54 protein-coding genes, 3 tRNA genes, 2 rRNA genes and 2 other RNA genes (1 of these 61 running past the window's edge) are annotated in these 57,671 nt (G+C 32.8%); all 61 read left to right on the top strand.

All coding sequences use genetic code 11. The features are described 5' to 3' along the window. On the top strand, positions 1-720 hold the 3' portion of the coding sequence (dnaK, locus tag HSACCH_RS10440) for a molecular chaperone DnaK (protein WP_005489739.1). It extends 1,161 nt beyond the left edge of the window; the window shows 720 of its 1,881 coding nt (coding positions 1,162-1,881); its start codon lies off the left edge, out of view; it ends in the stop codon at positions 718-720. Positions 721-826: 106 nt separating this feature from the next. After that, a complete protein-coding gene (dnaJ, locus tag HSACCH_RS10435) occupies positions 827-1,951 on the top strand; it encodes a molecular chaperone DnaJ (protein ID WP_005489738.1) in 1,125 nt (374 codons plus the stop codon). A gap of 59 nt (positions 1,952-2,010) precedes the next feature. Continuing rightward, positions 2,011-2,772 (top strand): 16S rRNA (uracil(1498)-N(3))-methyltransferase, encoded by a 762-nt coding sequence (locus HSACCH_RS10430; protein WP_005489737.1) that lies wholly within the window; start codon positions 2,011-2,013, stop codon positions 2,770-2,772. Beyond that, positions 2,765-4,075: a tRNA (N(6)-L-threonylcarbamoyladenosine(37)-C(2))-methylthiotransferase MtaB gene (gene mtaB / locus HSACCH_RS10425; RefSeq protein ID WP_040477453.1), complete on the top strand. Its 1,311-nt coding sequence runs from the start codon at positions 2,765-2,767 to the stop codon at positions 4,073-4,075. Before HSACCH_RS10430 ends, mtaB begins: the two co-directional genes overlap by 8 nt. A 111-nt stretch (positions 4,076-4,186) precedes the next feature. Further along, the gene (locus HSACCH_RS10420; protein WP_005489735.1) at positions 4,187-4,531 is read left to right on the top strand and encodes a histidine triad nucleotide-binding protein; all 345 of its coding nucleotides are present in this window, start codon (positions 4,187-4,189) and stop codon (positions 4,529-4,531) included. Positions 4,532-4,599: 68 nt separating this feature from the next. Then, positions 4,600-5,049: a GatB/YqeY domain-containing protein gene (locus tag HSACCH_RS10415; RefSeq protein WP_005489734.1), complete on the top strand. Its 450-nt coding sequence runs from the start codon at positions 4,600-4,602 to the stop codon at positions 5,047-5,049. A 62-nt stretch (positions 5,050-5,111) separates the two neighbouring features. Beyond that, complete coding sequence (locus HSACCH_RS10410; RefSeq protein ID WP_005489733.1) at positions 5,112-6,395, top strand: NfeD family protein; 1,284 nt, start codon at positions 5,112-5,114, stop codon at positions 6,393-6,395. A gap of 3 nt (positions 6,396-6,398) precedes the next feature. After that, the gene (gene floA / locus HSACCH_RS10405; protein ID WP_005489732.1) at positions 6,399-7,385 is read left to right on the top strand and encodes a flotillin-like protein FloA; all 987 of its coding nucleotides are present in this window, start codon (positions 6,399-6,401) and stop codon (positions 7,383-7,385) included. 126 nt (positions 7,386-7,511) lie between these two features. Then, positions 7,512-7,853, top strand: coding sequence for a hypothetical protein (locus tag HSACCH_RS10400; RefSeq protein ID WP_160162754.1), 342 nt, complete (start codon positions 7,512-7,514; stop codon positions 7,851-7,853). A gap of 116 nt (positions 7,854-7,969) precedes the next feature. Next, positions 7,970-8,929, top strand: a complete 960-nt coding sequence (locus HSACCH_RS10395) for a PhoH family protein (protein WP_005489728.1) — start codon at positions 7,970-7,972, stop codon at positions 8,927-8,929. Between the two features lie 2 nt (positions 8,930-8,931). Continuing rightward, positions 8,932-11,190, top strand: a complete 2,259-nt coding sequence (locus tag HSACCH_RS10390) for an HD family phosphohydrolase (RefSeq protein ID WP_005489725.1) — start codon at positions 8,932-8,934, stop codon at positions 11,188-11,190. Beyond that, positions 11,183-11,614: an rRNA maturation RNase YbeY gene (ybeY, locus tag HSACCH_RS10385; protein WP_005489724.1), complete on the top strand. Its 432-nt coding sequence runs from the start codon at positions 11,183-11,185 to the stop codon at positions 11,612-11,614. Before HSACCH_RS10390 ends, ybeY begins: the two co-directional genes overlap by 8 nt. 8 nt (positions 11,615-11,622) lie before the next feature. Further along, positions 11,623-12,324 carry a diacylglycerol kinase gene (locus HSACCH_RS10380; RefSeq protein WP_005489722.1) on the top strand — a complete coding sequence of 234 codons (702 nt, stop codon included), beginning with the start codon at positions 11,623-11,625 and terminating at the stop codon, positions 12,322-12,324. A gap of 30 nt (positions 12,325-12,354) precedes the next feature. Beyond that, entirely contained in the window at positions 12,355-13,611 is a 1,257-nt protein-coding gene (locus tag HSACCH_RS10375) for a hemolysin family protein (protein ID WP_005489720.1), read from the top strand. Positions 13,612-13,632: 21 nt separating this feature from the next. Then, a complete protein-coding gene (locus tag HSACCH_RS10370; RefSeq protein WP_040477528.1) occupies positions 13,633-14,721 on the top strand; it encodes a DUF3048 domain-containing protein in 1,089 nt (362 codons plus the stop codon). Positions 14,722-14,752: 31 nt separating this feature from the next. Further along, a complete protein-coding gene (locus HSACCH_RS10365) occupies positions 14,753-15,172 on the top strand; it encodes a cytidine deaminase (RefSeq protein WP_005489717.1) in 420 nt (139 codons plus the stop codon). Beyond that, the gene (gene era / locus HSACCH_RS10360; RefSeq protein WP_005489711.1) at positions 15,162-16,043 is read left to right on the top strand and encodes a GTPase Era; all 882 of its coding nucleotides are present in this window, start codon (positions 15,162-15,164) and stop codon (positions 16,041-16,043) included. The genes HSACCH_RS10365 and era overlap by 11 nt, the downstream gene beginning before the upstream one ends. 84 nt (positions 16,044-16,127) lie before the next feature. After that, positions 16,128-16,811: a deoxyribose-phosphate aldolase gene (gene deoC / locus HSACCH_RS10355; RefSeq protein ID WP_005489709.1), complete on the top strand. Its 684-nt coding sequence runs from the start codon at positions 16,128-16,130 to the stop codon at positions 16,809-16,811. Between the two features lie 16 nt (positions 16,812-16,827). Further along, the gene (gene recO / locus HSACCH_RS10350; RefSeq protein WP_005489708.1) at positions 16,828-17,592 is read left to right on the top strand and encodes a DNA repair protein RecO; all 765 of its coding nucleotides are present in this window, start codon (positions 16,828-16,830) and stop codon (positions 17,590-17,592) included. 79 nt (positions 17,593-17,671) lie between these two features. Beyond that, positions 17,672-18,520, top strand: a complete 849-nt coding sequence (locus HSACCH_RS10345) for a glycine--tRNA ligase subunit alpha (RefSeq protein WP_005489706.1) — start codon at positions 17,672-17,674, stop codon at positions 18,518-18,520. A gap of 5 nt (positions 18,521-18,525) precedes the next feature. Further along, positions 18,526-20,589: a glycine--tRNA ligase subunit beta gene (gene glyS / locus HSACCH_RS10340; RefSeq protein ID WP_005489704.1), complete on the top strand. Its 2,064-nt coding sequence runs from the start codon at positions 18,526-18,528 to the stop codon at positions 20,587-20,589. A gap of 24 nt (positions 20,590-20,613) precedes the next feature. Continuing rightward, positions 20,614-21,420 carry a pyruvate, water dikinase regulatory protein gene (locus HSACCH_RS10335; RefSeq protein ID WP_005489702.1) on the top strand — a complete coding sequence of 269 codons (807 nt, stop codon included), beginning with the start codon at positions 20,614-20,616 and terminating at the stop codon, positions 21,418-21,420. A gap of 11 nt (positions 21,421-21,431) precedes the next feature. Next, a complete protein-coding gene (locus HSACCH_RS10330; protein ID WP_005489701.1) occupies positions 21,432-22,442 on the top strand; it encodes a deoxyguanosinetriphosphate triphosphohydrolase in 1,011 nt (336 codons plus the stop codon). A gap of 138 nt (positions 22,443-22,580) precedes the next feature. After that, positions 22,581-24,389, top strand: coding sequence for a DNA primase (gene dnaG / locus HSACCH_RS10325; RefSeq protein WP_407635733.1), 1,809 nt, complete (start codon positions 22,581-22,583; stop codon positions 24,387-24,389). Position 24,390: 1 nt separating this feature from the next. Then, entirely contained in the window at positions 24,391-25,479 is a 1,089-nt protein-coding gene (rpoD, locus tag HSACCH_RS10320) for an RNA polymerase sigma factor RpoD (RefSeq protein WP_005489698.1), read from the top strand. 153 nt (positions 25,480-25,632) lie between these two features. Beyond that, positions 25,633-25,709, top strand: a tRNA-Ile gene (locus tag HSACCH_RS10315). A gap of 91 nt (positions 25,710-25,800) precedes the next feature. Next, positions 25,801-26,916 carry a Nif3-like dinuclear metal center hexameric protein gene (locus HSACCH_RS10310; RefSeq protein WP_005489696.1) on the top strand — a complete coding sequence of 372 codons (1,116 nt, stop codon included), beginning with the start codon at positions 25,801-25,803 and terminating at the stop codon, positions 26,914-26,916. 83 nt (positions 26,917-26,999) lie between these two features. Continuing rightward, positions 27,000-27,336, top strand: an RNA gene (gene rnpB / locus HSACCH_RS13660) — RNase P RNA component class A. Between the two features lie 53 nt (positions 27,337-27,389). After that, on the top strand, positions 27,390-27,599 hold the full coding sequence (locus HSACCH_RS10305) for a hypothetical protein (protein WP_152416026.1): 210 nt from the start codon (positions 27,390-27,392) through the stop codon (positions 27,597-27,599). Further along, on the top strand, positions 27,592-27,801 hold the full coding sequence (locus HSACCH_RS10300) for a hypothetical protein (protein WP_005489692.1): 210 nt from the start codon (positions 27,592-27,594) through the stop codon (positions 27,799-27,801). The genes HSACCH_RS10305 and HSACCH_RS10300 overlap by 8 nt, the downstream gene beginning before the upstream one ends. 204 nt (positions 27,802-28,005) lie before the next feature. Continuing rightward, complete coding sequence (locus HSACCH_RS10295) at positions 28,006-28,356, top strand: helix-turn-helix domain-containing protein (RefSeq protein ID WP_005489690.1); 351 nt, start codon at positions 28,006-28,008, stop codon at positions 28,354-28,356. 64 nt (positions 28,357-28,420) lie between these two features. Then, positions 28,421-29,185, top strand: a complete 765-nt coding sequence (locus HSACCH_RS10290; RefSeq protein ID WP_005489688.1) for a YebC/PmpR family DNA-binding transcriptional regulator — start codon at positions 28,421-28,423, stop codon at positions 29,183-29,185. A 153-nt stretch (positions 29,186-29,338) separates the two neighbouring features. After that, on the top strand, positions 29,339-29,836 hold the full coding sequence (gene ruvC, locus HSACCH_RS10285; RefSeq protein WP_005489687.1) for a crossover junction endodeoxyribonuclease RuvC: 498 nt from the start codon (positions 29,339-29,341) through the stop codon (positions 29,834-29,836). Next, positions 29,833-30,435 carry a Holliday junction branch migration protein RuvA gene (gene ruvA / locus HSACCH_RS10280; protein WP_005489686.1) on the top strand — a complete coding sequence of 201 codons (603 nt, stop codon included), beginning with the start codon at positions 29,833-29,835 and terminating at the stop codon, positions 30,433-30,435. Before ruvC ends, ruvA begins: the two co-directional genes overlap by 4 nt. A 2-nt stretch (positions 30,436-30,437) precedes the next feature. After that, on the top strand, positions 30,438-31,445 hold the full coding sequence (gene ruvB, locus HSACCH_RS10275) for a Holliday junction branch migration DNA helicase RuvB (protein ID WP_005489685.1): 1,008 nt from the start codon (positions 30,438-30,440) through the stop codon (positions 31,443-31,445). 42 nt (positions 31,446-31,487) lie between these two features. After that, positions 31,488-32,531 (top strand): tRNA preQ1(34) S-adenosylmethionine ribosyltransferase-isomerase QueA, encoded by a 1,044-nt coding sequence (gene queA / locus HSACCH_RS10270; RefSeq protein ID WP_005489684.1) that lies wholly within the window; start codon positions 31,488-31,490, stop codon positions 32,529-32,531. 2 nt (positions 32,532-32,533) lie between these two features. Then, positions 32,534-33,646, top strand: coding sequence for a tRNA guanosine(34) transglycosylase Tgt (tgt, locus tag HSACCH_RS10265; protein WP_005489683.1), 1,113 nt, complete (start codon positions 32,534-32,536; stop codon positions 33,644-33,646). A 106-nt stretch (positions 33,647-33,752) separates the two neighbouring features. After that, positions 33,753-34,064, top strand: coding sequence for a preprotein translocase subunit YajC (gene yajC, locus HSACCH_RS10260; RefSeq protein ID WP_005489682.1), 312 nt, complete (start codon positions 33,753-33,755; stop codon positions 34,062-34,064). 33 nt (positions 34,065-34,097) lie between these two features. Next, a complete protein-coding gene (lepB, locus tag HSACCH_RS10255; protein WP_005489681.1) occupies positions 34,098-34,643 on the top strand; it encodes a signal peptidase I in 546 nt (181 codons plus the stop codon). A 29-nt stretch (positions 34,644-34,672) separates the two neighbouring features. Next, the gene (secD, locus tag HSACCH_RS10250; protein WP_005489680.1) at positions 34,673-35,881 is read left to right on the top strand and encodes a protein translocase subunit SecD; all 1,209 of its coding nucleotides are present in this window, start codon (positions 34,673-34,675) and stop codon (positions 35,879-35,881) included. 4 nt (positions 35,882-35,885) lie between these two features. Further along, complete coding sequence (secF, locus tag HSACCH_RS10245; protein WP_005489679.1) at positions 35,886-36,746, top strand: protein translocase subunit SecF; 861 nt, start codon at positions 35,886-35,888, stop codon at positions 36,744-36,746. 79 nt (positions 36,747-36,825) lie between these two features. Continuing rightward, on the top strand, positions 36,826-38,490 hold the full coding sequence (locus HSACCH_RS10240; RefSeq protein WP_005489676.1) for an AarF/UbiB family protein: 1,665 nt from the start codon (positions 36,826-36,828) through the stop codon (positions 38,488-38,490). Between the two features lie 28 nt (positions 38,491-38,518). Continuing rightward, entirely contained in the window at positions 38,519-40,741 is a 2,223-nt protein-coding gene (gene recJ, locus HSACCH_RS10235) for a single-stranded-DNA-specific exonuclease RecJ (RefSeq protein WP_005489675.1), read from the top strand. Further along, positions 40,731-41,243, top strand: a complete 513-nt coding sequence (locus tag HSACCH_RS10230) for an adenine phosphoribosyltransferase (protein WP_005489674.1) — start codon at positions 40,731-40,733, stop codon at positions 41,241-41,243. The genes recJ and HSACCH_RS10230 overlap by 11 nt, the downstream gene beginning before the upstream one ends. A gap of 39 nt (positions 41,244-41,282) precedes the next feature. Beyond that, the gene (locus HSACCH_RS10225; RefSeq protein ID WP_005489673.1) at positions 41,283-43,430 is read left to right on the top strand and encodes a RelA/SpoT family protein; all 2,148 of its coding nucleotides are present in this window, start codon (positions 41,283-41,285) and stop codon (positions 43,428-43,430) included. A gap of 18 nt (positions 43,431-43,448) precedes the next feature. Then, entirely contained in the window at positions 43,449-43,898 is a 450-nt protein-coding gene (dtd, locus tag HSACCH_RS10220; protein ID WP_005489672.1) for a D-aminoacyl-tRNA deacylase, read from the top strand. Positions 43,899-43,919: 21 nt separating this feature from the next. Next, the gene (locus tag HSACCH_RS10215) at positions 43,920-44,546 is read left to right on the top strand and encodes an MBL fold metallo-hydrolase (protein ID WP_005489671.1); all 627 of its coding nucleotides are present in this window, start codon (positions 43,920-43,922) and stop codon (positions 44,544-44,546) included. A gap of 104 nt (positions 44,547-44,650) precedes the next feature. Next, the gene (locus HSACCH_RS10210) at positions 44,651-45,919 is read left to right on the top strand and encodes a SurA N-terminal domain-containing protein (protein WP_040477448.1); all 1,269 of its coding nucleotides are present in this window, start codon (positions 44,651-44,653) and stop codon (positions 45,917-45,919) included. 112 nt (positions 45,920-46,031) lie between these two features. Continuing rightward, a complete protein-coding gene (hisS, locus tag HSACCH_RS10205) occupies positions 46,032-47,306 on the top strand; it encodes a histidine--tRNA ligase (RefSeq protein WP_005489667.1) in 1,275 nt (424 codons plus the stop codon). A gap of 1 nt (position 47,307) precedes the next feature. Continuing rightward, positions 47,308-49,083: an aspartate--tRNA ligase gene (gene aspS, locus HSACCH_RS10200; RefSeq protein ID WP_005489666.1), complete on the top strand. Its 1,776-nt coding sequence runs from the start codon at positions 47,308-47,310 to the stop codon at positions 49,081-49,083. Positions 49,084-49,150: 67 nt separating this feature from the next. Continuing rightward, a non-coding RNA gene (gene ssrS / locus HSACCH_RS13795) (6S RNA) lies at positions 49,151-49,324 on the top strand. A 124-nt stretch (positions 49,325-49,448) separates the two neighbouring features. Further along, positions 49,449-50,024, top strand: a complete 576-nt coding sequence (locus HSACCH_RS10195) for a 5-formyltetrahydrofolate cyclo-ligase (RefSeq protein ID WP_005489664.1) — start codon at positions 49,449-49,451, stop codon at positions 50,022-50,024. Between the two features lie 13 nt (positions 50,025-50,037). Next, complete coding sequence (locus HSACCH_RS10190) at positions 50,038-51,378, top strand: replication-associated recombination protein A (RefSeq protein ID WP_005489656.1); 1,341 nt, start codon at positions 50,038-50,040, stop codon at positions 51,376-51,378. Continuing rightward, on the top strand, positions 51,378-52,013 hold the full coding sequence (locus tag HSACCH_RS10185; protein ID WP_005489655.1) for an IMPACT family protein: 636 nt from the start codon (positions 51,378-51,380) through the stop codon (positions 52,011-52,013). Before HSACCH_RS10190 ends, HSACCH_RS10185 begins: the two co-directional genes overlap by 1 nt. Positions 52,014-52,112: 99 nt before the next feature. Beyond that, the gene (locus tag HSACCH_RS10180) at positions 52,113-52,571 is read left to right on the top strand and encodes an RrF2 family transcriptional regulator (RefSeq protein ID WP_005489654.1); all 459 of its coding nucleotides are present in this window, start codon (positions 52,113-52,115) and stop codon (positions 52,569-52,571) included. Beyond that, positions 52,572-53,726, top strand: coding sequence for a cysteine desulfurase family protein (locus HSACCH_RS10175; protein WP_005489653.1), 1,155 nt, complete (start codon positions 52,572-52,574; stop codon positions 53,724-53,726). A gap of 27 nt (positions 53,727-53,753) precedes the next feature. Further along, positions 53,754-54,836 carry a tRNA 2-thiouridine(34) synthase MnmA gene (mnmA, locus tag HSACCH_RS10170; RefSeq protein ID WP_005489652.1) on the top strand — a complete coding sequence of 361 codons (1,083 nt, stop codon included), beginning with the start codon at positions 53,754-53,756 and terminating at the stop codon, positions 54,834-54,836. A gap of 436 nt (positions 54,837-55,272) precedes the next feature. Next, a 16S ribosomal RNA gene (locus tag HSACCH_RS10165) occupies positions 55,273-56,823 on the top strand. A 151-nt stretch (positions 56,824-56,974) separates the two neighbouring features. Continuing rightward, positions 56,975-57,051: transfer RNA gene (locus HSACCH_RS10160), tRNA-Ile, on the top strand. A 45-nt stretch (positions 57,052-57,096) separates the two neighbouring features. After that, positions 57,097-57,172, top strand: a tRNA-Ala gene (locus HSACCH_RS10155). Positions 57,173-57,238: 66 nt separating this feature from the next. Then, a 23S ribosomal RNA gene (locus HSACCH_RS10150) occupies positions 57,239-57,671 on the top strand; the annotation flags it as partial.

Below are 57,671 nucleotides of genomic sequence, written 5' to 3'. Positions count from 1 at the left end.
ACAATTCCTACTTCAAAAAGTAAGATTTTCTCCACTGCAACTGATAATCAGTCAAGTGTAGATATTCATGTTCTGCAGGGTGAGAGAAAAATGGCTAAAGATAATAAGACCTTAGGTCGTTTTCAGTTAACTGATATTCCACCTGCACCACGTGGAGTACCTCAGATTGAAGTAGAATTTGATATTGACAAAAATGGTATTGTTCACGTATCTGCTAAAGATAAGGGTACAGGCAATGAGCAAAAGATTACCATTAAATCTACAGGTAGTTTATCTGAAGAAGAAATAGAAGAAATGGTAAAAGATGCTGAAGAACATGCTGAAGAAGATAAAAAACGTGTAGAAAAAATTGAAACACGTAATGAAGCAGATGCTCTAGTTCATCAAACAGAAAAGACTTTAGATGAAGCAGGAGATAAAGTTGATGAATCAATTAAAGATAAGGTTGAAGCAGCTAAGGCTGAATTAAAAGATGTATTAGAAAAAGAAGATGCTGAGACTGAAGAGATTAAAGATAAAATGGAAGCTTTAACTGATGAATTAACAGAGTTAAGTTCTGAATTATATTCTCAAGCTGAAGGAGCTCAACCTGGTGCTGGTGCAGCAGGTGCACAGCCAGGAGCAGGCCAAGCAGGACCACAGCCTGGAGCAGAAGCTTCTCAAGCAGATGACAATACAGTTGATGTAGATTTTGAAGAAGTAGATGACGAAGAGAAATAATTAAAACTATAATTAATAAATTAGAAAAGAATAGATCAGTTTAGGGAGAGTGAGCCTCTCCCTATAACTGTTTTCTCTTTCTTTTTTTTAGAGAGGTGATTCAAAGATGGCAAAGAAAGATTATTACGAACTGCTCGGTGTTGACCGGGATGCCGATCAAAAAGAAATTAAGCGGGCTTATCGTAAGCTTGCCAAAAAACATCATCCTGATATGAATCAGGAAAAAGATACCTCAGAAAAGTTCAAAGAAATCTCTGAGGCCTATGAGATTTTAAGTGATCCGGATAAAAGAGCACGTTATGATCAATATGGACATTCAGGTATCAACGATCAAGATTTCAACTTTGATGATTTTGCTCAAGGTGGTTTTGGTGGCCTTGATGATTTATTCAATATGTTTGGCTTTGGCGGCGGTATGGGCGGCCGTAGAAGGAATGGTCCTCGTCGTGGAGCTGATTTACAGTACAGAATGGAAATTTCTTTTGAAGAAGCTGCTTTTGGCGGTAAAAAGGAAATTAGAATTCCCAGAGAAGAAGAATGCGATCGCTGTGATGGCAGTGGTGCTGAACCAGGCACAGATGTAAAAACATGTCCTGAGTGTAATGGTCAGGGCCAGGTGCGCAGCAGTCAACAGACTCCATTTGGACAATTCACTCAAAGCAGAGTTTGTCCTAAATGTGGTGGAGATGGTCAAATTGTTGAAGAAGCTTGCCATAAATGTAATGGATCTGGTAAAGTTCGCAAACAGAGGAAATTAACTGTTAATATACCTGCAGGAGTAGATACTGGAACTAGACTTAGAATGTCTGGCGAAGGCCAAGCAGGAGAAAAAGGTGGACCAGCAGGAGATTTATACATTATAATGGATGTTCAGGATCATGAAATATTTAATCGTAAAGGCGATGATCTCTACTGTGAGGTTCCAATTAGCTTTGTCCAGGCAACACTTGGTGATAAGATTAAGGTTCCTACTTTAGAAGGTAAAGTTCAATTTGACATTCCTGAAGGAACTCAACCAGGTACAACCTTTAGATTGAAAAACAAAGGTATAACCCATCTTAATGGTTATGGACGTGGAGATCAGTATATAAAAGTTAAAGTGATGATTCCTAAGGAATTAGATGACAAACAGAAAGAGCTGCTGGCTGAGTTTGCTGAGATCAGTGGTGAAGAAATAAACCCAGAGCATAAAAGTTTTTTAAAAAAAATAAAAGACGCAATTAATATCTGAAATTAGCAAGTTTGATTTCAATATTATTAATTATAACTCTTAATTTTGGAGTGAAAAAAATGCATAGATTTTTTATAGATCAGAGTACTGAAGTTGATGCAAGTGTAATTATTTCTGGAAATGACTATAACCATCTTAAAAATTCCCTGCGCCTGAATATAGGTGACAGGGTTATTCTTTCTGATGGTGATGGTTTTGATATGGAAGCTGAAATTATTGATTTTAATGAGAATGAAGCTGAATTAAAAGTATTAACTAAAGAGAAATCAAAAGTTGAAGCAGAGCTTAGAGTTTGGCTGGCCCAGGGGTTACCTAAAAAAAGCAAAATGGACTTAATAGTAGAAAAAGCAACTGAAATTGGTTTTGCCGGCTTAATTCCTTTAGCAAGTAAAAGAACTATTGTTAAGTATAATCATAAAAAGAAAGCTAAAAAGCTCAGCCGCTGGCATAGAGTTGCAGAAGCTGCTGCCAAACAGTCAGGCAGATCTGTGATTCCAGAAATTAAAGAATTTTACAGCACTGATAATTTAAAGAATTTAAAAGAGGAATTTGATTATGTTTTGCTTTTATGGGAAGACGAAAAAAAATATTCAATAAAGCAATTTTTTAAAGAAAATAATGTTGATGCTGAAGCCAAGGTTTTATTAATTATTGGTCCTGAAGGTGGATTTTCTGAGGCAGAGGTAAATCAGTTAAAAGCAGAAATGGATGCTATAATTATTACTCTGGGACCAAGAATTTTAAGAACTGAAACTGCTGGAATTACTGCTTTAACAGCTATATTATATGAGAAAGGTGAACTTGGTGATCAAGATGATTAAAAGAGCAGCTTTTTACACCTTGGGTTGTAAAGTGAATCAGTATGAAACTGAAGCTGTAATAGACATTTTTATAGACAGCGGTTATCAAATTGTTGATTTTTCAGAAAAAGCAGATGTTTATATTGTTAATAGCTGTACTGTAACAAATGAAGCAGCTCGAAAAACAAGACAGATTGCCCGCAGAGCAAAAAGGAAATTTCCAGACAGTATAGTAGCTATCGTTGGTTGTTATACCCAGGCTTTTCCAGATGAAGTAAGAGATATAGAAGAAATTGATTTTGTTATGGGCAGTAATAATAAGGCAAAAATTTTGAATAAAGCTGAAGAGATGCTGGCAGGAAAAGCAATTACAAATGATGTAAAAGAATATCAAGAATTAAAAGAATATGAAGAATTAGAATTGAAAAGATTGTCAAATACAACTAGGGCCAACGTTAAAATTGAAGATGGATGTAATCAATTTTGCAGTTATTGTATTATTCCCTATGCTAGAGGACCGGTAAGAAGCCGCAAAAAAGAAGATATAGTAAAAGAGATTAAAAGACTGAGCCAACAAGGTGTCAAGGAGATTATTTTAACTGGAACTCATCTTGGGGCTTATGGGAGTGATAGAGGTAATAGTCGAGCTTTAACCCAGTTAATGAAGGATTTAACTGAACTTGAAGAGTTAAAGAGAGTGCGCTTGAGTTCTATTGAAGGCACTGAAATTGATCAAGGAATAATGGAGCTAATTGCTGAAGAAGAGATGTTCTGCCCTCATTTACATCTACCATTACAAAGCGGCAGCAATAAAATTTTAAAAGCAATGAACAGGCCTTATACTTTAGAAGATTTTAAAGAAACCACAGCTGAATTGAGAAAAAAAATACCCAATTTAGCTATTACAACTGATGTCATTGTTGGTTTTCCAGGTGAAACAGAAGCAACTTTTGCTGAAACATTAGCAGCAGTTAAAGAAATTGGATTTTCTAAAGTTCATGTTTTTCCCTATTCGGCAAGAGAAGGAACACCAGCTGCAGAAATGAAGCAGCTTAATGGAAATCTAGTAAAAGAATACAGCAAAAAACTTCGTTTAGTTAATGAAGCATTAATGCTTGATTATCAAAAGGAATTTATAGGTCAAGAAAAAGAGGTTTTAATTGAAGAAGTTCGAGATCATTCTACAGATCTTTTAACTGGATATACAGATAATTATCTAAAAGTTTTAGTTGATGGTCCAGATAATTTAAAAAATGAATTAGTGAAAGTTAAGTTAGAGAAATCAATTGATTCTTACCATATAAAAGGTAAAATAACAAAATAAAAGGAATTTTGTTCTTTTAAGAGAATATAAATTATAAGAGAATATAATTTATAACTCAAGTTTAAAAATGTGAATTTTTGTTTCATATTTAAAATAAAAGGAGGGATTTTCTTGAAAGATTGTTTGTTTTGTAAAATTGCTGCAGGTGAGATGGAGACAGACTTTGTTTATCAAGACGAAAAAGTTGTAGCTTTTAAAGATCTCAATCCTCAGGCACCTGTTCATTTATTAATAGTACCCAAAAAACATATTTCAGATTTAAATAATCTTAAGTCTGAAGACAGTGAATTAGTTGGTCATATATATCAGGTTGCTAAAAAAATGGCAGCTAAATTTGAAATAGCTGATTCTGGATACAGATTAGTTAGTAACTGTGGTGACGATGGAGGTCAAACAGTATATCATATTCATTTTCATCTTTTAGGTGGAAGGAAATTGCAGTGGCCTCCGGGATAAATAAATTTTAGTTTTAAATTTAAAAACAAGATAAAAGAGATTATTAAACACAGATTGGGGTTGTAAAAATGAGCAAATTAAAAGAGCGGTTAATGGAAGATATGAAAAAAGCAATGAAAGCAAAAGATAAGGAAAGACTTTCTGTAATTAGAATGACTAGGTCAGAAATCAAAAACAAAGAAATAGAAACTGGAGAAGAATTAAATGACCAGGAAGTAACAGCTGTAATAGCTAAGCAGGTTAAACAGATTAAAGATTCTTTGTCTGATTTTGAAAAATCAGGAAAAAAAGATGTAATGGAAAAACTTCATAATGAGATTAAAATTTTACAGGAGTATTTACCTGAACAGATGTCAGAAGCTGAGGTAGATAAACTTGTAGATCAGGTCATTGAAGAAACAGGAGCAGAAAACATGTCTGATATGGGCCAAGTTATGGGAGCAATCATGCCTAAAATCAAAGGGAAAGCTGATGGGTCAATGGTTAGTTCAAAAGTAAAAGAGAAGCTTAGTAATTAAATAAAATTTAAAAAAGAAAGGGGTTTTCCCTTTCTTTATTCCTCTTTATTGGAGGTGACAGCATGAAAAAAATAATTTTAATTTTTTTAATATTATTTATAAGTTTTAGTTTATATAGTTCTGCATCTGTAAAAGCAGAGGTTATCCATATAAACTTAGATAGTGAAATTAATAATGCAGAATTCAGTTTTATCGATAAAAATTTAACTGAGGCTGAAAATATCAAGGCTGATTTTGTGATTATAGAAATTAACTCACTTGGTGGTTTTGTAGATTCAGCGCTTAAAATAAGAGACAGAATTTTAGAATCAGAGGTAAAGATTATAAGTTTTGTAAATGGTAGAGCCTGGTCAGCTGCAGCTTTAATTGCTTTAGCAGGAGAAAAATTATATATTTCACCATCCTCAAGTATTGGTGCTGCGGAAACAAGGCCAAATGAAGAAAAATATATTTCGGCTTTAAGAAAAGAATTTGCTGCTACTGCAGAAAGAAGAAATAAGAACCCTCAAATTGCGGAGGCAATGGTAGATGCTTCAATGGAAATTGAAGGTATAATTGAAAAAGATAAGCTTTTAACTTTAACAGCAGCAGAAGCTCTTGAAGTTGGAATTGCAGATTATACTGCTTCATCTTTAGCAGATTTGGCAGCAGCAGAAGATATTAATTTAAATGAAATAACTACAGTTGAAAAAACTAATTTAGAGAAAATAATGGGGATTATCAGTAACCCTTATGCAAGTTCATTGCTTTTAATTATAGCCTTTTCTGCTCTGATATTTGAGGCTTTAACACCTGGTTTTGCACTTGGAGGAACTGTTGGGATAATCACTTTATTAATCTTTTTTGCCGGTCATATTTTTACTGGCTCAATTGGTGTTGGAATAGTTGTTTTATTTATAGTTGGTATTATATTGATTTTGGCAGAAATTTTTCTTATTCCTGGTTTTGGAGTTGCAGGTATAAGTGGTATAGCAGCTGTTTTATCAAGTTTGTTTTTTATTTTTCCAAATAGCTCAATTGCTATCAATGTTCTATTAGCTGTAGTAGTCTTTACTTTAGTTATTGGAATTTTAATGTTTAAAAAATTTGGAAGCAGTCGTTTTTGGAAAAGAATTTCTTTAGAAAGTAATTCTGAGAACTATTTTTCTTCAGCATCAAAAAAAGATTACCTTAATCAAGAAGGGGAAACCTTATCCAAATTGAGGCCGGCTGGAACCATAAAATTAAATGGCGAAAGAGTTGATGCAGTTAGTGAAGGAAGTTTTATAAATAAAGGTCAAAAAGTTAAAGTTATTTCAGTTTCTGGATCTCGGGTTGTTGTTCGAAAAATATCAGAGGAGGAATAGATAATGGAAATTTTATCGATATTAATTTTAGTAGCTATAATTTTATTTTTTGTTTTATTTTTTTATTTTATACCATTGGGATTATGGATTTCAGCAACTGCTGCAGGAGTAAAAGTTGGGTTTTTTAATTTAATCGGAATGCGTTTAAGAAGGGTAGTTCCATCTTCAATTGTTGGCCCTATGATTAAATCTCATAAAGCGGGAAAAGGTTTAAGTAGTGATCAACTAGAGGCTCATTATCTAGCAGGAGGAAATGTTGATCGAGTTGTTGATGCTTTAATTGCTGCTCAAAGAGCAGAAATTGATTTAACTTTTGAAAGAGCAGCTGCAATTGACTTAGCTGGTAGAGATGTGCTGGAAGCAGTTAAAATGAGCGTTAATCCAAAGGTCATCCAGACTCCAGTTGTTACAGCTGTAGCAATGGATGGTATACAGGTGATGGCAACAGCTAGAGTAACAGTAAGAGCTAATATAGAACGTCTTGTTGGTGGAGCAGGAGAAGAAACTGTACTGGCAAGAGTTGGAGAAGGAATAGTCACAACAGTTGGATCTGCAGAATCACATAAAAAGGTCTTAGAAAATCCTGATTCTATTTCTAAAACAGTTTTAGACAAAGGCCTAGACTCTGGAACTGCATTTGAAATTTTATCTATTGATATAGCAGATGTTGATGTTGGTAAAAATATAGGAGCTCAACTTCAGACTGATCAGGCTGAAGCAGATAAAGAAATTGCACAGGCTAAGGCTGAAGAAAGAAGAGCAATGGCTGTTGCTGAAGAACAGGAAATGAAAGCAAGAGTTCAGGAAATGAGAGCTAAGGTAGTTGAAGCTGAGGCTGAAGTACCACTAGCGATGGCTGAAGCTCTTAAAAAAGGTAATATGGGAGTAATGGATTATTTAAATCTTAAAAATGTAGAGTCAGATACAAAAATGAGAACAAGTATTTCCGAAGCTTCAGAAAACGATAATGAATCACAAAATGGAAATTAATTTTAAAACTGGCTTTGAAAGTCGAGGTGGATTATGGAAGGATTAATATTTTCACTTCCAATATTAATCATATTCTTCTTCATTTTATTTCAGATCTTTTCAATTGTTAAAAGGGTTATTAATACTTTGCTGAAAAAATTTCAATTGACAATTGATCAGGCAGGAGAAGAAGGCAAAAGAAGTGATAGCTTAGATGATCTTGACTATAATCAATATGATGAAGAAGAAGTTGAAAAAAGAATTAATGAAGCAGAAAAAAAATCATTAGCCAAAAGAAAAGAAGAAATTTTAAATAGAGGTAATAACTCAAATAAAAATAAAAAAGCTGATGAGAGGCAGATAAATGAATTGAAAAAACCTAATAAAAGCAATTCATTTGCAAAAACTTTTTCTCAATATAGTGAGGTAGAAAAAGTTGTGATTTATAATGAAATATTATCGAAACCTAAAGCTTTAAGAAAAAATTAATATTATAATATAAAAAAACTGTGGCCAACCTCCGGCTGCAGTTTTTCGCTAAATTTGTTTAAAGAAATAAATATGATATAATAAATAAGTAAAAGTAATTAAGGAGGAGTTATAATTTGAGTCAAACAGATAAAATTATTGAAATCAATGATTATAAGCTTGCCCAAAATTTCTTTGGTCACAATGACCGCAATTTAAAGTTGTTAGAAGATATATTATCTATAAAATTAAATGGTAGAGGTAACCAAATAAAAATCAATAATGATAATAAAAATAATGAAACTGAGAAAATAATTAAAAAGTTAATTTCTTTGACAGATACAAAAGAAGAACTTTCACCTAGGAAATTAAAATATGCAGCTGAACTTTTAAAAAGGAATCCAGCTGTTAATTTAGATAAAATTTATGATGAAGTTGTGCTGGAAAACTATAAAGGTAGAAAGATCAAAGCTAAAACCATGGGGCAAAAGCTTTATTTAGAGTCAATTAAAAACAGAGATATTGTTTTTTCTATAGGACCTGCTGGAACTGGGAAAACATATTTAGCTATGGTAATGGCAGTTAAAAGTCTATTGAAAAATGAAATAAATAGAATTGTTTTAACTAGGCCTGCAATTGAAGCCGGAGAAAATTTAGGTTTTCTTCCAGGAGACATGCAGGAAAAAGTAGATCCTTATTTGAGACCACTATATGATGCTTTATATGATATTTTAGGTCCTGAAAAAGCAAAATTATATCAGGAAAAAGATATTATAGAAGTTGCACCACTTGCTTATATGAGAGGTAGAACACTTGATGATTCTTTTGTTATTTTAGATGAAGCACAAAATACTACTTTAGAACAGATGAAAATGTTTTTAACTAGAATCGGTTTTAATTCTAAGGCTGTAATCACGGGGGACATTACTCAAATAGATCTTCCCAGTAAAAAGCGTTCTGGTCTGGCAACAGTTCAGAAAATATTAAAAGATATTAAAGGAATAGACTTTGTCTACTTAAGCAGACATGATGTTGTGAGGCATGATCTTGTTAAAGAAATCATTAAAGCATATGAAAGTTATGAAAGTGGGAACTAAAAATGAAATTAATGAAAAAATTAAGAGTTAAACTCCGCAAATGGAGAAGAGAATATCTTGATTTTTCATCTAATACCTATAAGATTATTTGGGCAGTGATTTTCTTTATTCTAATTGCTCTAACTTTAAGCCTTGATCTGATTCCTAATCAGGTTGATTTGAGAGCAGGACAGGTTAGCCAAAGTGATATTACCGCCCCGCGAACAATTAGATTTATTGATGAAGCTAGAACTTCTGAATTGCGACAGAGAGCTGCGGATACAGCTCCAAGAGTATACGAAGAAGATAGCACTGTAGAAGAAGAGGTTTTAAATAAGGTTAATAACTTATTTGATACTGTAAGATCTGAAAGACAATTTTTCTATTACAATAAAGTTGATTTAGGAGCAGAAGAAAATTTTCAGCAAAATGACACAGTTTTAGAAGATAATCAAAATAATGAAAGTCCTAAAGAAAAAGTTATAAGTCAAAATGAAATAGATAATTTAACTGAAGCTGAAGTAAATGAGATAGTTAAATTAATAGATGGTGATTTAGACTTTGAAATCAGCAGTGAAAATTTAGCTAATTTAGTCAGGTTAAATAATGATGAATTAAATGATCTTAAAAATAGATCAATAAATCTTTTGCAGGCTAAATTACAAAGCAGAATCTTACCATCAGATCTTGGAACAGCACGTCAAGATCTTCGTCAAAACACGATGGAAATGGATATTTCAAGGAATAAAAGATTAATATTAGCAGAAATTTTAAATAAAGTTATTGCTGCTAATATGTTTTTGAACCAAGAAGCAACTGCAAATAGACGTCAAGAAGCTATCTCAGATGTTGAGGCTGTCGAGAAAACTGTACGCCAGGGTGAAATTATTGTTCGTAAAGGTGACGTTGTTACTGATGCTGATATCGAGGTTTTAGAACGGTTGGGACTGCAAAAAGGTGGAATTAATTATTACAACATTAGTGGGAGAATAATAATTAGTTTTATTTTAATTATAATACTGGGTTTTTATTTTTATAAATATCAAAAAGATATCTGGCAGGATAACAGCAAATTGCTGTTAATTGAACTTTTAATTTTAACAGTTGTTGTTCTAGCTAAAATTCTGACTTTATTTCATAATCCTTTTGTAAATTATATGGTACCAACTGCTATGGCTTCCATACTATTAACTATCTTGATTGGTAGTGATACAGCCTTAATTACCACATTATTTATCAGTTTATTGATTGCACCTATCTATGATATGAATTTTAATATAGTTCTTACATCCTTTTTAGCTGGTTTAATTGGTATTTTTAGTGTAACAAAAGTTAAAGAGCGTGGAGATATTATTAGAGCTGGTTTAAATGTTAGTTTTATATTAGTGTTTTTAATAGGAGGTCTTTCATTACTCCAGCAAAACCAAGATTGGGTTTATTTAATCTGGTCAATTGGAGGCGGAATTGTTAATGGTCTTTTAGTGGGGGTTTTAGCGAATGGTTTATTGCCATATCTAGAGGATTTATTTGATATGACAAGTTCTGTAAAATTATTAGAACTTTCAAATCCCAGTCAACCGATTTTAAAAAGAATGCTTGTTGAAGCACCGGGTACTTATCATCACAGTGTAATAGTTGGTAATTTGGCTGAAACAGCAGCCGAAGATGTAGGGGCTGATTCACTATTAGCAAGAGCTGCTGCTTATTATCATGATATTGGTAAATTGAAAAGACCTTATTTTTTCTCTGATAATCAATTTGGAGGGGAAAATCCTCATGATAAAACATCTCCTAATTTAAGTGCACTAATTATTAAGTCACATGTTAAAGACGGGGTAGAATTGGCTGAAGAAAACGCCTTGCCGTCTAAGATTATAGATATTATTAAACAGCATCACGGTACTAATTTAATATCATATTTTTATCAGCAGGCTTTACAGGATAATAAGCATGATGACATTGAAAAAAAAGATTTTCGTTATGATGGACCTAAGCCTCAAAGTAGAGAAGCAGCAATCATTATGTTAGCTGATATTACAGAAGCTGCTTTAAGATCTAAAAACTTTAACAAAAATAATCATGACAGAATTGAGGGTTTTGTTAGAGGTCTGGTAAAAGATAAATTAATAGAAAATCAGCTTGATCAATCAAATTTAACTTTAAGTGATTTAGATACAATAGTTAAAAGTTTTGTTAAAGTTTTAACTGGTATTTATCATCAAAGAGTAGAATATCCAGAAAAACTACTTAAAGAAATGAAAGGTGGTAATAATAGTGCTTAATGTAGAATTTAATAATCAACAGGATGATATCAATATTCAAGACGATATACTTGACCTTTTAGAAAAAGTAATTATAACTGCTGCTGAATTGGAAGGTTATAGTGGGGGAGAAGTAAGCATTGCGTTTGTTAGTAATCAGCAGATAAAAGAACTCAATAATAAATATAGAGATAAAAATGAGGCTACAGATGTACTGTCGTTTCCTATCGATGATGAAATGCTTGGTGATATTATTATTTCAGCTCAGCGTGCTGCAGAGCAGTCAGAAGAATATGCTCATTCTTTAAAAAGAGAGCTTGCTTACTTAACTGTACATGGAATGCTGCATTTATTTGGTTATGATCATCATAGTGAAGAAGAAAAGAATGAAATGCGGCAGAAAGAAGAAAGAGTTTTAACTCAACTGGGTATAAGTAGAGATTAGGTGTCAAAATGTGGATTCTTAAAACAATAGAGAGTTTTAATCATGCAATTGCTGGTTTAATTCATGCAATTCGAACCCAAAAAAATATGTGGATTCATTTAACGGCTGCAATTTTTGTTTTATCTTTTAGTCTTTTATTTGATTTAAGTAGGGTAGAATTATCATTGGTTATTATAGCAATTTCGCTTGTTATTTTTGCTGAATTAATTAACACTGCTGTAGAAATAATAATTGATATTCTGACCCAGGACTATAGTTTTAAAGCAAGAATTGCTAAGAATATAAGCGCTGCAGCAGTAGTAGTTGCAGCCGGAAATGCAATTTTTATTGCTTATTTGGTGTTTTTTAAAAAAGCGCAGGAATTATCATTAAATTTAATATTTAATCTAAGACATGAGCCCCTTCATTTAATTTTTATCAATTTATTTTTGATATTTATTCTAGTAATTACTTTAAAATCAATATTTAGCAGTGGTACACCCTTAAGAGGTGGAATAATTAGTGGTCATAGTGCTCTTGCAACATCTGTGGTCTTGATTATTTGGTTTTTAACTGAAAGTTTAATTGCATTTTCTTTGACACTTATACTTGCTTTTTTAACTGCTCAGAGCAGGTTAGAAGCTGGAACCCATTCCTTAAAAGAAATAGTTTTAGGTGCTTTACTTGGTAGTACCATTACAATTTTAATTTTTTATTTTTTTAGAATTTGATTATTTAGTTGACTGTGGAGGAGATTTAAAATGTATTTAGAGTTAAGTTCATTATTTATATTAATATTTCTATCTGCCTTTTTTTCCGGTTCGGAAACAGCATTTATGTCTGTTAATAGAATTAAAATTAAGGAAAAAGTTCAAAGGGGAGATGAACATGCAGCAAGAGTTGATAAATTATTGCATAATCAAACTAAATTATTAACTACAATTCTTATCGGTAATAATTTAGTTAATATAGCAGCTTCCTCCATAGCTACTGCTTTATCTATTGAGTTATTTGGAAGTAAGGGAGTAGGAATTGCAACTGGTGTAGTAACTTTATTGATTTTGATTTTTGGTGAAATAACACCTAAATCTTTGGGAAATAATCATGCAATTGATTATGCAAAAGCAGCCTCAATTCCTCTATATTATTTAGAGATAATTTTATCACCATTTATTTATCTTTTTACTAAAATTGTTAATCTTTTTGTTAAAGATAAAAGTTTGATTTCTTCTGCCTTTTTAAGTGAGGAAGAAATAAGGCGCTTTGTTGATGTAAGTCAAAGAGAGGGTGTAATTAAAGAGACCGAACAGGAAATGATTCAGAGTGTATTTGAGTTTGATGATACTTTAGTTAAGGAAATTATGATACCAAGAATTGATATGGTATGTATAGAAAAAAATGCATCTTTAACTGAGTTAATAAAAATGGGAGTAGAAAAAGGTCATTCCAGAATTCCGGTTTTTGAAGAATCAATTGATAATATTATTGGTTTGATATATATTAAAGATTTATTAGAATTATTATTAAAGGAAAATGGAGATGTTGATATTAAACAGTTTGTTAAACCTATATATTTTATTCCAGAAGGAAAACCAATTAATCAATTATTATCTGAAATGAAGGAAAGAAAAGAACATATGGCAGTCGTTGTAGATGAATATGGTGGCACTTCTGGTTTAATTACAATTGAAGATTTATTAGAAGAAATTGTTGGAGATATTCAGGATGAATTTGATTTAGAAAAAAGCTATATAGAAGTAGTTGATGATACTACATTAATGCTTGATGGCAGAGTTGATATTGAAGAATTGAATAAATATTTAGAAGAACCATTAATAGAAAGCGATAATTATGAGACAGTAAGCGGTTTGATTTTATATTATTTAAATCGATTACCAGTAAAAGGAGAGAAATTAGAATTAGAAGACATGACTTTTATTATTGAAAGCATTATTGATAATAGAATTAGAAAAATTAAACTGATAAGTGATCAATCTATAAAATTTGAGGAAGAGTAATAATTGTTTAGAGGTGAAATGATGAAATCAAAGTTATATGTATTACTAACTCTGTTGTTTATAACATTAATGCTTTTAACTGCCTGCAGCTTTGGTGGGGAACAACCAGTAGAAGAAAATGAAGAAATTACCCAAAAAGAAGAATTAAGCGAAAAAGAAAGAGAAGAAGAAATAGAAAATATTGAAGAAGAATATGAAGAGGAAATACCAGAAACTACAAATTACGAAAATGATTATAAAATGATGTCACCATTTACAGGATTAGGAATTGATGATATCTATTATAAACGAGCAGTCGCTGTTTCAATAGAGAATTCACCTGCTGCCAGACCACAAAGTGGCCTGGATCAGGCTGAAATAATATATGAATTTATGTTAGAAGGTGGAATAACAAGGTTTTTAGCAATTTTTTGGCCTAAAGTACCAGAGAAAATGGGTCCAATAAGAAGTGCTAGACCAGCTTTAATTGAGACTTCACAGTTTTATGACTCTTTATTTATCCACGCTGGGGCCAGCCCCCGAGGATTTGCACTGCTAGCTGTTAATGATGTTTTACATTTAGATCAACTTTATAAGAGTCAATATTTTTGGAGGAGCAGCAAAAGATTAGCACCACATAATCTGTATTCTGGCCGAGAACCCTTAAAAAATTATTTAGACAGTCTTTCTGAGAAAGAATACCAGGAACAATTTGATTTTTTAACTGCTTCAATTATTAGTGATTTCGAAAAAGCAGAAAATATAACAATTGATTATTGGGGCTCATATTCAGTGATATATGAATATGACAGTTTAGACAATAATTATTTAAGATTTTTAAATGATAAAACAAATCCTCATTTGGTAGAAAGTGATGAACAGTTAAAAGCAAAGAATATAATAGTTCAACATGTTAAAACTTCTACTATAGATGATGTTGGTAGACAGGAGATAGATCTAAAATCTGGTGGTGAGATGCATTTATTTAGAGATGGAATTGTTATCAAAGGTAAATGGGAAAGACGTAATGGGAGGATTGTTTATTTAAATTCTTCTGGTGATGAAATAGAAATTAACCCCGGACAGACATGGATTCAAGTAGTTCCAAATGGAACTGATATTAATTATTAAAATTATTAAGTAATAGTGTGAGGTGTTAGTAATGGATCAAGAAATTAAAGAAAAAATGTTTGAAAAAGCAAAAAAAGCACAAAAAAATGCTTATGTACCATATTCAGAATTCCCTTTGGGGGCAGCAGTTTTAACTGAAGATGGTTCAATCTATACAGGAGTAAATATTGAAAATGCATCTTTTAGCCTAACAAATTGTGCTGAAAGATCTGCTATATTTACAGCAGTTTCAAAAGGAAAGCGTAAAATTAAAGCTTTGTTACTAGTTAGTTCTACTAAAAACCCTGTACCTCCATGTGGAGCCTGTCGTCAGGTTATTCAGGAATTTGCTGATGGAGAAATTGAAATAATTATGATGACTGAAGATGGTAAAGAAGTAACAATGACCAGTACAGAATTATTGCCTGGTGCTTTTAGCAAAAATAATATGGTGAAAAATAATGAGCTATAAATCGGGATTTGTAACAGTTATTGGTAGACCAAATGTTGGTAAATCAACACTTGTTAATACATTAGTTGGAGAAAAAATTAATATTATATCTCCCAGACCACAGACAACAAGAAATAGCATAAAAGCAATTCATACAGAAAATGACGGACAGATTATTTTTATCGATACCCCAGGTATTCATGAACCACGGAATGAACTGGATAAATTTATGCAGGGCGAAGCTTATAACAGTCTTGATGGAATAGATGTAATAATTTTCATTTTAGATGGCAGCACTTACTGGGGCAAAAATGACCAATTAATTTATAATCAGATTAAAAATAGTGATCAAGAAATTCTTTATGTTATGAATAAAATTGATAAAATATCGAATAAAGAATTAATAAAAAAACAAAAAGATTATAGTCAAAAAGTAGGTAAAGAAGTTATTCCGATATCTGCTTTAAATAATAGAAATACAGATAATTTATTAAAAGAAATATTTAGTAATTTGCCTGAGGGTCCTCAGTACTATCCTGAGGATATGATAACAGATCAAATAGAAAGATTTGTGTTTGCGGAAATGATCAGAGAAAAAATATTTTATTTAACTCGAGAAGAAGTTCCTTATGGGGTTGCAGTATTAGTTGAAGAAGTTAAAGAAAGAGATAACGATGATTATTATATCAGAGCTAATATTTATGTAGAAAAGAAATCTCATAAAGGAATTATTATTGGTAAGAATGGTAAGATGTTAAAAAAGATTGGGAGTTCTGCTCGAAAAGAAATTGAAGATTTAATGCAGACTAAAGTCTATCTTGACCTTTGGGTTAAGGTTTTAAAAGACTGGCGTGAAAAAGATAATCTACTCAAAAGAATGGGTTATAAATAAATTTATTGCAGGACTATGACAAAGTTTGTAGAATATTAATATTGACAAAGCAAAAATATAAGAATTTAAGGAGTGGTTTTTAAAATGGCGATCAAACCTCGTGATATGGCTAAAATGATTGACCATACTAATTTGAGTCCAACTGCAACTGTGGATGATATTAAAAAGTTGTGTGAGGAAGCAAAAGAGCATGAATTTGCTTCAGTATGTGTTAATCCAATATATGTTCCGCTAGCTGCAAAATTATTAGAAGAAAGTTCAGTTAAAGTGTGTACAGTAGTGGGCTTTCCTTTAGGGGCAAACGCAACAGAAGTGAAATCATATGAAACTAGAAATGCCATTAAAAATGGTGCACAAGAAATTGACATGGTAATGAACATTGGAGCCTTTAAATCAGGTGCTTACGAGATCTTCAAAGCTGACATAAAGTCTGTTGTAGATGCTACTAAAAAAGCAGGTGTCAGTTCTGACATTATAGTAAAAGTTATTTTAGAATGCTGTTATTTAGATGAAGAAGAAATAGTAAAAGCCTGTGAAATTGCCAAAGATGCCGGTGTGGACTTTGTTAAAACTTCAACTGGTTTTGGTGATTATGGTGCTCGAGTTGAAGATGTTGGTGTAATGCGTAAAACTGTTGGAAGAGATGTAGGAGTTAAAGCATCTGGAGGAATTAAAAACTTCGAGCAGGCTTTAGAAATGCTTGATGCAGGTGCTAATCGTATCGGTGCAAGTTCTGGTGTTACTATTGTAACAGATGATGAGGAATAATTGGGAGTTGAATTAAGTGGCAACTTTTGAGACAGAAGCATTAGTCTTAAAACAATTTGATTTAGGTGAGTCAGATCGCCTGATAACTTTATATACCAGAGAAAAAGGTAAATTAAAGGCAGTAGCTAGAGGAGCCCGGAAAGGAAATAAATCTCGTTCCGGACTTGTGCTGCCATTTAGTTACCATAATTTTATTTTATATCAAGGGAAATCACTGGCTAAAATAAATCATATTGAGTCTATAGCTATGAACTCTAAGTTAAGAGAAGACTTAGACTATATGGCTTATGCCAGTGTTGTTTCCGAATATATAGAACGGGCCGGGCTGGAAGATGAAGCTGATCAGGCTCTTTTTTCACTTTTAGTTATTATTTTAGAAAAAATGGCCCAGGCAGATAGAGAAGAATTATTATTTTATTTAACCGTTTTTAAGGCAAAATTACTTCTTTTATTAGGAGTAAAACCAGAGATTGAGAGCTGTACAGTTTGTGGAGAAAAAGTTAATTTAAATGGATCAACTCCTCTTAGTGTGGAAGAGGGGGGATCAATTTGCAAAAATTGTTTTAACAATAATAATAAATATACTCTTTTTTCTTTAAATGAAATGAGAGCTTTATATAAGGTGACTTTTGCAGAAATATCTCAATTAAAAGCAGCTCAATTCTCAGCAAATATACTAGAAAAAATTAATGAAATAACAGAAAAATTTCTAATTTATCATCTTGACTTAAAACCTAAATCATTAACTTTTCTTCACACAATAAGGAAAATGAATAATTAATTAAAATTTAGCCTTGTCCCTGAGGATGAGGTTTTGTTTTAGTAAAAAATTTAAAAAGAGTACGAGAGGAAGTGTATTTATGAATTTCCAGGAGATTATTTTTTCATTGGATAAATTTTGGAGTGATCAGGGATGTGTAATTGAACAGCCCTATGATATTGAGGTTGGTGCAGGTACTATGAGCCCCTCTACATTTTTGCGTTCATTAGGAGGGGAAGATTGGAATACTGCTTATGTACAGCCCTGTCGTCGACCAACAGATGGTCGGTATGGGGATAACCCTTACCGTTTGCAGCGTTATTTTCAGTATCAGGTAATTATGAAACCCTCTCCAGACAATATTCAAGAAATTTATTTAGACAGTTTAAAAGCATTAGGTATTGACCCTAAAAAACATGATATTCGTTTTGTAGAAGATAACTGGGAATCTCCAACACTTGGAGCCTGGGGTTTGGGCTGGGAAGTATGGTTGGATGGTATGGAAATTACCCAGTTTACATATTTTCAACAGGTAGGTGGATTTAAAGCTGATCCTGTAACTGTAGAAATAACTTATGGTTTAGAAAGAATAGCCATGTATTTACAGGAAGTTGAAAATGTATACGATTTAACTTGGGTTGAAGGCGTAAAATATAAAGAAATATATCATCAAAATGAGGTTGAACAATCTAAATATAATTTTGAAGTAGCAGATATTGATCGGTTATTTCAAATGTTTGATATTTATGAAGCAGAAGCTGAAAATTCACTGGCAGCAGAATTAGCACTGGCTGCTTATGATTATACTTTAAAATGTTCACATACTTTTAATCTTTTAGATGCCAGAGGAGCAATTAGTGTAACTGAAAGAACAAGATTTATCAAAAGAGTTAGGAAATTGGCTCATCAATGTGCGGCCAGTTATTTAAACTCAGGAGATCAGGAGTGATAAAGATGGCAAAAAACTTAATTTTTGAAATTGGAACTGAAGAAATGCCTGCTGCTTCAATGAAGAGATTCAGAGAAGATTATTATAAAACAGCAGAAAAAATATTTGAAAATAATAATTTAAAATATGACGAATTGAATGTTTATTCTACTCCTCGTAGACTAGTTTTAGCTGTCGATTCTTTAGCTGAAACGCAGGAGGACAACAAAGAAATAGTTAGAGGTCCAGCCGCAAATATTGCCTTTGATGATGGTGGAAATCCGACTAAGGCAGGAGAAGGTTTTGCACGTGGTCAGGGGGTAGCTGTAGAGGAATTAGTAGAAAAAGATGGTTATTTATATGCTGAAAAAGTAGAAAAAGGTAAGAAAACAGCAGAAATTTTACCTGATATTTTAAAGAAAATTGTAGACCAAGTTCCTTTACCAAAAGCAATGCGCTGGGGCAGTGTAAAAATGGAATTTATAAGACCAATCAAATGGCTGCTTATTTTATTTGGTCAAGAACAGCTCGATATAGAAATAGCAGGAGTTGAAAGTTCTAATTACAGCATAGGCCATCGATTTTTAAGTGATGGTAAAATAGAAGTTAATGATGTTGAAAATTATTTTGATTTGCTAAAAGAGGGATCAATAATTGTCAAACAGGAGAATCGCAAAAAACTAATTAAAGAACAGATTGCTGACTTAGAGCTGTCTGGTGAGGCAGTTATTAAAGATTCTTTATTAGAAGAAGTAATTGATTTAATTGAATTTCCAACTGCTTTCAAAGGAAGTTTTTCTGAGGAATATCTAAAATTGCCAGCAGAAGTTTTAATTACGGCAATGGAAAAACATCAGCGCTATTTTCCAGTGATGAATGATGATTCTAAGCTTCAGGCTGAATTTATTGGTGTTCGTGATGGTGGTAGTGATTATCTTGATGAAGTTATTGCTGGGAATGAGATGGTTTTAAAAGGTAGATTAGATGATGCTCAGTTTTTCTTTGCTGAAGATCAAAAATATGGATTTTTAAATAGAACTGAAGATATTAAAGATATAGTTTTTCAGAAAGATATAGGTAGTGTCTATCAAAAAGTAGAGAAATTACAGAAAATAACAGCTCAACTTGCTGAAATTTTGGATTATGAGTCACAAAGAAAAGAAATGGCAGTTCGAGCGGCTGAGCTTTGCAAAAATGATCTTGCTACAGAAATGGTTAATGAATTTGCTAATTTGCAGGGCTTAATGGGTAAAGAATATGCTCTTATAGAAGGGGAAGCTCAGGAAACTGCAGAAGCTATTTTTGAACATTACTTGCCTCGTTTTGCTGGGGAAGAATTACCAGAAACAAAAAGTGGAACTGTACTTTCTATGGCTGAAAAATTATTTAATTTAAGCAGTCATTTTCTATTGGGGAATATTCCAAGTGGTTCTCAAGATCCCTTTGCATTACGAAGACAGGCAACTGGTTTACTTAGGATCATTCTTGATAATAAATTAAAAATCAATGTTGATCAGATAATCAAATTAACAATGGAAATTGTAGAAATTAATTTAGAAAACTTAGACAATGCTGCTTCCGAATTAAAAGAATTTATTAAGCAGCGTCTTGATAATTTACTGTCAGAAGAAAATGTCAGATATGATATAATAAACGCTGTTATTAATATTAACGATCATGACTTGCTTGATATTTATCAAAGAGCTCATAAGTTAATGAATTTTAGATCAGAGAATTCAAAACTATTTATAGATTTAATTCGAGGTCTAGTTCGTGCTAAGAATATTAGTGAAAAAGCAGAAAATAAATTAGAGATTGATGCAGGACTATTAGTAGAGGATGAAGAAAAAGAACTATATAAAGCAGTTAATCAAAGAGAGTCAGAAATAAAGAGATTTTTTAATTCTGGCCAGTACCAAAAGGGCTTGTACCTACTGGTAGAGCTTAAAGAATATATTGACGATTTTCTAGATAGTGTTATGGTTATGGTAGATGATCAAGAAGTTAAAAATAATCGTCTGGCTCTACTAGCTTGTATTTCAGAATTAATGTCAGAGGTCATGAATATTGAGGAAATAGCCTTAGATTAAAAATAAGTTAAAGGGGTGAGTATTGTGGATAAAGATAAAATGGTTGCGTATATTATTTCTGATTGTACTGGTAAAACAGCTAAGAATTTAATGGAATCAGCTTCTGGACAATTTCCTGATCATGAAATTGATATGAAAACATTCACATTTGTGCGTTCAATTGAAGAAATTGATGAAATACTAAAAAAAGCTAAAAAAGAGAATGCAGTAATTGCTTATACTTTTGTAAAAAGTGAAATGAGAACTCATCTAAATCAACTTGCCGAAAGTTATGGCTTAAAATATGTGGATATGATGGAAAAACCATTAAATATTATATCCGAAAGATTTAATACTGCCCCCAAAGAAGAATTTGCACTTAAATATCAATTAGATGAGGCATACTTTGATCGTATAGAAGCTATGGAGTTTACACTCCAATTTGATGATTTAAATGAATCTAAAGGATATGAAGAAGCTGATATTGTATTAGTTGGGGTTTCTAGAACTTCTAAAACTCCCCTTTCAGTGCATTTATCATATCTTGGTTATAAAACAGCTAATGTACCTTTGGTGCCGGAAGTGGATGTACATCCTTCGGTTTTAGAAAATAAAGATGATAAAGTTGTTGGTTTAACTATAGACCCTAAACTATTAAATGATATTCGTATTGAAAGATTAAAGAGAATGGGTCTTGGTGATGATGCTACTTATGCTGCCAAAGAAAGAATCGATAAAGAATTTGAGTATGCAGATTCCATTATGGAAGAAATAGGCTGTCCTGTTATAGATGTTACAGATAAAAATATCGAAGAAACTGCCGTTGAAGTACTTTCATATTTTGAAGATTAGGAGCTGATATTATGTTTTCCAGAGTTGAGCAGTTGGAGTGGGAAAAAGAAAAACTTTCAGCTGCAGCGTGTTTGAGTTCTGAGAGCAAAGGTAGATTAAAAAAAGAGGATAATTGTGATATACGTACTATTTTTCAGCATGATAGGGATAGAATTATCCATTCTAAAGCTTTCAGAAGATTAAAGCATAAAACGCAGGTTTTTATTGCACCTGAAGGGGATCATTATCGAACTCGATTGACTCATACTCTGGAAGTATCACAGATTGCGCGAACAATTGCCAGAGCGCTTAAACTAAATGAAGATCTAGTTGAAGCTATTGCCTTAGGGCATGACCTTGGACATACACCCTTTGGTCATGCTGGTGAGGCAGCTTTAACAGAAATCACTGGAGAAGAATTTAATCATAATCTGCAGAGTTTAAAAGTAGTAGATCTTATAGAAAAGAGAAGTAATGGCAGCAGAGGTCTAAACCTAAGTATTGAGGTAAGAGATGGTATTTTGAATCATACTGGGGCAGATAAGCCGTTTACTCTTGAAGGTCAAATTGTTAGAATAGCAGATCGAGTTGCTTATATTAATCATGATATTGATGATGCTTTAAGAGCTGGTATTATAAAACAGGGTGATCTACCAGCTGATGCAATTTCTGTTCTGGGTAATACTCATTCTGAAAGAATAGATATAATGGTCAGGGATTTGATTAATTCCAGCTGGCAGCAGCAACAAATAAAGCGATCAGCTGAAGTTAAATCCGCAACTGGTAAATTGAGGACTTTTCTTTTTGAGAATGTTTATATTGGTTCTGAAGGCAAGAGTGAAGAAGGCAAGGCAAAGCGATTATTAAAACTTTTATACGAATTTTTTATGAAAAATATTGACTATATTCCAGATGAATATCTGGAATTTGAAAAAAATCATAAACAGGCTGTAATTGATTATATTGCAGGAATGACTGATCGTTATGCTATTAATCTTGGGAGGAAATTTTTTATACCTACTCCCTGGTTTGATAAAGATTAATAATAAAGTTCAAAATTTACTTTATTAAATAAATGCAGGATAAAAATAATTTTTAGAGAAATATAATTACAACAGTAATTGCTTTTTCTATTTTACTGATCTCTAAAAATATTTTATTGTAATTAAATTAAGGTCAGGGTGGATAAATTGACCAGATATTCAGATGAATTTATAGATGAATTAAAAGAAAATGTTGATATTGTAGATTTGATTTCTGATTATTTAGAACTAAAAAAAACAGGGAATAGATATAAAGGTTTATGCCCTTTTCATAGTGAAAAAACTCCATCATTTTTTGTGAATCCTGATAATAATTTTTATCACTGTTTTGGTTGTGGAGCTGGTGGTGACTCTATAAATTTTGTGATGGAAATAGAAAATTTAACCTTTATAGAATCTGTTAAAATGCTTGCTGAAAGAAGTGGTATGGAACTGCCTGATATGAGTAATCAGCAGCGTCAAGTTTATAAAGAACGAGAGAATATTTTTTCTTTAAATAAACTAGCAGCGCGTTTTTATAATTATCTTTTAACTGATACTAATATGGGTAAAGAAGCACTTGAGTATTTAAATAAGCGTGGATTTAATGAAGAGGATATAAAGAGATTTCATCTTGGTTATGCAGCTGATGAATGGCAGCTTTTATTAAATTTTTTAAAGAAAAAAGATTTCAGTATTCATTTAATTAAAAAAGCCGGTTTAATTAGCGAAGGAAATAATAATTCTCATTATGATAAATTCAGAAATAGAGTTATGTTTCCTATTTTTAACAATAGAGGTGAAGTGATTGCATTTGGGGGAAGAATTTTAGATAGTGAAGATAATTATGGACCTAAATATTTAAATTCTCCTGAGACTCAAATTTTCAGCAAAAAGAAAAATTTATATGGATTACATTTAGCTAAAGATAGAATTAGAAAAGAAAACAGCTGTATAATTATGGAAGGATACACAGATGTTATTCAGGCTCATAAAAATGGATTTAAAAATTCAATTGCTTCTTTAGGTACTGCTTTTACTGAAGAACAGGCAAAACTGATAAAAAGATATGCAGAGAATGCTTATATTGCTTATGATGCTGATACAGCAGGTAACAAAGCAACTTTAAGAGGTTTAGATATTCTTAATAATACAGGCATCAATGTTAAGGTGATTGAACTTGAAGAGGGAAGTGACCCAGATCAGCTTTTAAAAAATGAAGGTTCAGACGTTTTTAATGAATTGATAGAAAACGCAGTTAATTTAATAGATTTTAAAATTAATATGATTGTTAAAGATAAAAATCTTTCAGAACCAGGTATCAGAAAAAAAGTTCTAAGATCTATTGTTGAACTTCTAAGTGGAGTTGAAGATAATCTAGAAAGAGAAATTTATTTAGAAAGAGCTGCTGCAAAAACTAACTTTAAAGCAGATATTCTGGCTGAAGAGGTTGAAAAAGAATTTAAGGAAAATAAAAGAAGGAATTATAAAAGTAATAGAGAAAAACAAAATAAGAAAAAAGAAAAAACATTTGACTTATATTCGCAATTATCATATTATCAAAAAGTTGAAGAAGAAATACTTGCTCATTTTATCAGTAACCCATCTCTCAGAGAAGAATTAGCAGGTAGAATTTCTAAAAATGATTTTAATGGAAGAACAGCTCAACTGGCCGAGCGTTTATTTAAAGGTAGTGTGATAAGTAATTCTATTCATTTAGATAAAATTAAGGAAGAATTGGAAGAAGAACTTTTATCTTACTGGTCAGAAATTTTAGTAAAACAAGATAATTCCTTAGATAGGAATAGGATTTTAGATCTTGCAGATTATTTAAGCTCAAAAAGAATTTCCAAAAATAAAGAAAAATTATGTAGATTAATTAGTAAAAAAGAGTTGAGTTTAGATAAATTGAACCGTATTTTATTAACTTTTTATAGTCTTAATTATAATATTGAAAGGAGGGACTAAAGTGGCTGAAAAAGATATAAGTCCTGCTAAAATAGATGAAGTTAAAGGTCTAGTCAGTCGTGGTAAAAAAGAAGGCGAACTGACATATGAAGAAATAATGGACGCCCTGGAAGATATAGATTTAGATTCTGAAGATATAGAAAAAATCTACGATATTTTTAGTGAAATGAATATAGAAGTAGTAAATTCTAAATTAGAAGATGACAGCGAGGATGAAGATGATGAGAACAGTGGTCTTGATCTGAGTGTTCCAAAGGGTGCAAGTATAGATGACCCTGTAAGAATGTATTTAAAAGAAATAGGGAAAGTTGATTTATTAACTGCTGAGGAAGAGGTTGAGCTTTCTAAAAGAATGGAACAGGGGGAAGAATGGGCTAAACAACAATTGGTGGAAGCCAATTTACGACTTGTAGTAAGTATTGCTAAAAAATATGTTGGTCGCGGAATGCTTTTTCTTGATTTAATTCAAGAAGGTAATATGGGACTAATGAAGGCAGTAGATAAATTTGACTACACTAAAGGTTATAAGTTTAGTACCTATGCTACCTGGTGGATCAGACAAGCCATAACTCGTTCTATAGCTGATCAAGCTAGAACAATTAGAGTTCCTGTTCATATGGTAGAAACAATTAATAAATTAATAAGAGTTTCTAGACAACTACTTCAAGAAAAGGGAAGAGAACCAAAAGCTGAAGAAATTGGTGAAGAAATGGATATTTCTGCTGAAAAAGTAAGAGAAATTATGAAGATTGCTCAGGAGCCTGTTTCTTTAGAAACTCCGATTGGTGAGGAAGAAGACAGTCACCTTGGTGATTTTATTGAAGATGAGGATTCTCCAGCTCCCGCTTCAGCAGCTTCCTATATATTGCTCAAAGAACAGTTAGATGGAGTTTTAGATACTCTTACTGACAGGGAAAAAAGAGTATTAGAGCTTAGATTTGGAATTGAAGATGGACGACCAAGAACTTTAGAAGAAGTTGGTAAAGAGTTTGGAGTTACCAGAGAAAGAATTAGACAGATTGAGGCAAAGGCACTGCGAAAATTGAGACATCCAAGCCGTAGCAAAAAATTAAAGGATTACCTAGAATAACAAAGAATTACTTTGTATTTTCTAGTAATGCTGAGTTATTGAAGGATTATTGAGTTTATTAACCAAAAAAAATCCCAAATAACTCTTGACCTAATCTGTTTTATATCATATAATTATTCTTGTCGTCACAAATTAATTAATTAAATTTGCAGCGGGCCCATAGCTCAGCTGGTCAGAGCAACCGGCTCATAACCGGTTGGTCCCAGGTTCGAATCCTGGTGGGCCCACCAGAATATTAACACCCTGTTCTTTAACCAGAGCAGGGTTTTTTTGATTTATTATATACCTAAAAACATTTATGAACTAAAAGGAGGCTCAACTATGATTAAAGTAGCAGAAGTTATACAGTTGATGGGAGAAATTGCGCCAGCAGATTTAGCTGAAGATTGGGATAATGTTGGTCTTCAAGTTGGAAATCCAAATCAGGAAGTGAAAAATGTTTTAATAGCACTTGATTTCAATAAAAATGTTTTAGCTGAGGCAATAGATAAAAATTGTCAATTAATTATTACTCATCATCCTTTTATTTTTAATGGTTTAAAATCAGTTAATACGCAAAACCAAAGTGGGAGCCTAATATTTGATTTAGTAAAAAATGATATTTCTCTATTTTCTGCACATACCAATTTAGATATCGCTGAAAATGGTTTAAATGATTATTTAATAAATAAATTAGATGTTAAAAATATTTCGCTATTGAAAAGCACCAAAAGTCAAAATTACCACAAGTTAGTTACATTTGTACCTAAATCTGACTTTAAGAAACTAAGAGACGCACTTTATGCTAAAGGAGCCGGGAAATATAAGCATTACAGTCACAGCGGCTTTTATAGTAAGGGAACTGGAAATTTCAAACCTTTAGCAGATTCTAATCCTTATCTAGGTGAAAAGGATTCTCTAAATGAAATTGAAGAATATCGTTTTGAAGCAGTAGTTTCAGATGATAAAATTGATCAGGTTGTTAAAGAACTTTTAAAAGTTCATCCTTATGAAGAACCAGCCTGGGATTTATATAAAATGGAAAATTTAAAAAGTGAACAGGGTATCGGCAGAATTGCAGAATTAAAATCAGAAATTAAATTACAAAGTTTCTTAGATAAAATAAAAGATGTCTATAATTTAGATGTAATTAAAGTAGTTAAATCAAAAAACAAAGTAAAAAAAATTGCATTATGCAGTGGTAGTGGTTCAGATTTTATTAAAGATGCTTATTATCAGGGTGCAGATTTATATTTGACCGGAGATGTTAAATATCATGAAGCACAGCTTGCAGAAGAACTAGGTATTAATTTAGTTGATTTTGGTCATTATGGTAGTGAAAAATTTGTTAGAGAATTATTAGTTGAAAGATTAAATAATGAAGCTTCTAGTAAGTTAAAAAAAGAGCTTAATTTTCTAAAATCAGAGTTAAATACTCGGCCTTGGGAGTATCAATAATAACAATTATGACACTGCTTTTAACTTGAGTAAAACACTTGACATATTATAAATCTGGTGATATACTTTGTATGGTAAAAAAATAAGTTAACCAGTTGATCGCATCTTAATTGATGAGGAAAGTCCGAGCTCCATAGGATAGGATGCCGGGTAACACCCGGTGGAGGTAACTCCCAGGCTAGTGCCACAGAAATATACCGCCTTATGTAAATAAGGTAAGGGTGAAAAGGTAAGGTAAGAGCTTACCGGGTTTCAGGTAACTGGAATGCCAGGTAAACCCCATCTGGAGTAAGTCCAAATAGGGAGAATATAAAAGTGATCCGCTTTTCTCCGGGTAAGGACGCATGAGGGTTCAGGTAACTGTTCCCCTAGATAGATGATCTTCTAATACAGAACTCGGCTTATAGGTTGACTTATTTTTTTTGCCTATTATATTTTCAATTTTTATAAAAATCAAAAAAAGAGGTGTTGAGATGGAGAAAACAGTAATTGATGCAGTAGACTATATTAAACAGGCAGTAGACAAATCAGAGCAATTTGAGAATTATTCTCCTGAAATAAGCAGTAAAGTGCTGGATAATCGAATAATAACACTTGAAGCTTACATAAAGTTTATTGAACGGGAAACGATACCCTTTATGGAAAATCTAGTGAGGATGCAGGAGGAGGTAAATGATGGTTGATCAAATATATTATAAGGTGCAATATCCTTTAAAAAAAGCAATCGACCTGATGAAAGCTCTTGATAAGCATGAGTTAAGTTTTTTAAGGGAAGAATTGAATTCTTACGAAAAAGAAAGAATTATAAATTTTATTGAAAATTGGAACAATGGCAGCAAAGAAAAACTTAATTCTTTAATTAGTGATTTAAAAGCTCAACAATAATGGCTTTAAACCATAGCTTAGGCTGTGGTTTTAATTTTTTTGGAGTGAAGCGCCTCTCCCATAATATAATTATTATTTATTGATTAAATCAACTAAATAAATACTTAAATACGTTAATAATACTTATATAATTTATATCAATACTTATAGTCTCTTTAAAAACACTCTGATAAACTCTAAGATATATATTAGAGGTGAGAAAAAATGCAGAGAGAAAATATTGGCAAAAAAATTAGGGAGTATAGAAAATTCAATGAACTAACCCAAGAAGGGCTTGGGGAAAAGGCTGGCCTTCATTATACATATATCGGACAGGTAGAACGTGGAGATAAGGATCCATCATTTAAAGCATTAATTAATATTGCCGAAGCGCTTGGTGTTGGAGTAGATAAATTATTAATTAATTATGATATAAGTTCAGGAGCTACTATTCAGATTTCAAATATAACCGATTTACTTTTAAAGCGTAATGAAAAGGAGTTAGAAATGATATATACCCTACTTAAAAATCTAACTGATATTCTAGAAGAGAGTGATATTGAAAAAAAACAATAATTATGGTACAATAAACTGTAAATTGATTTTAAAAAGTATAATCTGATTTAAGGAGGGTTATTATATGGCCGGACATTCTAAGTGGGCTAATATAAAGCATAAGAAACAGAAAGAAGATAAAAGAAGAGGTAAGCTATTTTCTAAATTAAGTCGTAAAATAGCAGTAGCTGCTAGAGAAGGTGGCGGAGATCCTGAAATGAATTCAGATCTCAGAATGGCTATTCAGAAGGCAAAAGATAACAATATGCCTAACGATAATATTGAAAGAGCAATCAAAAGAGGAACAGGTAATTTAGAAGGAATGAGTTATGAGTCTTTTGTTTACGAAGGGTATGGCCCTGGTGGGGTTGCCTTATACCTTGATATTATGACTGATAATAGAAATAGAACTGCTTCAGAGGTTCGCCACATTCTTGATAAAAATGGTGGCAATCTTGGTTCTAATGGTTGTGTTGCCTGGATGTTTCAACGCAAAGGAGAATTAGTAATTGATTTAAATGAATTTGAGGTCGAAGAAGAAGATCTCTTATTAGAAGCACTAGAAGCTGGTGCAGAAGATTTAGATTATGGAGAAGAAGCAGCTATTATTTATACAGATCCTTCTAATTATGAATCTGCTCGAGAGGCTCTAGAAGAAGAAGGTTACGAATTTGATTCTGCAGATCTCGCTATGATTCCTGATAATGAAGTTACTCTAGATAAAAGTGATGCAAAGAAAATGCTGAGATTAATGGAGCTGCTTGAAGATCATGATGATATTCAAGATGTCTATTCTAATTTCGATATTCCAGAAGATATTAGAGCCGAAATTGAAGCAGAAGAAGACTAGTTATAATTTAATTTAATTTTAATATTTTTGTTATATAATAGGGTTAGATTTTAATAAGGGCACTGTTCAGCAGTGTCTTTATTTTTTTGTTTTAATAACTTAAGTTTATATGATATAATTATTTCAAACATTAGTTTGAATGGGGTGTGGGATTTGCGAATTTTAGGTATTGATCCAGGGCTTGCCACAATTGGTTATGCACTGGTAGATAAAGAAACAAATCATTTTGAAGTATTAGAATATGGAGTAATCAAGACTTCAGCAGATAAAGACGATATAGAAAGACTAGAAATTATTCATAGAAATATAGAAGCTTTGATTAAAGAATTTGAACCAGAACAAATGGCAGTAGAAGAATTGTTTTTTAATAAAAATGTTAAAACAGCAATAGCTGTAGGACAGGCTAGAGGTGTAATCTTGCTGGCTGGGTCTCAAGCTGGATTAAAAGTTGCAGAATATACTCCACTGCAGATAAAACAGGCAGTAGTAGGTTATGGAAGAGCTGATAAGATGCAGGTGCAGCAGATGGTTAAATCACTATTGAATTTATCTGAAATTCCAAGGCCAGATGATGCAGCTGATGCTTTAGCAATTTCAATTTGTCATGGTCATGTTTATAGTGCTCATTCTGGATGGGAGGAAAGATTATGATTGGCTATTTAGAAGGAGAAGTAATTGACGCTGAAATTAATAAGATAATTTTAGAAATTAATGGAGTTGGTTATGAATTAGAACTTGCAGGTTTTAAAAGTCAGCCTCATGTTGGCGAAGAAATAGAAGTTTTTACATATACTTATGTCCGAGAGGATGCCTTGAAATTATTTGCCTTTCCTGAAAAAATGGGTAAAGAATTGTTTGAAATATTAATAACTGTTAATGGAATTGGCCCTAGTGCCGGTTTGAATATTTTAAATACCATGCCTGCTTCTAGATTTGTATCTGCAATTATGCAAAAAAACGAAGCAGTTTTGAAAGAAATATCAGGTATTGGACCCAAAACTGCTCAAAGATTGATCTTAGAACTTCAAAACAAGTTGGAAGAATTCGCTTATCTGCAGAATGATAATGATAAATCTAATGCTGGATCTGCAGTTGATGAAGATCGTCAGGATGTAGTAGATGCTCTTACTGCATTAGGTTATAAGATTTCTGAGATTAATAGAGCTTTAAGAGAAGTTGAGTTTGAAAGTGAAATTAATGTTTCGGAAAAGATTAGACTAGTTTTAAATCAACTTGGTAAGGAGAGATAATAATGGAAAATGAAAGACGAGTTGTTTCTCCAAAAAAGAAAAAGGATGATAATACTGTTGATAGAGGTCTAAGGCCTTTAAGTTTAGGAGAATATGTAGGCCAAAGCAAAACAAAAGAAAAATTAAAAATTTTTATTCAGGCAGCGCGTGATCGCAAAGAAGCTTTAGATCATGTTATGTTATATGGACCTCCTGGTTTAGGTAAAACTACTCTTGCAAATATTATAGCAAATGAATTAAGTGTAAATATTCATCAAACTTCTGGGCCAGCAATCGAAAGACCAGGAGATTTAGCTTCTATTTTAACTAATTTACAACCAAGTGATGTCTTATTTATTGATGAAATTCATCGTTTAAATAAAATGGTTGAAGAAATTTTATATCCGGCTATGGAAGATTATTGTCTGGATATAATAATTGGCAAGGGTCCAAGTGCACGTTCTGTTAGACTTGACCTTGCACCTTTTACGCTTGTCGGTGCAACAACTAAAGCAGGTAGGCTTAGTTCACCGCTTAGAGATAGATTTGGGGTTATTAATCGATTAGAATTTTATAAGCAGGAAGAGCTTCAGGAAATAGTTATTAGATCTGCAGATATATTAAATGTTGACATCGTTAATCATGGGGCTTTAGAGATTGCACGCCGTTCTCGTGGTACCCCTCGAATTGCTAATCGTCTCTTAAAAAGAGTAAGAGACTTTGCAGAAGTAAAAGCAAATGGTATAATTAACAGGGAAGTTGTGGATTCTGCTTTAAAACTGCTGGAGATTGATGAGCTGGGCCTTGATCGAATTGATCATAAATTATTAAAAACTATTATGCTTAAATTTAGAGGTGGCCCTGTTGGACTCAACACTTTAGCGGCTGCTATCAGTGAAGAAACAGAAACAATAGAAGATGTATATGAGCCCTATTTGCTGCAGCTAGGATTCTTGGAAAGAACACCAAGAGGCAGAACTGCAACTACAAAAGCTTATCAACATTTAAATATTAAAGAAGAAATAGAATAACAAAATATTGGATAATGCAAATCTTTTTGGAGGTTATTTTTAATGAAAGTAGAAGAATTTGATTATCATCTTCCGGAAGAATTAATTGCTCAAAAACCACTTCCTAAAAGAGATGAATCAAGATTAATGGTTTTAAATCCACAGGAAAACACAATAGAAGAGAATGTTTTCAAAAATTTGAAAGATCATTTAGATCCTGGCGATATGATTATTATGAACAACAGCAGAGTTATCCCAGCAAGACTATATGGAGCTAAAATTCCAACAGGTACAGAAATTGAGCTCTTATTACTAAATGAATTAGCTGAGGGACGTTGGGAAGTTTTAGTCAGACCTGGTCGTAGAGCCAAAAAGGGTGTGAAAATTAATTTTGAAGATATCCTGGAAGCAGAAGTTGTAGAATATACAGATTTCGGAGGTAGAATTGTTGAATTTAGCTGGAATCAGAATAATTATGATTTTGAAGAAGTTTTAAACCAGCTAGGTGAGATGCCATTACCCCCTTATATTAATGAGAAATTAGATGATCCTGAGCGTTATCAGACAGTTTACAGTAAAAAGAAAGGTTCTGCTGCTGCTCCAACAGCTGGATTGCATTTTACTGATCGTCTTTTAGAAGAGTTAACTGAATATGGTATTATCTTAGATTATATTACTCTTCATGTAGGGCTAGGAACATTTAGGCCGGTTAAAAGTGAAGATATAGAAGATCATGAAATGCATGAAGAATATGCAGAAATTTCTGCTGCTACAGTAGATAAGATAAAAAAAGTTAAAGCAAATGGTAATAAAGTAGTTGCGGTCGGGACTACGGTTACCAGAACTTTAGAATCTGCTGCTCAGACGGATGAATTAAGCGAATATAAAGGTTGGACAGATATTTTTATTTATCCAGGTTATGAATTTAAAGTTATCGATTCTTTAATAACTAATTTTCATTTACCTAAATCTACACTTTTAATGCTTGTTTCTGCTCTAGCTGGTAAAGAATTTGTTTTAAATGCCTATCAAAAGGCCGTAGAAGAAGAGTATAGATTTTTCAGCTTGGGAGATGCGATGTTGATTTTAAATAGGAAGGAAGATTAATTTTGTTTGATTTCAAATTATTCAAAGAAAACAAGAGATCTAAAGCACGCTTGGGTGAAATAACTACAGATCATGGTAAAATTCAAACACCAATTTTTATGCCTGTAGGGACTCAAGCAACTGTAAAAGCAATGTCATCGAGAGAATTAAAAGAGATTGGTTCTCAAATAATTTTGGGTAATACTTACCATCTTTATTTAAGACCCGGTGATGAATTAATAGCTAAGGCTGGTGGTCTGCACCAATTTATGAATTGGGATCGTCCTATTTTAACTGATAGTGGAGGTTTTCAAGTTTTTTCGCTGGCTGATTTAAGAGAAATCGAAGAAGAAGGTGTTTATTTTCAATCTCATTTAGATGGATCCAAACACTTTATTTCGCCAGAGAAGTCAATGCAGATTCAGAAAAATTTAGGGTCTGATATTGTAATGGCTTTTGATGAATGCCCACCATATCCAGCTGAAAAAGAATATGTAGAAAATTCATTAAATAGGACTCTGCGTTGGGCAGAGAGATGTAAAAAGGAAATGGAAGGTGTAGAAAATCAGGCCTTATTTGGCATCATTCAAGGTGGTGTTTATCCAGAGCTTAGAAAACAGAGTGTTGAAGAAACAACAAAATTAGATTTTCCAGGTTATTCGATTGGTGGTTTGAGTGTTGGAGAGACTAAGGATGAAATGTATAAAATGCTAGATCACACAACTCCTCTGATGCCAAAAGATAAACCACGTTATCTAATGGGAGTTGGGACTCCTGAAGATTTAATTGAAGGTATTTATCATGGAATTGATATGTTTGACTGTGTAATGCCAACTAGAATTGCTCGTCATGGGCAGATATTTACTCATTCAGGTAGAAAAACAATTAGAAATGCAACCTATAAACAAGATTTTACTCCATTAGATTCAGAATGTGACTGTCATGTCTGCCAGAATTATAGTCGTGGCTATGTAAGACATTTAATTAAAAGAAATGAAATTTTAGGAGTAAGATTAACCACTTATCATAATTTATACTTTATGTTAAAACTTTCAGAAGAAATAAGAGAAGCAATTAGAAATGATAAATTTATTGATTTTAGAGAAGAATTTTATGATAAATATGAATTAAAATAAACCATTTTAAATATTTTTTGAAATAATATTTCTATTTTAGCAGGAATATCATATTTATTGTTGAAATAGTTATGAGAGAAAAAATTTAATTAGGAGAGGATAGTAAATGGAATATTTATACGCAATTTTACCATGGGTCTTAATTTTCGGTATTTTTTGGTTCTTTTTAATTAGACCTCAGCAAAAGCAGAAAAAAGAACATCAGAATATGTTAAATAATTTAAGTGTTGGTGATAAGATAGTCACAATTGGTGGTATCAAAGGTAAGATTATAAAAATCAATGACAATAACATTAGAGTCAGAGTTTCTTCAAATGTTGATATTGATTTTATAAAAAATGCTGTGTCTAAAGTAGAAGAAAAAAGCAGCAGTAGTAAAAAAGAAGAGATCACCGAGAAAAATGAGAATGATAAATAATAATTGATTTAGTAAGGAACTGGGGGGTATAATTTGAAAAGTGCAGTTAAAGAATTTTTACAATCACTAGTAATAGCCGGTATATTGGCCTTTTTTATCATTACATTTGTTGCCCAGTCATTTGTAGTAGATGGAAGGTCAATGGCTAATACTCTTCAAGATGGTGAGAGGTTATTTGTCAATAAATTTATCTACAGATTTCATCCACCTGAAAGAGGAGACATAATAGTTTTTACTCCAAAAGGATCACCAGGTCAAAAATATATTAAACGAGTAATTGGTAAACCAGGTGATACCGTTTATATAAAAGATGGGACCACTTATGTTAATGGTGAAGCCTTAGAAGAAAATTATTTACCAGAAAAAATGATTGGAGATTTTGGCCCTTATGAAATACCGGAGCAAAGTGTTTTTGTATTAGGTGACAACAGAAATCATAGTGCTGACAGTAGATTTGGCAGTGTTGTGGGATTTGTAGAATATGATGATATTTCAGGCAAAGCTTTCTGGGTTTACTGGCCTTTGACTGAAATGAGAATAATAGATCATCAGGAATACAATTTATCATTTGAAAACTAATTGTTTATTGTTAGGAGGACATTTATTTAATGAGGTATAAACAAAAAAGAAGAATTAAATTAATTATTATTTTAGCTATAATGGCCTTTGCTGCATTTTTATATTTTCAGCATGGGATTAATTTAGGACTTGATTTACAAGGGGGAGCCCATATAGTTTTACAGGCCCAACCAACAGAAGAAAGAGAAATAAATGATACGGTTATGTCAGGGATTCAAAGTGTAATTGAGCGTCGAGTTAACCAGTTGGGTTTAAGTGAGCCCTTAATTCAGCGTGAGGGAAGTGACAGGATTATCGTAGAATTACCAGCTGTTGATAGTCCAAATGAAGCTATTAATACAATCGGTAGGACTGCAATGTTAACTTTCCGAAATTCTGCTGGAGAAGTGTTGATGACTGGGGAAGCGGTTAAAGATGCAAGAGCAGATCACGATCAGTATGGAAGACCTGTTATCGCATTTACTTTAAATGATGAAGGTTCTGAAAAATTTGCGAATATAACCAGACAATATATTGGAGAAAAAATTGGTATTTACTTAGATGATGAAAGATTGACTAATCCAACAGTCCAAGCTGTAATTGAAGAGAGAGGTCAAATCACAGGTTATGATAGTATTCAGGCTGCTGAAGAAGATGCAATACTTATTAGAGAGGGTGCGCTTCCAGTACCGGTTGAAGTAATTGAAACCAGAACAGTTGGACCAACCCTTGGCTCCATTTCTATTCAAAAAAGTATTAGAGCCGGATTGATTGGTTTACTTTTAGTAGCTATATATATGGTATTTTATTATAGATTTCCAGGTGTATTAGCTGCTGTAATTTTAGCTATTTATGGTTTGATCTTAATGGGAACAATGGCCGGTTTACAAGCAACTTTAACCTTGCCTGGTATTGCTGGTTTAATACTTTCTATAGGTATGGCAGTTGATGCCAACATTATTATTTTCGAACGGATTAAAGATGAACTTAAATCTGGAAAAACACTAAGAGCAGCAATTGATTCTGGTTTTAGAAGAGCATATACAACTATTATTGATGCTAATGTAACTACTATTATGACAGCTCTTATTCTGGCCTATTTTACTAGTGGTACAGTAAGAGGTTTTGCTGTAACACTTGGCATAGGTATTATTGTCAGTATGTTTACTGCCTTCTTTGTAACACGAAATGTAATTGATATATTTGCAGGTAGTAAATTATTACGTGAAAATAAATCTTTCGGGGTCAGAAAGGGGTAATAAAGTGGATATTTTAGGAAAGAGAAAAATATGGTATACAGTTTCAATTGTAATTATTGCAATTGGCTTATTGTTTTTACTAATTAATGGTTTAAATCTAGGTATTGATTTTAACGGTGGAACACTAATGGAATTTGGTGTGGAAGATGATATTACTACCGAAGAAGTGAGAGCTGTTTTAGAAAGAATTGAAATAGCTGAAGATAGTAAAATACAGCATTCTGAAGGTTCAGGTGAAAATGGTATAATTATTAGAACCAAAACTTTAGAATCTGAAGAAATAGTAGCAATTGATAATGCAATAAAGGCTGAATTTAATTCTGCTGAAATGCTTAGAACAGAAATGGTTGGACCAACTATTGGTAGAGAGTTGAGGATTAATGCTTTACTAGCTTTGATAGCTGCTTCTATTGCAATAGTTGCTTATATTAGTTTCCGATTTGAATTTAGGTTTGCAGTAGTATCTATAATTACTTTAATGCATGATGTTTTAATTACACTAGGAATATTTGCTATTTTAGGTAGAGAAGTAAATACACCTTTTGTAGCAGCACTATTAACCATAGTTGGTTATTCTATTAATGATACTATTGTTATTTTTGATAGAATTAGAGAAAACATGAAGCTAATGCATAAGGTTCCATTTGTTGAACAGGCAAATACTGCTGTTGTTGATACACTTCCAAGATCTATTAATACTTCAATAACTACTTTAATAACTATTTTAGCTATTTATTTCTTTGGAGGAGCTTCTATTCAGACATTCATGTTAGCTCTCTTTATTGGTATGTTTGCTGGTACATATTCGTCAATTTTTGTGGCCAGTCCTTTATTGGTTACCTGGCAGGAAAAAATCAGCAAATAATAATTAGAAAATACTTTAGATTATAAACCCCTCCTTAAGCTTGGAGGGGTTTCTATCTTTAAAAAAGGCTGTGATAAAAATGGATATGAACTTACCCAAACATTATAGGCATTTTCAGCGTTACAGTGAAATTGCACAAATCCTTGTTAAAAATGGGCTTGGTTTTATAATTTCTCAGCTAGAATTGAATAAATATTTACCATTTAGAAAAAGAATAAATACTGGTGAGAGGCCTACCGGTAAAATGCTTGCGGTTAAAATACGAGAAGTTCTGCAGGAATTAGGTCCTGCCTATATTAAACTAGGACAATTATTAAGTACCAGAGCTGATATATTTCCGCCTGTGTTTATAGCTGAAATGCGCAAACTGCAGGACAAAGTTCCACCTGAAGAATTTGAAGTTATTGAAGAATTTTTAAAAAATGAGCTTGGAGATAAGTATCAAGAAGAGATTATAAAAATAGATAAAGAAGCTGAAGCTGCAGCTTCAATTGGTCAAACTCACAAAGTTGTTTTAAAAAATAATAAAGCAGCAATTATGAAAGTCAAAAGACCTGGTATTGATAAAAAAATCAGTGTTGATGTAGAGATTATGGAAAACCTTGCCAAACAAGCGGAAGAAAGAAATCTGTTTAATTCTATAATTCGTCCTTTAGAAATAATACAGGAATTTAAGCGGACAATAAAAGACGAATTAAATTTCAAAGGTGAAATGGCAAATATCATTCGTTTTCGCAGTGATTTTGTTGATAATCCTTATATTACAGCTCCAGAAGTGTATTCTGAGATTTCTACAGTCAATGTTTTAATTATGGAAGAAATTAAAGGGATTAAACTGAGAGAAGTTGATCAAAATCATCCTCACAATAAATTTATTGCAGAACTAGGAGCAAAAGCTTTAATGAGGCAGGTTTTAATTAACGGTTTTTTTCATGCTGATCCTCATCCAGGCAATATTTTTATTACAGGTGAAAAAACAATTGCCTATGTAGATTTTGGAATGGTAGGTAGAATTACTGAAGAAGATAGAGATTTAATGGCTCTACTCTTTTATGCATTAATTAATAAAAAAATAAATGTTTTAATGGATGTTATTTTAATACTGGGGACTAAGCCTGATAATTTTAATAGAAGAAGATTTCAGCTTGATATGGAAAAAATTCTGGATAGATATTATGGTACTGATCTTGAAAACATTGAAATTAAAGCTGTTTTTGAAGATCTACAGTATTTTATTTATGAACATCAGATAAGAATGCCTCAGGATTTCTTTTTGTTATTTAGAGCTATTGCAGTCAGTGAAGGAGTAGGACAGGATCTGGATCCTGATTTTAATGTGGTTGAAGTAGGAAAAGATTTTATTTCGGAGATTTTAGATGATCGAATGCAGTTTGATAAGATCATTTCCAGAGTTGGTTCTGAAATTTGGAAGTTGGGACGCAAAAAATATGAATTTAACAGTCAGCTTAAATCTATTTTAAGAAAGCTTGAAGAAGATGATTTCACTATTAATTTTAGGCATACAAATCTGGAAAATCTAATTTCCAGACTTGATATTATTTCGAATCGTTTGTCAATGAGTTTAATAATTGCTTCTTTAATAATTGGATCAACTTTATTAATTCAAACAAATATGGAGCCTCGTATCTTTAATATTCCGCTTCTTGGTTTTATTGGTTATTCTTTTGCTGGTGTTTTGGGACTTCTTTTGGTTATTTCAATCTTCAGGTCTGGAAAATACTAAATAAATTATAAAATATTGGTGATAATTAATGGAAAAAATATGGAATTTATCTTCTTTTCAAGAAAACAAAAAAATAGATTTTTTAGATAAAATTTTATCTGAGCGAAATATTAATACTAAAAAAGAAAAGGAAATATATTTGAATTCAGATTTGAAATATTTGAGTGATCCTTTTATACTTCCGGAAATGAATAAAGCAGTTAAACGAATTAAAAAAGCAGTAGAGCAAAATGAAAAAATTTTAATTTATGGAGATTATGACGTAGATGGAATAACTTCAACAGCAGTTTTATATAGGTTTTTTAAAAGTGAATATGGAATTGATCTTCAATACTTTCTTCCAGATAGAATAAAAGATGGTTATGGTTTAAATACTAAATCCTTAAAAAAAATTGTTAAAAATGATGTTAACTTGATTATAACGGTGGATTGTGGAATTACAGCTTTTAATGAAGCTAAATATCTTCAAGAAAAAGGAGTAGATTTAATAATAACTGATCATCACACTCCTGCTGAAAAATTACCTGATGCATTAGCAATTCTTAACCACCACCTAGTTGAAAGTGATAATTATTTTGCTTCAGAAATTGCAGGTGTTGGCACTGCTTACAAATTAGTTCAGGCTCTAAATGGTGAGAGCACTACAAGAATGAACGAAGAGCTTCTGCCAATTGTTGCTTTAGGGACAGTTGCTGATATTGCACCATTGAAGAATGAAAATAGAATCTTTGTTAAAAATGGTTTGAAAATGATAAACAAAGATAAAGTACTTGGACTTAAAACTCTTATTGAAGAGCTAAAGATTAGTAAAAACAATCTTAGTGCAGGGCAGATTGGTTTTATAATTGCACCACCTTTAAATGCCGCCGGTAGAATTTGCGATGCTGAAGAAGCGTTAAAGCTTTTAATTAGTGAAAATCTAGAAGAAACAAAATCAATTGCCAAAAAACTCATAAAAATTAATAAACAGAGACAGCAGCAGGAAGAAATAATTTATCAAGAAGCCGAAAATAAAATTGATAATATAAATTTAGAAAGCGAAAAATCTATTATATTATTTGATAAAGAATGGCATTCTGGAATAATTGGGATTGTAGCTTCCAGATTATTAGAAAAATATAACTTGCCGGTGATTTTATTTGCGGTAGATAAAGAAAAAGGTACTGCTAAAGGTTCAGCCCGCAGTATTTCTTCTTTAAATATTTATCAAGCTTTAAAACACTGTCAATCTAAAGTGTTGAATTTTGGGGGGCATAAAGCAGCAGCTGGTTTGAGTATAAAAAGCTCTGAGATTGAAAGCTTTAAAGATAAATTCAAAGAATATTTATTTAAAAACTTAACTGAAGAGGATTATTTTAAAAGAAAAAGAATTGATTTAAATTTTGATATTTCAAGAATCAGCAAGGAATTCATTTCTAGTTTAGAAAAATTTAGACCATTCGGTATTGCAAATCCTGCTCCTAAATTTCTTTTTCAAAATTTAAAAAGCAGACAATGTTATCAAATGGGTAAAAAAGATAAGCATCTTAAGATTTATTTAGAGAATGGTATTCAGGCTGTAGCTTTTAATTTAGGAGATAAAGCTGCTGAAATTTCAAATAATAAATTTGATCTGATAGCTCAACCAGAAATTAATCGTTGGCAGGGTCAAGAAAATATACAACTTAAAGTTGATGATTACCGTATTGAAAATAATGTTTCTACAGCCTTAGTTTTTGAAGAAAACAAATATTCTTTTTATGATTATAGAAATTTTAGAGATAAAAATAAGAAATTAAATAAACTTTTAGATAATAAAGCTATCAGGAAAGCAGCAGTGTATATTAATTATAAAAAAGAAAAAGACAGCTTAAAAAAAGTTTTTCAGCAGCATTACTTTTTTGGTAGTCAGTATAAATTAGAAGAAGATTTTTCTCATTTGATTTTCTATTCACTCCCTTTTTCTTTTGAACAATTTTATAAAATTCTTAAAGATTATAAAAATAATAATAAAAATAAGATAAATAAAGTTATTCTTATGTTTTCAAAATCAGATATTAATTATAACATTAAATTAATTGAATATCTGAAGCAGAAAGAATTGGCTGCAAATTCTAAAAATGAATTGGACTTTAAAGGCTCAGTACGATATAATAAATTATCCAGGCGAATGGATAATTTTATGGAATTTAAAGATATTATTTTCAAAAATAATCTATTTGCTCTGATAACAAATGTATCTAATTTTAAGGAGGATAAAAATGAATCTTAGTGACAAAATAAGAAATATTCCGGATTTCCCCAAAGAAGGGATTTTATTCAAAGATATAACTCCGCTTTTAAGGGATAAGGAAGCACTTAAAGAGGCCATCGAAAAAATGGCAGATATGTTTAGAGATTATGATATTGATTATGTGGTGGGAATAGAGGCCAGAGGATTTTTAGTTGGAACACCTTTAGCTATAGAACTTAATAAAGGTTTTATTCCGATTAGAAAACCGGGGAAATTACCACATGATGTATTAAAGAAATCTTATGAATTAGAATATGGAAAAAATGAAATTGAAATACATAAGGATGCAGTTTCTGAAGGAGATAAGATTCTGATTGTAGATGATTTACTTGCTACAGGCGGAACTACTCTTGCCTCAACAGAAATGATAGAAGAGTTAGGCGGAGAAGTTGTTGGTTGTGCATTTTTATTAGAATTAGATGCACTTGACGGAAGAGAAGTTTTAAAAGATTATGAGGTTAAGTCATTATTAATTGAATAATTTTTTTGCTTCTAGTTAATTAAAGGAGTATAAATATAGATGGAATTAGATATCTTATTAGATAAAATTAAATTATATATGGATAATCCAGATTTAGCTATGGTTGAAAAGGCTTATAAATATGCTGATGATGCTCATGACGAACAATATCGAGTATCTGGGGAACCTTTTGTTGAACACCCACTTGGAGTAGCTATAATTCTCGCTGATTTGGAACTGGATATTGTTTCAATAGTAGCATCTTTATTACATGATGTTGTAGAAGATACTGGTATTAGCAGTGAAGAAATTGAAAGAGAATTTGGAGCAGAAGTAGCACATATTGTGGATGGAGTCACAAAGCTAACTCGAATGCAGTTTAAAACCAAAGCAGATCAGCAGGCAGAAAGTCTGCGAAAAATGTTTGTAGCTATGGCAGAAGATATAAGAGTTGTATTAATAAAACTTGCTGATAGACTGCATAATATGAGAACTCTTAATTATCTAAAAAAGGAAAAACGCAAGGAAAAATCTAAAGAAACTCTAGAAATTTATGCTCCTCTTGCTCATCGTCTTGGAATGTCAAAAATAAAATGGGAGTTAGAAGATTTATCTTTCAGATATTTAAAGCCAGAGATTTATTATGAGGTTTCACATAAAATTCAGGCTAATCGCAAACAAAGAGAAAAAGATATTAAAGAAGCTATTGAAACTTTAAAATCAACTCTTAAAAATCATGATATTGAGGCTGACATATATGGTCGACCTAAACATCTTTACAGTATTTATAATAAAATGAAACGTAAAGAAGTAGAATTTGATGAGATTTATGACTTGACAGCTGTTAGAGTGCTTGTAGAAAATGTTAAAGAGTGTTATGAGGTGCTGGGGATTATTCATGAAATATGGAAACCCATGCCTGGTAGATTTAAAGATTATATAGCAATGCCTAAATCTAATATGTATCAATCTCTTCATACAACAGTAATTGCCCCTAATGGAGATCCATTAGAGGTTCAGATCAGAACTTATGAAATGCATAAAACTGCCGAATATGGTATCGCTGCTCACTGGAGATATAAAGAAGGTAAAGTTGGCGATGAAAAATTTGAAGAAAAACTATCTTGGTTGAGAAGACTTCTAGAATGGCAGAAAGATCTGCAAGAACCTCAGGAATTTATGGAAACCTTAAAAATTGATCTTTTTGAAGATGAGGTTTTTGTATTTACACCAGAAGGGGATGTAGTTTCTCTTCCTCGAGGCGGAACACCTGTAGATTTTGCTTATCATATTCATACTGAGGTTGGACATCGCTGTGTAGGAGCTAAAGTTAATGGTAAAATTGTTCCTTTAGAATATAAGCTAAAAAACAGTGATATTGTAGAGATCTTAACTTCTAAAAAAAGCAATGGTCCTTCTCGTGACTGGTTGAAATTTGTTAAAACTTCTAAGGCTAGAAGTAAAATTAAACACTGGTTTAAAAAGCAGCGTCGAGATGAAATAATAGAAAAAGGCCATCGTATTTTAGATGAACATCTAGAAAAACACAATATTAAATTAAGTGAAAAAGAAAAAGAAAAAGAATTAAAGGAAATAACTAAAGACTTGGGACGAAAAGATGTTGATGATTTATTAGAAGAGCTTGGATATAGTAATATTAGTCCTAAACAGATAGTTAGTAAGTTTAAAGATTATGAACCAGAAAAAGATTTGGAGAAAAAACAAAAATCTAATCAGCGCAAAGAATCTTCAGTTGATAAAGGAATATCAGTTAAGGGAATGGAAGAAATGCTGGTTAGAATGGCCAAATGCTGTAATCCTGTTCCGGGTGATGATATAGTTGGATATATCACTAGGGGTAGAGGAGTTTCAGTTCATAGAAAAGATTGTAAAAATTTAAAAAACCTTGCTGAAAGTGAACCAGAAAGAATTATAGATGTAAGTTGGGAACGTGGTCGAACTGAATCTTATCAGGTTGACTTGAGAATTGAAGCAGTTAATAAAAGTGCGCTGCTGAACGATGTTACTCATATTATCAAAGAAGAAAAAGTTAATATACTGTCAGTTATGGCTAGAACCAACGATCAAAATAGAGCTGTGATTAATTTATCATTAGAATTGAGTTCAACAGAGCATATGTACGATATAATGAAAAAAATAGAATCAATATCAGGTGTTCTTAATGTGAGTCGGGCAAAACCCGCTTAATAGGGGGAGTGAATATTAATGAGAGCTGTAGTTCAACGTGTAAAAAATGCTAAAGTTGAAGTTGATACTGAAATAACCGGAGAAATTGGCTCCGGTTTATTAGTGTTTTTAGGAATTGGTAAAGAAGATAATCAAAAAGATGTAGATTATTTATTAGAAAAGATAATCAATCTAAGGATTTTCGAAGATGAAGAAGAAAAATTAAATTTATCTGCATTAGATTTAAATAAAGAATTGTTGCTTGTTTCCCAATTCACACTATTTGGTGACTGTAGGCAGGGCAGAAGACCAAGTTTTTTTGAGGCAGCCCCGCCAGCTGAAGCAGAAAAATTATATAATTATTTTGTAAAAAGGGCTAAGGAATCAGAATTGAAAATTGAGACAGGTACATTTCAGGCTATGATGGATGTTAAACTAGTTAATGATGGACCAGTTACAATTTTAGTAGACAGCAAAAAGAAATTTTAATTATTTAGAATAGGTGAAAATATGAAATTAAAAAAATTTACTGTTGGAGAAATAATGTCTAAAAGCTATATAGTTTCTAATAATGGGAAAGCAATTGTTATTGACCCTGGAGCTGAAGGAAAAAAACTGTATAAATATCTTCAAGAAAATAATTTAGAGCTTAAATATATTATTAATACACACGGCCATTTTGATCATATTGCTGCAAATGAATTTTTAAAAAATAAAACTGATGCTAAAATAATGGCTCATCCAAAAGCAGATTTAAAATTTAAGGATCCTAAATTAAATTTATCTCAAGTTTTAAAACGTCAGAAAATAACTTCACCCTCTGTTGATATTGCTTTAAATGATGGGGATATAATTGATTTTGAAGGTTTAAAGCTTCGGATAATTTATACTCCTGGACACAGTGAAGATGGAATTTCCATTTATTTAGAATCAGAAAAAATTCTTTTTCCAGGTGATTGTATTTTTGCTTCTGGAGTTGGAAGAACTGATTTTAGTGACAGTGATTTTGAGAAACTTACTAATTCTATAGAGGAAAAAATATTTTCGCTTCCTGACAATACTACCTTTTATCCCGGTCATGGAGCAGATAATATAATTAGTTCTTTTAAAAATAGAGTCTGGCCTGCACTAAAATGAGGTTTGACATCTAAATTTGAATAGGTTAAAATTAAATCGGATTATTTTAGCTTTAATTGATATGATTTATAAAATTTGTGAAATAGGAGAGGAGTGTGTAAGGTTTGTTTGATACTTTACGCGATAATAGTAGAATTATTGTTTATATAGTAGTAGTAGCTTTTGTGATTTCTGGTGGGTTTATGGGTTATGGTGCTTATTTAAATAATCAAGGTGGAGGCGGTCAGGCTCCCAATCAAAGACAGTCTGTAATTGCTGAAGTTAATGGAATGGAAATATCACAACAGGAATACTTTTCGCTTTTGCAGCAGCAGGCACCACAATCTAATTTAAGCAGCTCTCAAATTATACCATTTAGATATAATGTTTTGAATGCACTAATAGAGAGAAAACTTATTATGAGTCAAGCAGAAGAACTTGGCGTTGATGTAGAAGTTTCAGAGGCCGAAGTAGATGAAAGATATAATAATATTTTAGAACAAAATGAAATGTCTGATCAGGAATTAGCAGACGCCTTGGCTGAGCAGGGTTATACAATTGGTCAGTTAAGAGAAGATATTAAATCAAGTTTGACAGATAGTAAAACTATAACTCAAACTATTGATCAAGGAATTTCAGAAATAGAAGTTACAGATCAAGAAATACAAGCTCTTTATGAACAGCGTTATCCAGAATCAGAAACAGCTGAAGCTGATTCGATTGATGAAACAGAGACAGCTGAAGATGAAAGACCTGAATTAGAAGAGGTAAGAGAAGATCTGGAAACTGAAATTAGAAATCAAAAAAATAACCAGGCAGTTAATAACTGGTTAACAGAATTAAAAGAATCTGCAGATATAACAATTAATGATCAAGTTTTAAGTGCTTATCATGCTTTAGAGAATGAAAATTATGATCAAGCTGTAGATGAGTTTTCAACTTTTGTTGAGCAGGAAGAAACAGATGCTATTTTCTTTAGCTATTTAGCTCAAGCATATGAAGGACAAAATAATTATGATAAGGCTGAAGAAACATATAATACAGCTATAGAATCTTTCCCTGAGAATAATGATTTAAAATTCAATTTTGCTGAGTTTTTATCTGAACAGGAAAAGAATGAACAAGCTATAACACTATTAGACGAAGTAGCTGCAGGGGCTGAAGATGATTTCATGACATATTACCGACTCTTTATGCTCTATAGTCAACTGGGAGCTGAAGAAAAAGCTCAGTCAGCTATAGAAAAAGTTCAGAGCCTAAGTCAAAACATGCAGCAAAATCAAGAAAATGTAGAAATCGAGGAAGATAGTCCTGAGGAAATTCAGGAGGAAGCTGAGGAATTAGAAGAGGATATTGAAGTTGAAGCTCCTTTAGAAACAGAAAATAATAATTAAATTATTATAAGCTTATTTATAAGCTTATTGCATCTATCAGTTCACTCTTTAATTGGAGTTGAGCTGATAGATTTTCTAAAAATAAATGAATATAATAGTAGGTGAATTAAAAATGAAGTTTAATGCTCCAAGAGGTACAAATGATATACTACCGCCAGAAACTTTGAAGTGGCAGTATATAGAAAAGAAAACACATGAATTATTTTCGAACTACAATTATCAAGAAATTAGGACTCCTATCTTTGAATACACAGAGCTTTTTCAGCGTGGTATTGGAGAAGTAACTGATATTGTTGAAAAAGAAATGTATACATTTGAAGATAAAGGCAATAGAAGTATTACCTTAAGACCTGAAGGAACTGCTTCAGTAATTAGATCATTTTTGGAAAATAAAATTTATGGACAGGCTCAACCAACAAAATATTATTATATTGGGCCAATGTTTAGATATGAAAGACCACAATCTGGTAGATTCAGACAGTTCCATCAGCTAGGAGTTGAGGCAATAGCTTCTAATGATCCAGCACTAGATGCTGAGATTATTTCGCTTGGAATCCGTTTGCTCCAGAATTTTGGTTTGGATAATTTAGAAGTACATTTAAATAGTGTTGGTTGTAAAGATTGTAGACCAGACTATGTTGAGAAACTAAAAAAATATCTAATTGAAAATAAAGATCAGTTATGTGACAATTGTAAAAGTAGAATTGAAAGAAATCCATTAAGAGTTCTAGATTGTAAAAACAAGAGCTGTAAAACAGTTATTAATGATGCTCCTAAAATTACAAATAATCTTTGTGATAACTGTGCAGAGCATTTTGAAGATGTTCAAAATTATTTAGATGTCTTAGATCTTGAATATATAATTAATCCACTCTTAGTAAGAGGATTAGATTATTATACAAACACTGCTTTCGAAATTAAAGATAATGCTTTGGGAGCTCAAGATACTGTTTTTGGTGGTGGACGTTATAATGGTCTGGCTGAAGAAATTGGAAATAGAGATCTACCGGGTATTGGTTTTGCGCTTGGTATTGAACGCTTATTGCTTTCGCTTGAAGCTAAAGGGATTGAATTACCAGTAGAATCAGGTGTTGATCTTTACATAACAGTAATTGGTGAGAAAGCTAAAATAGAATCATTTAAGCTGCTTGATAAATTAAGAAATGAAGGTTTCAGAACTGAAATGGATTACTTAGACCGAGGGGTCGGTTCTCAAATGAAATCAGCAGATCGGATGAATGCTGAATATACTATAATTATTGGAGAAGATGAATTAAATAATAACTCTGCTACAATTAGAAATATGAAAAGTGGAGACGAAAAAGAAATTCAATTAAGCAATTTATTAGAAGAAATGAAGAAGCTAGTAGATAAGGAGGCAGTATAAGATGGGTGAAACAATTAAAGATTTAAAGAGAACCCACCTTTGTGGAGAAGTAACAAAGAAAGACAATGAAGATAAAGTAACAATCATGGGTTGGGTACAAAAAAGAAGAGATCACGGTGGAGTGATTTTCACCGATATTAGAGATAGAACTGGGATTGTACAGGTGGTGTTTAATCCCGATTTAGGAGAAGAGTTATTCAAAAAAGCTGATACTCTTCGTTCTGAATATGTTGTTGCTATTACAGGTGAGGTTGAATCTCGCCCTGATGGTAATATTAATCCAGAACTTTCAACTGGTGAAATTGAAATTAAAGCGGAAGAGTTAAGAATCCTAGATGCTGCTAAAACTCCTCCAATTCAAATTGAAGATGATATAGATACTGGAGAAGATATTAGATTAAAATACAGGTATTTAGATTTAAGAAGACCTAAAATGACAAAAATGATTGGGCTAAGGCATAAGATAACTAAAGCATGTCGGGATTATCTTGATGAAGAAGGTTTTTGGGAAATTGAAACTCCAATATTAACTAAAAGCTCACCTGAAGGCGCAAGAGATTATCTAGTACCAAGTAGAGTTAATCCGGGTCAGTTTTTTGCTCTGCCTCAATCTCCTCAAATTTTCAAACAGTTATTAATGGTTTCTGGAATGGAAAAATATTTTCAAATAGCGCGTTGTTTTAGAGATGAAGATTTAAGAGCAAATCGTCAACCTGAATTTACTCAAATTGATATGGAAATGTCTTTTGTAAACCAGGAAGATGTTTTAGAAATTACCGAAGGTCTAATGAAAGATCTATTTGCTATAGGAGATATTGAAGTTCCAGCTAAAATCAAAAGAATGTCTTATCAGGAAGCAATCGATCGTTTTGGTTCTGATAAGCCAGATTTACGTTTTGGAATGGAACTTAAAGATTTATCTGAAGCTGTAAAAGATAGTGAATTTAATATATTTAGCGGAACTGTAGCTAATGGTGGTCAGGTTAAGGGAATTAATTTTAAGGGAGGCGCGGATTCTCCTCGAAGTACAATTGATTCTTTTGAAGATTATGTAAAAATGTTTAAGGCCAAAGGTTTAGCCTGGATGGCCTTAAGAGAAGATGGTTTGAAATCTCCAATTGCTAAGTTCTTAGCTGAGGAAGAAATTGAAGCTATTAAATCTAAAATGGAAGCTGAAGAAGGAGACTTATTATTAATTGTTGCTGATAAAGCTTCAGTTGTAGCTGCTGCTTTAGGTAATTTACGTTTAAAAATAGCTAAGGAAAATGATTTGATTCCAGAAGAGATTTATGAATTTGTCTGGATTGTAGATTTTCCATTATTTGAATACGATGAAGATGAAGATAGAATGGCAGCAATTCACCATCCATTTACAGCGCCTAAAGAAGCTGATATTGAAAAATTAGAAAGTGATCCTGCTTCAGTAAGATCAAAAGCATATGATTTAGTATTAAATGGTGAAGAATTAGGTGGGGGAAGTATTAGAATTAATAATCATGAGCTGCAGGAGAAAGTTTTTTCAGCTTTATCCATAACTAAAGAACAGCAGCAGGAAAAATTCGGTTATTTATTAGAAGCTTTTGATTATGGTACACCACCACATGGTGGAATTGCTTTTGGGCTTGATCGACTAATGATGATAGTTGGTAGAACAGATTCAATTAGAGATGTGATTGCCTTTCCTAAAACACAAAAGGCCACCTCTCCATTAACTAAAGCCCCTTCTAAAGTTGATAAAAAACAGCTTCAAGAATTAGGAATTTCCATTCGTTCCTAGTGAAATTGCAGGCTTTTTTGCTTGCAGCTTGAGACAAAATGTGGTATATTATTTATAGAAAAGTAAATATCATCTGCCGTGTTCGATAATGATTAAACATTTTGACCAACACTTAGACATAGGGAGCCTAAACTCTACCTGCGGCGTAGAAGCCTTAGATGGACCTATAAACCAGGTAGGAGGGCACCCACTTGGCAGACAGGGATCAAAATTCCAAATCAACCGGCACGGCGGATGAGCTTTTAGCTAACCTTTTTAGGGTTAGCTTTTTTAAGTTTATCTAGCTAGTAAATTAAAAATTTTATTTTGCAGGAATATTTTTTTATTATAGATTTATAATTTGATCTTAAATTGAGGTGAAATTTGTGAATGAAAAGGAGAAAATAAGAGAAAAATGTTTAAGCCAAAGGGCTCAAATTTCAAACACTAAAGTTAGCAGTTGGAGTAAAAAAATAAAAAATAAGTTTTTTGATCTCCCCCAATTAGAAAATGCAAAAAAAGTTATGGCCTATGCTTCTATGCGCAAAGAAATAGAGACTTTTGAATTATTAGAAGAATTATTGGAAAAAGGATATTTGGTATATTTGCCTTATACTCGTCAAGATATTGTTGATCTTGGAACAGCTCAGATAAACAATCTAGATAAAGATCTCAAAGATGGAGTATTTGGTGTTCAAGAACCAGTTGTAAAGATCCGAGATGAAGAAGTTCCAGTTGATTTTGATATCATAATTGTCCCGGGAGCTTGTTTTACTGTCCAAGGTTATAGAATTGGTTATGGTGGCGGTTATTATGATAGTTTTTTAGCTAAACATGCTAATGGAGCTTTAAAAGTTGGTTTTTGCTATGATTGTTTTATTGTAGATTCTATACCAGTTGAAGACCATGACGTTCCAGTAGATTTAATCATCACCGAAAAAAGGATTATTAATATAAAATAATTGAGGTGGAATTGTGAATCTTTTTGAAAATACTAATGACAAAAAAGATAATAGAGATCGTCCTTTAGCTTACAGAATGCGCCCTAAAACATTAGATGAATTCTATGGACAGGAAGAAATTGTAGGAGAAAATAAACTTTTAAATAGAGCTATAAAAGCAGATCGATTACAATCTCTAATTTTTTATGGACCTCCAGGTACTGGTAAGACAAGTTTGGCACAGGTAATTGCTAATCAAACTGAGGCAGAGTTTGTTAAACTAAATGCAGTAACATCTGGAGTTAAAGATATTCGAGAGGTTATTAAAAAAGCAAAATCTAATAGAAATCTATATAATAAAAAAACCATTCTTTTTATTGATGAAATTCATCGCTTTAATAAATCTCAACAGGATGCATTACTGCCGTCTGTCGAAAATGGAACTTTAGTAATGGTTGGAGCTACTACTGAGAATCCATATTTTGAAGTAAATTCACCTCTTTTGTCACGATCAAGAATTTTTCGTTTAGAAAAATTGAATAACGAACATGTTTTTTCTATTTTAAAAAAATCTTTAGAAAATGAAAAAAGAGGTTTAGGAAAGTTAAATGTAGAAATTTCAGATAAAGATTTGGAATTTATTTCAGATTTAGCTGATGGAGATGCAAGAGTCGCTTTAAATACATTAGAATTGGCTGTTTTAACAACTCCCGCTGATGCAGATGGAATTATAAAAATAAACAAAGAAATAATTGAGGACTCAATGCAGAAAAAAATCTTAAATTATGATCGTTCAGGAGATAATCATTATGATATAATTTCAGCTTTTATCAAAAGCATGCGTGGCTCAGATCCTGATGCAGCTATTTACTGGTTAGCCAGGATGATTGTTAGTGGTGAAGATCCAAAGTTTATTGCCCGCAGAGTTGTTATTCATGCAGCAGAAGATGTGGGAATGGCAGATCCAACTGCTTTAATAATTGCTGAGTCAGCAGCGAGAGCTGTTGAACAAATTGGTTTTCCAGAAGCTAAAATACCTTTGGCTGAAGCAGTTATCTATATTGCTTCTGCTCCTAAGAGTAATTCTGTTGTTCAAGCAATAAATAAAGCTGTAGACTATGTAGAAAATAACCGAGCTGGAGATGTCCCGCCACACCTTAAAGATAGTCATTATGCAGGGGCTTCAGATTTAGGTCATGGATTAGAATATAAATATCCTCACAATTATTCTAAAAATTATGTAGAACAGAGTTATTTACCAAAAGAGATGCAGGATCTTAGTTTTTATGAACCGGGAGAAATGGGAAGAGAAAAAAAGACAGCTCAATTTTTAAAATATCTAAAAAATGATAAAAGGACAGAGGATGATAAATAATGTCCAATTCTAAAAATAGACCTGCGAAAAATATGGAAATAAGAAATCAAGTAAAAGACAGTAAATTTTATGGAAGTATTTTTTCTGTAAAAAATAGAGAAGAAGCTGAAAAAAAAATTTATGAGATTAAAAATAAATATCAAGATGCTACTCATAATGTTTCTGCTTTTAGAGTAGAAGGTTCTAAGTTAGAACAAGAACCAATTGAATATTTTGATGATGATGGAGAACCATCCGGTTCTTCTGGACCACCAATTTTAGAGGCTATTAAAGGAGAAAATTTGATTAATACAGTTATAATTGTGACTAGATATTTTGGAGGAACTAAGTTAGGGATCGGTGGTCTAATTAGAGCTTATGGTGACACAGCAAGATTAGCTATAGAAGAAGCAGGTATAGAAACTCTAAATGAATTTTATCAGATTAAGGTTAAAACTTCTTTTGATAAGATTGGTATTGTCTTAGGGCAGTTAGAAGCATTTGAAGCAGACATTAAAAATACAGAATACACTAACCAAGGAGCTGCAGTTAAAGCAATTATTTCAATTGATATTAAAGATAGACTTCAAAATATACTGCAGGAGAAAACGGCTGCAGATTATGATCTTAAAGTAATAAAGAGTGTTTTTAAATAATTTAGGTAAATTAAGTAATCTTGATTGACAGCGTTTTTATCATATGTTAAAATTAGTTGAAAGTTGATTATAAATGTCAAGATTATATGAGGTGAAAATATGAGAGTATCAACTAAAGGTAGATATGGATTAAGAGCATTAGTAGATTTAGCTGAACATGAAACTGGTAAGGCTATTCCAATTCGTGAAATTTCGGAAAGACAAAACATTTCTGAACAGTATTTAGAGCAGTTATTTGCGACTTTAAGAAAGGCTAAATTGGTTAAAAGTGTTCGTGGTGCACATGGAGGCTATATGTTAAATCATGAACCAGAAGATATAACTGTTGCTGATATAATAACAACTTTAGAAGGTCCAATTGCTCCTGTTGATTGTGTAATAGAAGATGATTTTTGTAATTATGTTGATAAGTGTGTAATACATGGCTTATGGGCAGAATTAGCAGATGCTATTAATGGCGTTATTGAAAATATGACTTTGGCTGATTTGAAAAATAAAGCAGTTAAAGAAAAGCAAAAAATTAAAACAGTTAAAAAAGAAAAATCAGAGGTTAAATAAATGAAAGATATTTATTTTGATCATGCAGCCACTACTCCAATAGTTGAAGAAGTAATTGAGGTAATGCAACCTTTTTATAATGAAATTTATGCTAATCCTGCTAGTTCACATCTGCCTGGACAGAAGGCAGCTTCTGCTCTTGAAGATGCGCGAGAATTAGTTACTAAGTTAATTGGAGCTAAAAAAGCTGAAGAACTTGTTTTTACAGCTGGTGGGACTGAGGCGGATAACCTTGCTCTAAAAGGAGCAGCATTAGCTCGTTCTTCAGAAGGGAAACATATTATAACTTCTTCAATAGAACATCATGCTGTTTTAAAAAGCTGTAAATATTTAGAAAAACATTTAGGCTTTGAAATAACTTATCTTGATGTTGACCAAGATGGCATTATTGATGTAGAAGAGCTAAAGCGTAATATTCGAGAAGATACAATTTTGGTTTCTATAATGTATGCAAATAATGAAATAGGAACTATTCAGCCAATTAAAGAATTAGCTGCTGTAGCTCATCAAAATGATATTATATTTCACACAGATGCGGTTCAGACAGTTGGACAGTTAAAAATAGATGTAAATGATTTAGGTGTTGATTTACTTTCTATTTCAGCACATAAATTTAATGGACCAAAAGGGATTGGAGCTCTTTTTGTAAGCCAAGGTGTGGAATTAGTTCCTCAAATGTCTGGTGGAAGTCAAGAAAGAAAAAGAAGAGCAGGTACAGCAAACTTAGCTGCAGCTGTTGGTATGGGAAAAGCAGCCGAAATTGCGCTTGAAAAACTGGCTGAAAAGAGAAATAAATTAGTTTTGCTCAGAGATTATTTTATTTCGGAACTATTTGCTAATTTTGATGATATAAAAATTAATGGACCTAAAGGCGACTATCGTTTACCTGGGAATATAAATATTTCATTTAAAAACTTAGATTCAGAATCAATCTTGTTTAATTTAAGTCTAAATAATATTGCCGCATCAACAGGGTCTGCCTGTGCGTCTGGATCTTTAAGTGTATCTCATGTTTTAAAAGCGATTGCTTTAGAAGAAGAATATATTAAAGGGGCAATAAGATTTTCACTTGGTTTCGGTAATACTAAAGAAGAAATTGATTATGTTGTTAACAAATTAAAGAATATTATTGATAGATTAAAGTCACTAAAATAAGAATAAATTTTATAAGGGTGTAAATAGATGAAAAAAGTTATGATTGCAATGAGTGGTGGAGTAGATAGTTCTGTAGCTGCTGCTTTATTAAAAGAAGAAGGATATGAAGTTATAGGTGGGACTATGCATATATTTCCTGATTATGAGGAAGCAACTGATCGCGAAGATCACTGTTGTTCTTACTCTGCAGTTAGAGATGCAAAAAGAGTTGCACAAAAATTAGAGATACCTCATTTTGTTTTTAATCTGCAGGAGGAATTTCAAGATAAAGTAATTGATTATTTTGTCGATGAATATAGCCAGGGTAGAACTCCAAATCCTTGTGTAATGTGTAATAAAGAAATCAAATTTGCTGCTCTGCATCGAAAAGCTATAGAAATAGGATGTGACTATATAGCGAGTGGTCATTATGCAAAAATTGAAAATGAAAATGGACGTTATATACTCAAAAAAGGTTTAGATGATAATAAAGATCAAAGTTATATGCTCTATGTTTTAAATCAAGAACAGTTAAGCCAAACTTTATTTCCTTTAAGTGAATATACCAAAGAAGAGATCAGAGCCAAAGCTAAAGATTTAGGTTTTGAAATTCATAATAAAGCAGAAAGTCAAGAAATTTGTTTTGTGCCTGATGATGATTATGTTAGATTTTTGGATAGTAATTATCCAGAAATTTCCAAAGAAGGTCCTATTCTAGATAGTACAGGTAATCAGGTAGGTACTCACAAAGGATTATCTCATTATACTATTGGTCAGCGTAGAGGTTTAGGTATTTCTATGGGCTATCCAATTTATGTAACAGATTTAGATCATGAAAATAATGCTGTGATAGTTGGTGAAGATGAGTTAGTATTTAGTGATGGCTTAATTGCTGAAGATCTTAATTTCATTCCTTTTAAAGATATCGATGGCCGAATGGAAGTTGAGGCTCAAATAAGATATAATAGTTTTCCAGTTAAAGCTTATATTGAGAAATTAAATCCAGATGAATTAAAAGTTGAATTTGAAAAGGCTCAAAGAGCTATTACGCCGGGACAGTCAGTTGTTTTTTATCTTGATGATTTAGTACTAGGTGGAGGAATTATCAAAAAAAGTTTCAAAAACTCTTGACAAAACCGAAATGTATTGATAAGATAATATGCGTCGCACAGAAAGTAAGATTCTTTTTTTAAAAGATTAATTAATTTTTTAAACAGTTTTTCTAAAAAGTTCTTGACAAAGTGTGGCAGAGTTGATAAGATATTAAATGTCGCTGATAAAAAACGCGGCAGAAAATATAGAAGATAATATTAACCACAATGGTTAATGAGACGAAGGGGCGTCGACCTCGATGGTCGAGCAAGGCACCATCCTTTCGTTCTACAAAAGAAGGTGCGACGGACTCAATGTCCGAGTAAGGCACCATCCATTTTGTTTATGGAAGAAGGTGCGTTGAACCTTGAAAATTAAACAGCAAGCCAACGTTAATATACTTTGAGTGTTAAAACTTAAAAGTAATTATAGTTTAAAGCTTATATTAAATAATATGAGTCAAATTCAAATTCTTTATATGGAGAGTTTGATCCTGGCTCAGGACGAACGCTGGCGGCGTGCTTAACACATGCAAGTCGAACGGTCTACCTCGACTGAAACCTTCGGGTTGACGACGAGATCTAGATAGTGGCGGACGGGTGAGTAACACGTGAATAATCTGTCCTCAAGTCTGGGATAACCTGGCGAAAGTCGGGCTAATCCGAGGTAAGCTGAGAGTGTGGCATCACACAATCAGAAAAGGTGGCTCTGCCATCGTTTGAGGAGGAGTTCGCGGTAGATTAGCTAGCTGGTGAGGTAACGGCTCACCAGGGCAACAATCTATAGCTGGTCTGAGAGGACGATCAGTCACACTGGAACTGAGACACGGTCCAGACTCCTACGGGAGGCAGCAGTGGGGAATCTTCCACAATGGGCGAAAGCCTGATGGAGCAACGCCGCGTGAGTGAAGAAGGTCTTAGGATTGTAAAGCTCTGTCCTTAGGGAAGAACCGTGGGTATAGTAAATGCTACCCACCTGACGGTACCTTTGGAGGAAGCACTGGCTAACTACGTGCCAGCAGCCGCGGTAATACGTAGAGTGCAAGCGTTGTCCGGAATTATTGGGCGTAAAGGGTACGCAGGCGGATAATCAAGTCAAGCGTGAAAGGTGTCGGCTTAACCGACAGACTGCGTTTGAAACTGATTATCTTGAGTGTAACAGAGGAGAGTGGAATTCCTAGTGTAGTGGTGAAATACGTAGATATTAGGAAGAACACCAGTGGCGAAGGCGACTCTCTGGGTTAACACTGACGCTGAGGTACGAAAGCTGGGGGAGCGAACGGGATTAGATACCCCGGTAGTCCCAGCCGTAAACGATGGATACTAGGTGTTGGAGGTTCGAATCCTTCAGTGCCGGAGTTAACGCATTAAGTATCCCGCCTGGGGATTACGATCGCAAGATTGAAACTCAAAGGAATTGACGGGGGCCCGCACAAGCGGTGGAGCATGTGGTTTAATTCGAAGCAACGCGAAGAACCTTACCGAGAATTGACATCCCGTGACCATCTATGAGAGTAGAGTTTAGCACTTTGTGCTACACGGAGACAGGTGGTGCATGGCTGTCGTCAGCTCGTGTCGTGAGATGTTGGGTTAAGTCCCGCAACGAGCGCAACCCCTGTTCTTAGTTGCCAGCGAGTAATGTCGGGGACTCTAAGAAGACTGCCGGTGAAAGTCGGAGGAAGGTGGGGATGACGTCAAGTCCTCATGCCCTTTATATCTCGGGCTACACACGTGCTACAATGGCTGATACAGAGGGGAGCAAAGCCGCGAGGTGGAGCAAATCCTTGAAAATCAGTCCCAGTTCGGATTGCAGGCTGCAACTCGCCTGTATGAAGTTGGAATCGCTAGTAATCGCAGGTCAGCATACTGCGGTGAATACGTTCCCGGGCCTTGTACACACCGCCCGTCACACCAATCGAGTTGGATGCACCAGAAGTCATCTGCGGATGCCAAAGGTGTGTCCGGTAAGAGGGGTGAAGTCGTAACAAGGTAGCCGTACCGGAAGGTGCGGCTGGATCACCTCCTTTCTAAGGAGAGAACGTGAGCTTGCTGTTTAATTTTGAAGGTTTAGTTCGGCTGTTAAAGCCGAAGGAAATCTTCTATAATACTTAATAAAATAATATGAAAATAAAATAAATCCTGATAACGATGGGATTTATATTTATTTAAAAAGAGAATGGGCCTATAGCTCAGTTGGTCAGAGCGCACGCCTGATAAGCGTGAGGTCAGTAGTTCAAATCTACTTAGGCCCACCATTTTCTATTCTTTTAACATACGCATGAATAGCAACTGGTATATATGGGGGTATAGCTCAGCTGGGAGAGCGCCTGCCTTGCAAGCAGGAGGTCAGCGGTTCGAATCCGCTTACCTCCACCAAAAACTCTTTAATTATTACTAAGTATATAAAACTGTACATTGAAAAATGCATATAGGAAATAAATTGATTAAGCTAGAAAGAGCTTATGGTGGATGCCTTGGCATTCAGAGTTGAAGAAGGACGCGACCGGCTGCGAAAAGCCGTGGGGAGCTGCTAAATAAGCGTAGATCCGCGGATATCCGAATGGGGCAACCCACCAGTGTGGAGCACTGGTATTATGTGGTGAAATAAGTAGCCATGTAAGAACAAGCAGGAGAACTGAAACATCTTAGTACCCTGAGGAAAAGAAATCAAAATGAGATTCCCTTAGTAGCGGCGAGCGAAAGGGGAAGAGTCCAAACACTTAAAGTGTAAGTCTGTAGACGTTGCTTTAAGTGGGTGTAGGATAGACTGTACTAAAAGCTACAGTCTTTTGGCTGACTTAAATTTTTTACCGAGTCGAATGAACTGGGAAGTTCAACCGTAGGAGGTAATAGTCCTGTAGACGTAAGGTAAAAG

This window comes from Halanaerobium saccharolyticum subsp. saccharolyticum DSM 6643, from assembly GCF_000350165.1.
GTDB classification, from domain to species: domain Bacteria; phylum Bacillota; class Halanaerobiia; order Halanaerobiales; family Halanaerobiaceae; genus Halanaerobium; species Halanaerobium saccharolyticum.
Note: the sequence above shows the minus strand (reverse complement) of the source record. Positions and strands in the feature narration are given on the sequence as shown.

What these genes read in the sequence shown, in the direction of transcription:
- glyS (WP_005489704.1), top strand. Translation starts at nt 18,526, where the DNA reads ATGGCAAAAAACTTAATTTTTGAAATTGGAACTGAAGAAATGCCTGCT.
- secD (WP_005489680.1), top strand. Translation starts at nt 34,673, where the DNA reads ATGAGGTATAAACAAAAAAGAAGAATTAAATTAATTATTATTTTAGCT.
- yajC (WP_005489682.1), top strand. Translation starts at nt 33,753, where the DNA reads ATGGAATATTTATACGCAATTTTACCATGGGTCTTAATTTTCGGTATT.
- ruvA (WP_005489686.1), top strand. Translation starts at nt 29,833, where the DNA reads ATGATTGGCTATTTAGAAGGAGAAGTAATTGACGCTGAAATTAATAAG.
- HSACCH_RS10365 (WP_005489717.1), top strand. Translation starts at nt 14,753, where the DNA reads ATGGATCAAGAAATTAAAGAAAAAATGTTTGAAAAAGCAAAAAAAGCA.
- HSACCH_RS10390 (WP_005489725.1), top strand. Translation starts at nt 8,932, where the DNA reads ATGAAATTAATGAAAAAATTAAGAGTTAAACTCCGCAAATGGAGAAGA.
- hisS (WP_005489667.1), top strand. Translation starts at nt 46,032, where the DNA reads ATGAAGTTTAATGCTCCAAGAGGTACAAATGATATACTACCGCCAGAA.
- HSACCH_RS10215 (WP_005489671.1), top strand. Translation starts at nt 43,920, where the DNA reads ATGAAATTAAAAAAATTTACTGTTGGAGAAATAATGTCTAAAAGCTAT.
- dtd (WP_005489672.1), top strand. Translation starts at nt 43,449, where the DNA reads ATGAGAGCTGTAGTTCAACGTGTAAAAAATGCTAAAGTTGAAGTTGAT.
- HSACCH_RS10410 (WP_005489733.1), top strand. Translation starts at nt 5,112, where the DNA reads ATGAAAAAAATAATTTTAATTTTTTTAATATTATTTATAAGTTTTAGT.
- HSACCH_RS10345 (WP_005489706.1), top strand. Translation starts at nt 17,672, where the DNA reads ATGAATTTCCAGGAGATTATTTTTTCATTGGATAAATTTTGGAGTGAT.
- HSACCH_RS10370 (WP_040477528.1), top strand. Translation starts at nt 13,633, where the DNA reads ATGAAATCAAAGTTATATGTATTACTAACTCTGTTGTTTATAACATTA.
- HSACCH_RS10305 (WP_152416026.1), top strand. Translation starts at nt 27,390, where the DNA reads ATGGAGAAAACAGTAATTGATGCAGTAGACTATATTAAACAGGCAGTA.
- mnmA (WP_005489652.1), top strand. Translation starts at nt 53,754, where the DNA reads ATGAAAAAAGTTATGATTGCAATGAGTGGTGGAGTAGATAGTTCTGTA.
- HSACCH_RS10375 (WP_005489720.1), top strand. Translation starts at nt 12,355, where the DNA reads ATGTATTTAGAGTTAAGTTCATTATTTATATTAATATTTCTATCTGCC.
- HSACCH_RS10415 (WP_005489734.1), top strand. Translation starts at nt 4,600, where the DNA reads ATGAGCAAATTAAAAGAGCGGTTAATGGAAGATATGAAAAAAGCAATG.
- ruvB (WP_005489685.1), top strand. Translation starts at nt 30,438, where the DNA reads ATGGAAAATGAAAGACGAGTTGTTTCTCCAAAAAAGAAAAAGGATGAT.
- floA (WP_005489732.1), top strand. Translation starts at nt 6,399, where the DNA reads ATGGAAATTTTATCGATATTAATTTTAGTAGCTATAATTTTATTTTTT.
- HSACCH_RS10185 (WP_005489655.1), top strand. Translation starts at nt 51,378, where the DNA reads ATGTCCAATTCTAAAAATAGACCTGCGAAAAATATGGAAATAAGAAAT.
- aspS (WP_005489666.1), top strand. Translation starts at nt 47,308, where the DNA reads ATGGGTGAAACAATTAAAGATTTAAAGAGAACCCACCTTTGTGGAGAA.
- HSACCH_RS10330 (WP_005489701.1), top strand. Translation starts at nt 21,432, where the DNA reads ATGTTTTCCAGAGTTGAGCAGTTGGAGTGGGAAAAAGAAAAACTTTCA.
- HSACCH_RS10310 (WP_005489696.1), top strand. Translation starts at nt 25,801, where the DNA reads ATGATTAAAGTAGCAGAAGTTATACAGTTGATGGGAGAAATTGCGCCA.
- mtaB (WP_040477453.1), top strand. Translation starts at nt 2,765, where the DNA reads ATGATTAAAAGAGCAGCTTTTTACACCTTGGGTTGTAAAGTGAATCAG.
- HSACCH_RS10300 (WP_005489692.1), top strand. Translation starts at nt 27,592, where the DNA reads ATGGTTGATCAAATATATTATAAGGTGCAATATCCTTTAAAAAAAGCA.
- era (WP_005489711.1), top strand. Translation starts at nt 15,162, where the DNA reads ATGAGCTATAAATCGGGATTTGTAACAGTTATTGGTAGACCAAATGTT.
- HSACCH_RS10175 (WP_005489653.1), top strand. Translation starts at nt 52,572, where the DNA reads ATGAAAGATATTTATTTTGATCATGCAGCCACTACTCCAATAGTTGAA.
- HSACCH_RS10225 (WP_005489673.1), top strand. Translation starts at nt 41,283, where the DNA reads ATGGAATTAGATATCTTATTAGATAAAATTAAATTATATATGGATAAT.
- HSACCH_RS10240 (WP_005489676.1), top strand. Translation starts at nt 36,826, where the DNA reads ATGGATATGAACTTACCCAAACATTATAGGCATTTTCAGCGTTACAGT.
- queA (WP_005489684.1), top strand. Translation starts at nt 31,488, where the DNA reads ATGAAAGTAGAAGAATTTGATTATCATCTTCCGGAAGAATTAATTGCT.
- HSACCH_RS10230 (WP_005489674.1), top strand. Translation starts at nt 40,731, where the DNA reads ATGAATCTTAGTGACAAAATAAGAAATATTCCGGATTTCCCCAAAGAA.
- HSACCH_RS10180 (WP_005489654.1), top strand. Translation starts at nt 52,113, where the DNA reads ATGAGAGTATCAACTAAAGGTAGATATGGATTAAGAGCATTAGTAGAT.
- HSACCH_RS10430 (WP_005489737.1), top strand. Translation starts at nt 2,011, where the DNA reads ATGCATAGATTTTTTATAGATCAGAGTACTGAAGTTGATGCAAGTGTA.
- HSACCH_RS10290 (WP_005489688.1), top strand. Translation starts at nt 28,421, where the DNA reads ATGGCCGGACATTCTAAGTGGGCTAATATAAAGCATAAGAAACAGAAA.
- recJ (WP_005489675.1), top strand. Translation starts at nt 38,519, where the DNA reads ATGGAAAAAATATGGAATTTATCTTCTTTTCAAGAAAACAAAAAAATA.
- HSACCH_RS10295 (WP_005489690.1), top strand. Translation starts at nt 28,006, where the DNA reads ATGCAGAGAGAAAATATTGGCAAAAAAATTAGGGAGTATAGAAAATTC.
- HSACCH_RS10380 (WP_005489722.1), top strand. Translation starts at nt 11,623, where the DNA reads ATGTGGATTCTTAAAACAATAGAGAGTTTTAATCATGCAATTGCTGGT.
- dnaJ (WP_005489738.1), top strand. Translation starts at nt 827, where the DNA reads ATGGCAAAGAAAGATTATTACGAACTGCTCGGTGTTGACCGGGATGCC.
- deoC (WP_005489709.1), top strand. Translation starts at nt 16,128, where the DNA reads ATGGCGATCAAACCTCGTGATATGGCTAAAATGATTGACCATACTAAT.